A 56,865-nucleotide genomic window follows, 5' to 3' on the forward strand; every position below is an offset into this window, starting at 1 on the left:
TATGCGCCCAGCCCCCAGGCCGTATCGCCGCCGATCCCCTCATGGACATCGAATTCCTGGCCGTGGCCCGCGCCGATCACCCCCTGCTGCAAGGCGGCGGCATGCTGGATCTGGCGGAACTAGAGGACGCCATGCAGGTGGTGATCCGCGATTCCGGCCACGCGCGGCGCGACTCGGGCTGGCTGGGGGCCGAACACCGCTGGACCGTCTCCAGCATCGATCGGGCCATCGCCATCGTCCGCCACGGCCTGGGCTACGCCTGGCTGCCGGCGCCGGCCATTCGCCCCGCCCTGGCCTGCGGCGAACTCAAGCCCCTGCCCCTGCGCCACGGCGGCACCTATCACACCCATCTCTATCTGGCCTGGGGGCAGGAACACCCCGGCCCGGCCACCCGGCTGCTGGCCGGCTGCCTGCGCGCCGCCGTCGAGGCCGGCGCCGACCCGGCCTGAACGGGCAGAATCAGTTTTTTCTCTGCCTGCGCAAGGCCTGCTTATGGATTGATTCCCCCCGTCCGGATCGGCACAATGCCACACCTCGCGGCCCCGCGGCCGCCCCACCTTTCACACATCATCCATCAACAGGGGAAAACACATGAAGCTGATTCTTTTGGGCGCCCCCGGCGCCGGCAAGGGCACCGTGGCCAAGATGCTCACCGCACTCGACGGCTCCGTCCAGATCTCCACCGGCGACATCCTGCGCGGCGCCGTGCAGGCCGGCACCGAGCTGGGCAAGCAGGCCGAAGCCTACATGAAGGCCGGCGATCTGGTGCCCGACGAGCTGATCATGGGCATCATGGAAAAGCGCCTGCAGGAGCCGGACTGCGAGAAGGGCTTCCTGCTCGACGGCTTCCCGCGCACCATCCCCCAGGCCGAGGCCCTCAAGGAACTGCTCGACAAGCTCGGCATCGAACTGGACATGGCCGTCAACATCGACGTGCCCCGCGACGTGATCCTCGACCGCCTCACCACCCGCCGCACCTGCTCCAACCCCGAGTGCCAGGCCATCTACAACGTCAAGAGCAACCCGCCCAAGGTCGAGGGCGTGTGCGACAAGTGCGGTAGCCCCGTCATCCAGCGCGAGGACGAAACCGAGGAAGCCATCTCCCACCGCCTGGAAACCTACCAGGAAAAGACCGCCCCGCTGGTGGACTTCTACGAAAAGGAAGGCCTGCTGCTGACCGTCAGCGCCACCTCCTCCGAAGCCGTGATCGACGCCATCAAGCAGAAGCTCGGCATGTAAACGCGCACTACCCGCGCGCAACACGCAAAAGGCGGAGCCAAGGCTCCGCCTTTTGCATTTCGGTTTCCCCGGGACCACACGACTTGCCCCGCGACCACAACCATCACCAACGAACGACCATCCCCTGACCCCACCTCTGTAGGAGCGGCGCAAGCCGCGAGAACGTCTCCCTTCGCGGCTCGCGCCGCTCCTACTGGTCGTGTCCACCCAACCGGAGGAGCGGCGTCCTCGTCGCGCTTCTTCGCGGCTTGCGCCGCGCCGGTCAGTCCTGGACGGGGCGGTTGAAGAAACGCAGGGCGTTGGTGAGGCGGATGCGGTCGGCGACCTCGGGCGGCAGGTTGGCGAGCCAGCGGTGGTGGTAGCGGAGCAGTTGGTCGTAGTGTTGCCAGCCCTGGTCGGCTTCGTCCCACTTGTATACCTGATGGGCGTTCCAGACCGGGTCGGTGCCGGTCAGGATCCGGTCGGCGTGGCGGATCAGGAAGGCGCGCCAGTCGGGGGTGAGGGTGCCGTCCTCGGCGGCGAAGCCGCCGTAGTGCCAGGGATCGCGGGCGGCGAGTTCCAGCCAGACGTTGGGGCAGGCGGCCAGCAGGGGTTCGAGTTCGTCGGGGCCGAGGATGCCGCCGGCGTGGGCCCAGAGGAAGCGCACGTCGGCATACTCCCGGCACAGGGGCAGGAAGTAGCGATGGCTTGAGGCGTCGGTGTGGATGAGCACCGGCACGGCGAACTCGCGGGCCAGATCCAGCAGTCCCCGCACCACGGGGTTGTCGCGCCGCGGGCCGAGGCCGGCGGTCAGATGCATCTCGCCAAGGCCCGCATAGTGGCCGGAGGCCAGGGCGGCGCGGGCGGCCGTGACCACGCCCGAATCGAAGAACCAGTCATGCCGGTTGCCGGTGCGGTAGTAGGGCGACCAGAGGGCCACCACCCGCCCGTCAGCAGCGGCAACCAGGTGCCGGGCGAAGGCGGAGGGCACGCTGGAGACCACGCCGAACACCACGTTGCGCTCGCGCAGCCTTTGCGCGGCTTCCGCCGCCGACAGGGTTTCGGCGTGATCCCAGTTCCAGTGCAGGTGCACGTCGGCGAAGGGCGGGAGCCTGGCCGACGGAGTGGCGCAGCCGGCGAGCAGGGCGAGGATGAGAAGCAGCGCGGGCTTCATGGTGGATCTCCGCGAGGGCCTGGGAAGTGGGACCGCGGGTTGGGCCTGGGGTTCGGGGATACAAGGGGAAGTCGCGGCTTGCGCCGCTCCTACAGGAGGTATCCCATCTAAGCTTGGGCGAGCTTGTTCTCGAGGAAGGCGGCGACTTCGGCGATGGTCTGGTGATCGAACAGATCCACCACGTCGACCATGCCGGGCCACCGGTCGTCGATGCGCTGGTGGATTTCGGCCAGGGCCAGGGAGCTGATCCCGGCGTCGAAGAAGTTTTCGTGGATGCCGAGGCGCTTGTCTTCCACCACGGCATCGACGATGGCCTTGAGCTGCGCTTCCATGGGCGTGAGGGCGCCGTCGAGGGCGGCCTGGGTTTCGTCGTGCAGGCGGGTCAGTTCGGTGAGCACGCCGTCGTATTCGCCGGCCAGGAAGGCCTCGCCCAGCAGGCGGCGCTGGAGCTTGCCGGAGGTGGTCTTGGGGATCCGTTTGACCGGGATCACGTGATCGACCTCGAGGCCGGTCTGCGCGTTGATGAGGTGGCTGACCTTGCGCGCCAGGGGCAGGAACTCAGCCAGATCGCCGCGCCAGAGGAGGAACACCAGCAGTTCGTCCGAGTCGTCGCCGGGGCGGCGCACGCCGCAGATCGCCACCTTGCCCAGCTCCAGCCCCTCGGCCTGCTGGGCGATGGCTTCCAGATCGTGCGGATAGTAGTTGAGGCCGTGGGCGAAGATGATGTCCTTGCGCCGGCCGGTGACCACCAGTTCGCCGGCGTGCAGCAGCCCCACATCGCCGGTGTCGAGCCAGCCGTCGCCGACCAGGGCGGTGGCGTTGCTGGTTTCGTCGTTGTAGTAGCCGACGGTGACGTTGGGGCCGCGGATGTGGATGGCGCCAATCACGTCCTCGGCCAGCGGCGCATTGGCCTCGTCGGCGATGCGGATCTCGCAGCCGGGCACCGGCCGGCCTTCGATGGCAAAGCCCACGGCAGCCGGATCCGTGGCGTCCACTGCCCGCACCGTCTCGTGCAGGCCCAGATGATCCCGGTGCAGCCACAGGGTGCGGAAGGGCTCGCCCGGCGGCGGGAAGGCCACGGCCAGGGTGGCCTCGGCCAGGCCATAGACGGTGTACATGCTCTCGCGCCGCAGGCCCGCGGGGGCCAGGCGCTCGAGGAACTGATCGCACAGCTCCACCGAGATGGGCTCGGCGCCGTTGTAGATCAGGCGCACCGCTGACAGGTCCAGGTCGTCCACCGGCTTGTCACCCAGGGCCTTGAGGTAGTGCTTGTAGCCGAAGTTGGGCGAGCAGAGGATGCTGGCGCGGGTTTCGCTGGCCTTCTGCAGCCACAGCAGCGGTCGACGACTGAACAGCTCGGTGGGCATCAGGTACTGCTCCATGCCGCAGGCCAGCATGTTGAGGTGGAAGCCGATCAGGCCCATGTCGTGGGTCAGGGGCATCCAGCTCAGGCTCACGTCGTCGGGAGTGAAACGCCCGGCCTCGAGAATGGCGGCGATGTTGGCCAGGATATTGGCGTGGGTGAGCACCACACCCTTGGGATCGGAAGTGGAGCCGGAGGAGAACTGGATGAAGGCCGTGTCGTCCGGGGCGGCGTCGTGGGGCATGCCCTCGGCCACGTCGGCTTCGTCCAGCGATTCGACCTTCAGGGTGCGGGCCTGCAGGGCGGCCAGCTCGCCGGCCATGTCATGGTTGGCGGCGAAGCTGCCGAGCCGCGCCAGGGTTTCCTGTTCCGTGTACAGCCACGGCCGCTGCAGGCGGTCGAAGATCCGGAACACCTTGGCCCGGTGCTCGTCGCTGATCCCCGGCGCCACCGGCACCGGCACGATGCCACCGAGCACGCAGGCCCAGAACATCTCGAGGAAGCGGCGGTTGTCCTTCAGCAGCAGGATCAGTTCGTCACCCGGCGCGAGGCCCCGGGCCTGCAGGTGGCCGAGCAATCCCAGCGCGGCGGATTGCAGCTCGGCATAGGCTTGCCGCGCCAGGCGGTCGCGGGCTTCGATGTAGCCGATGCCGCGGCCGGTTTCGGCAGCGGCGTGCAGGGCGTCAGGCAGGGTACGGAAGTCGTGCATGGTGTCCTTCAGTGGCGCGTGATGCGGTAACGGAGGTTGTGACGGGTGCGCAGGTTGATGAACGGCGCCAGGGCCAGGGGCTGCTCGTCGAGATATTCGAGGCGGAAGGCGGGCAGCATGCAGCCGAAATGGATCTGCATCTCCAGCAGGGCGAAGTGATCCCCGATGCAGCGCCGCGGCCCGGCCGAGAAGGGGATGAAGGCAGTGGGATGGCGGGCCTTCTCCCGTTCGGGCGCGAAGCGATCCGGATCGAAGCGTTCGGCGTCGGACCAGTGCGCCGGATGCCGGTGCAGGTAATAGGGGGAGATGAACAGATCGGTGCCGGCGGGAATCGCGTAATCGCCGATCCGGTCGTCGTCCAGCGCCGTGCGGCTGAACAGCCACACGGGCGGATAGAGCCGCAGCGCCTCGTTCATCACCCGGCGCACGGTTTCGAACCGGGCGAGCTGCTCGGGCGCCGGCGTGGCGCCCCCGGTCACGGCCTCGATCTCCTCGCGGGCCCGTGCCGCCCACTCGGGATGCCGGGCCAGGAAGTACCAGCACCAGTTGAGGGTGATGGCCGAGGTTTCGTGGCCGGCGATGATGAAGGTCATCAGCTCGTCGATGAGTTCCTTGTCGGTCATCGTCTCGCCGGTATCGCGATCCCGCGCGGCGAGGAACAGGGCCAGAAAGTCGTCCCGCACCGGCTGCGTCTCGCGCCGCCAGTGGATGAGTTCCTGCATCAGCTGCATCAGGCCGCGAAAACGCAGCACCACCCGCATGTCGCGGGTCAGATCCTCGGTGAGAAAGGCGAAGGGATTGCCGCCCTGCTGATCCACCAGCCGGTCGAAATCCTCGCCGAACAGGGTGCGCAGGATCACTTCCAGCGACAGATCGGCCGCCTCGGCGGTGATGTCGAGTATCGCCCCGCCGGCGGCCTCGTCCTGCCAGCGTTCGCGCCGCGCCGCGTTGGCCTGCTCGACGAAGCGCAGCAGGCGGACCAGCACCTTGCGGCTGAAGGCCGGCTGGATCATTCGCCGCTGGCGGCGCCAGAAGGGGCCGTCGGAGACGATGATGCCGTTGCCGAGCAGCATCTTGACCCGGTTGAAGCCCGGGCCCTTGCGGTAGTTGGCGTGATGCTTCACCAGCACGTGACGAATGGCGTCGGCATCGTTGAGCAGATAACTGTCATGGCGGCGCCCCTCGGACGGCAGGCGCACCACGTCGCCCCAGGCCGCAATCCATTCGGGGATCGCGGCGAAGGTCGCCTCGTTGGTGTCGGGCGTGAAGGGGGTCTCCGGGCCTGGAGGCAGGGAGGGTTGGTGCGTGTCCGCACTCATGGGCAGCCTTTATACTGTGGCGATGGAGCCATGCTCGCAAAAGCTCGTACTATATCGGAGAATCCGCCCCGGGCAAATCGACCCGGACACGATCGCCGCGGCGCTGGCTGCCCTGCCCCCGGCCCTGCACGCGCGCCTCGCCCGGCGCCGGGACGATTTCGACCGGCTCCGCTCCCTCATCGGCCTGGCCCTGCTGCGGGCCGGCATGCGCCGCCTCGGCCAGGCGGACTTCACCCTCGATGCGCTCACCATCAGCCCCCACGGCAAGCCCGACTGGCCCGGGCCGGTGCGCTTTTCCATCAGCCACGCCAACGAACTGGTGGCCTGCGCCCTGGCCGGCACGCCGGTGGGGCTGGACGTGGAATGGCGCCGTCCCCTGCCCCGCCTTCCCGAGGCGGGACTGAGCCCCGCCGAACGGGCGGCCATCGCCGAGGATCCGGCCCGCTTCTTCGACTTCTGGACCGCCCGCGAGGCGGTGCTCAAGGCCGCCGGGGATCTCGGCATCGCCCGCCTCACCGAAGTGGCGCTGCACGGCCGCCAGGCCGAATACGCCGACCGGATCTGGCATCTGTTCCACACCGAACCGCTGCCCGGCTACGTGCTCTGCCTGGCCAGCCCCGATCCCGCGCCGCCGGTGATCGAGGAAGCCGCTGGTATAATGCCCGGATCATGAACGATTCCGCTCCCGCCCCCGAGGCGTCCCGCCGCCCCTTCAAGCGCCGCCTCGGCAATGCCCTGGCCGTGCCGCTCATCCGGGGGATTCTCCATCTGCTGTGGAAGACCTGCCGGGTCACGGTGGTGGGCGATGAACACGCGCGCCGCCTGCTGGCCGAAGGCCAGCCCTTCATCCCCGCCTACTGGCATCAGCAGCACGTGTTCTGCGCCCGCTATCTGCTGGATCTGCAGCGCGACGGGCTGAAACTCGGCTTTCTGATCAGCCCCTCCAAGGACGGCGACGTGGCGGCGAGAATCATGGCCGGGCTCGGCGCGCGGGTGATCCGCGGCTCCTCCAACCGCACCGGCGCCCGCGCCATCCGCGATCTCTACCAGGTGATGGCGAAGGAGAAGATCTCGCCGGTCAACACCGCCGACGGGCCCACCGGCCCGGCCTTCCGCTTCAAGCCCGGCGCGGTGATGCTGGCCCAGCTCACCGGCTATCCGGTGCTGCCGCTGGCCTATGCCGCCGAACACGCCTGGGAGCTGAACTCCTGGGACCGCTTTCGCATCCCCCGGCCCTTCAGCCGCGTATGCGTGGTGGTGGGCGAACCCCGGCCCGTGGATCGCAAGACCGCCATGGCCGATCAGGAAGGCGTGGCCCGCGAACTGGAAGCCACCCTCAACCGGCTTGGCGAGGAAGCCGCCCGGCACCTGGAGGCAAGGCCATGAGCAAGGCGCGGCCCGGCAGCAAATCCCCGACGATCCACCAGGGCCCGGATCACAGCGCGCCCTACCCGGTCAGCCGCCTGGCGCCGGGCTTCGAGCTGGTGGATCTGGCCCGCGAGATCGAGGCCGCCGACGCCACCCTGGCCAGCCACGCCACCGGCAAGCTGAAACTGATCGCCGAGCAGATCCGCCAGTTGCAGGACGCCGCCCGCGCCATCCTCCAGGAAACCCGCCGCAGCCAGGAACTGCACCGCGCCGCCTGCAACTTCCGCCGCCAGCCGGGCCGGATCTATCACCTCTACCGCAAGCCCGACGGCAGCACCTACTTCTCCATGCTGGCGCCCGAGGACTGGTCGGGCCGGCCGCCCCACGACTTCCTCGGCTCCTGGCGGCTGGAGAACGACATGAGCTGGAGCCCGACCGAGGCCGGGGAAAGCCACGAGACGGATGATACGGACGTGGCGCGGCTGCTGGCCCTCCTGGAGCAGGAAGCGGATCGCTGATGCCGATCACCGGCAGTCCGCAGGGCGGCTCAAGCGTAGCGGAGCCGCCATGTCGGGATGACACGATTTTTGCCGGCTCCGCTGCGCTTGAGCCGGCCTACACCCCTCCCACGCCGGCGCCGTTTATGTCAGCCCAATTTTGAGACGTTTAGCGCAACGATGCCGATAACCCGAAGTGCTTTCCGCCCGGCCTGGTGGTTGCCGGGGCCGCATCTGCAAACCCTGTGGCCGACCTTCTTCCGGCGGCAGCCGGTCCTGTCGCTGGAACGGCGGCGGCTTGAGACGCCGGACGGGGACTTTCTGGATCTGGCCCTGGGCGGGCGACCGGACGGGCCGCTGGTGCTGTTGCTGCACGGCCTGGAAGGCTCGCTGGAATCCCACTATGCCGGCAACCTGCTCGCGGCCCTGCACCGTGCCGGCCGGCGAACCGCCTTCCTGCATTTTCGCGGCTGCTCGGGCGAGCCCAACCGCCTGCCCCGCAGCTACCACAGCGGCGAAACCGGGGATCTGCAGTTCGTGGTGCAGTGGCTGGCGGAGAATCTCGCCCCGGTGGATACGGCAATCGGCTTCTCCCTGGGCGGCAACGTGCTGCTCAAGTGGCTGGCCGAGCGGGGCGAAGCCGCGCCCGTGCGCCGGGCGGTGGCCGTCTCCGTCCCCTTTCGCCTGGCCGACGCCGACCGGCGCCTGCGCCGGGGCCTGTCACGACTCTACCTGCGCCACCTGCTCGGGCGGCTCCGGCGCAGCTACCGGGAAAAGTTCGCCCGCCTCCCCTCGCCCCTGGACGTGGACGTGGATCGGCTACGCACCTTCCACGACTTCGACGAGCACGTTACCGCCCCCCTGCACGGCTTCGCCGGCGCCGACGACTACTACGCTCGCGCAAGCTGCCGACAATATCTGAAGCGGATCCGCATCCCGACGCTGATCCTGCATGCCCGCGACGATCCCTTCATGTTTCCCGACACCGTCCCCGGCGAGGCGGAACTGCCCCCCGCCGTGACCCTGGAGCTGAGCGACCACGGCGGCCACGTGGGCTTCGTGTCCGGTCCCTGGCCCTGGCAGGCCGAATACTGGCTGGAGCGGCGGATCGTCGAATGGCTGGATGCGGAACAAACCGGTAGGGTGCGTTAACCTGACAGTTGCATAAATTGAAGCACGGAATCGCTTCTTTTTCGGCAATTGTCTTGTGGATGGGACATTCCGGGCTGTCTTCTGGAACGCTCCAAAAGTGAAATCCAGTCGTGCCCTTGTAGGTCGGCCTCAGCGTGCCCCTTGGGTATCAGGCCGACATGTCGGGCTAAAGCCCGACCTACAGAGCCGATTTTTTGCAACGATCAGGTTAAGCCCGGCACTGCCGCTGCAATACGCTTCGCCATCGCATCCTGCGAAGTGCTTTCCTCGGCCCTCGTCCCTCGCCACTCGTCCCTGTCACGCGGCTTCGCCGCGCGACTATCCGGGCCGGCCGTCCACCCGCGGGCGCATCAGGATCGGCGTGTAATAGTGCAGGAAGACGAGGAAGGCCAGGATCCACAGCCCCCCGGCGGCCATCACCTCGCGCACGTAGGTATCGGGCAGGAAGAGGGGGAAGAACACCCGCACCATGGCCGAGGCGTACAGGAAGTAGTAGCTCCAGACCATGCCCCTGGGCAGTTTCATGGGCCGGCCGGTGTGGCCGATGGCCACGCGCGACATCATGCCCAGGGTGATCCCGCCGAGCCCGCCCACCGTGAAGGCGTGCAGGGCGATGAAACCGGAGATCCAGCCCAGCTCGGCCAGGGCCAGCAGCCCCAGCCCGAGCACCAGCCAGGCGTAGCCGAAGATCAGCACCCACACCAGCGGCTCGCGCCACATGAGGCGGTGATACCAGCCGAAGACCCGCGCCGCATGCACCACGAAGGCCAGCAGGGCGGCCCAGAAGGTCAGGGCATCGGACAGAAACAGGTGGCTGACGGCGGCGGCCACGATGACCCAGGGCGACAGCCATTCGACGACGGGCCAGCTGCGGGTCGTGAGGCCCTGCACGCCGCGTTCGGCGAAGAAGGGAATCACCCGCCCGCCCATCAGGACGATGATCAGCATCACCAGCCAGACCATGCCGTAGAGCCCGTACCAGGCGGTGTCGCGGGTGAGGCCGAGCATCTCCAGGTGCACCAGCAGGTTGGCCAGCATCATCAGCAGGGGCAGCACGGCGAAGATCAGATTGCTCGTCTGCCGGCGCCGCAGCACCCGCACCCCCACCACCCAGGCCAGGGCCGGCAGCAGGGCCAGATCCACCCCGGCGATGAGCCAGCCGGGCACGCCCGGCCCGGCCAGGGGCAGCAGCCGGCCCAGGATCCACAGCAGCGCCAGCAGGCCCAGAGCACCGCCGCTGGGGGTGGGGATGTCGGTCCAGTTGCGCACCGCGGTGAGCAGAAAACCGCAGATCACGGCCACGGTGTAGCCGAACAGCATCTCGTGGGCGTGCCAGAAGGTGCCGGCGTAGTAGGCCTGCAGTTGCGCCGGGGCACTGACGTAGCCCAGCCAGATGGCCAGCAGGCCCACGGCGCCGAGGCCGGCGAGCAGGAAGAAGGGACGAAAGCCCAGCGCCAGCAGGGCGGTGCCGGAGGGGTTCGGGCGACGGGGTTCTTCGATCTGCATGCAACGGCTCCTTTTCCTAGTGAACGCAATCCTAATCGAAACCCCGGCAAGTGTACTTACCCCGCAGGAGATAACCCTGATCCGGATCCTTGACAAAATACGCCGTGGGCAGGGCGGGAACACCGGCCGTTGTCACCCTGTACGCTGGCGTCGAAGATGCCCGCAACCCGCTACCCGCCCCCCAAACTGTGACGGAGTTGACAAAAGAAAACTGGCGCCCGGAGCGATCTCGGCCGATAGTCATAGCAGATGGCCGTTCCTTCACGGCATCCAAGGGCAAACCCGCCGCGAGGCGGGGACGCAAAACCACCGGTCCAGGGCCGCGCCCCCGGACAGCGGGGTTGCCGGATGCACTTCCCTTCCGCACCCCCTGCCCGCCGGTCCGCACGCAACGGGTATACCGCACATGAGCGCAAGCAAGGTCGTCTCCTTCCAGTCCGGCGTCGAGAGCCGCGTCCGGCAGCGCAAGCTGCTCGAGAGCTGCCGCGATCTCACCCTGCGCCAGATGCAGGCCATGCTGCAGCGCATGCTCGACACGGCCGACGATGCCCTGTTCGCCATGGCCGACAAGGCCGAGACCAACGCCGAGCAGACCCTGTACTTCGATTCCATGCGCATCGTGCGGCTCCACCGCCAGGACATCGAACGCCGTTTCCGGCAACGCCTGCAGGAAAATTTCGATCGCTTCCGCGACGGCGACACCGAGGCTGAGCCGCCCACCGTCGAGCTGTCGCTGGAAAACCTCTCCCTGGTGGAAGAGCACGATCTGGAGGAATCCCTGGCCATCACCAATCTGGTGATGAAGATCCGCAACCAGTACGGCCAGGCCATCCACGCCATCGAGCAGCGCCTGGGCGCCATCGCCCCCGAGCGCCGCATCGACGACGACACCAACCCCCTCGGCCCCAAGGCCATCTGCCAGGCCTTCAGCGAAGCCACCCGGGATCTGGAGACCGAACTCAAGATCAAGCTGATCATCTACAAGCTGTTCGACCGCCAGCTCTGCCAGGACATCGGCGCCCTGTTCGACAGCATCAACGACGCCTTCATCGACGCCGGCGTGCTGCCCACCATCAAGGCCAGCATCCGGCGCACCCCGGCCGCCGGCCCGGCCACCTCTCCCCTGGCCGACACGGACGTGGCCGCCCTTGCCGACGAAGCCGGGCCGGATGGCGACCTCCTCGCTACCCTGCACCAGCTTCTGGCCCGGCAGCGTGGCGCCATGGCGCCCGGCATGGGCACCCTGGCGGCAGGCACCACGGCCCCGGCCGCACCCCTGGCCACCCCGGACGCCCTGGCCGCCCTGACCGCCCTGCAGCAGCAGCCGGCGGCCCTGCCCGGCGGCGGTGAACTGCCACCGGGCGAAGCGATCCGCCTGGCCATGGGCAGTCAGCTCGGGGTGGGCGAAGGCCAGCCGGTGGCCCTGCAGGGGGCCGACAACGACATGATCGACGTCGTGGCCATGATGTTCGAATACATCCTCGACGATCCCAACCTGCCCGACGCCGCCCGCGCCCTGATCGGCCGTCTGCAGATCCCGATGATCAAGGTCGCCATCCTCGACAAGGGTTTCCTGGCCAGCCGCGGCCATCCCGCCCGCAAGCTGCTCAACGCCCTGGCCGAGGCCGGCCTGGGTCTCGACGACGAACCGGCCGACGACAACCGTCTGCTGGCGGTCATGAGCGGCATCGTCGACCGCGTGCTGGAAGACTTCACCGACGACATGACCCTGTTCAGCGAACAGCTCGCCGAACTGGAGGCCTTCCTCGCACGGCGCCGCGCCGAGGAAGAGGCCCGTCAGGCCGAAACCCGCCGCGAGCGCGAGATGCGCGAACAGCAGGAACTGGCCCGCACCTGGGTGCGCGAAACCCTCAAGGAGGCCCTGGCCGGCAAGGAACTGCCGAAGGAAGTGCTCAAGATCATCATGGGCCCCTGGCACGCGGTGATGACCCACACCTATCTCGAGCAGGGCGAGGACAGCGCCCTGTGGAAGAACCAGCGCCGCTTCATCGACGTCCTGGTGTGGTCGGTACAGCCCAAGCAGCTCAAGGTGGACCGCGAGCGCCTCGGCGGCATCATCCGCCATCTCACCGCCTCCCTGCGCGAGGGCCTGCAGAGCATCGACTATCCGCCCGAGAAGATCGAACGGATCTTCGCCGCCCTGGAACCCTACCACCACGCCAGCCTCTACGGCCTGCGCGTGGCCGGCGAAGCGCCCCCGCCCGCGCCGGTGGAACCCGACCAGAGCGGCTTCTTCCTCTTCGACACACCCGAAGACCGCCCCGCCGACACCACGGAAGAGGTGGATCACGAGGCCGAAACCCTGCCCGACATGGCCCGGACCGAAGTGGAATCGGCCATCGCCGCCATGGAGGACCAGATGGCCACCCTGGAGCAGCTCGAGGCGATTCTCGACGAACCGCTGGCCAGCGATGCCGTGGCCGAGGCCGAAGACGAGGAACTGGACGAATTCGACCGCGAGATCATCGAGGACATCGTGCTCGCCGGCTGGGACGCCCGCGATCACGACCTGCCCGAGGACTACCCCGACGACGAATACCTGGAGATGGCCCGCCACCTGGAAGCCGGCAAGTGGGTCGAATTCACCGACGACGACGGCAACCGGGTCCGCGCCAAGCTGGCCTGGAAGAGCGAACTGCTGGGCGAATACACCTTCACCAACTGGAAGTTCGACGTGGTGGCCGACAAGACCCTGCAGGGCTTCGCCGCCGATCTGCGCCGCGGCACCGCGCGCATCATCGACGAAGCCCCGGTCCTCGACCGGGCCCTGTCCGCCGTCATGAAAGGCCTGACCCGCAAGTCGGCCTGACACCGGGTCCTCCCCCGCGACAGGGACGTCGCACCCTCTTTTCGATTGCCTCTGTCATCCTCGCCGCCCGCGAGCGGCATTTTTTTGCACCGCCGGGGGTTCACCGGTCCGACACAAACCGGCCGTTGCCGCCAGACGGCCTGACGGCGGCAACACGCCTCATGCCGAAATGCCGGCGCCGCTTCCGCACCCTCGTGCCGGTGCGGGTATAATGCGACACGCTCACAAAAGTGGAATGCCCATGAAAACCGTCCTCACCTTCAGCCTGCTGCTGGGGCTCGCCCTGCCGGCCTTCGCCGGCCGCCTGCCCATCGTCCTGCTCGAACATCTCGACAACGAAGTACTGGCCCTCTCCGTCGAGGAAGCGGAACTGGCCAGCCTGCCCGCCTGGCAACCCGGCGACGGTCCCGTGCCCCTGCGCATCGACCAGGTCGTGGAGAAGGTGCGCACCTGGGCCCTGCGCCTGCATCCCGACTACGACGACGTCCGTTTTCTGGAAATCCTCCTCAAACCCATCGAATCCCCCCGCTACGGCACCCGCTGGCACTACCTGGTGGTCATCCAGGGCCGCAAGGACGGCCAGACCCTCCCCCGCAAGCACTTCCTGGCCGTGCTCTTCGACGGCAAGATCGTCCACGGCGTGATCGAACCAAAGCTTTGACCCACTCAAAAGTGTGATCCGCCCCGCAAATCCGCGAATCCGTCATCCTGTCAAGAACCACGGATTGATCTGGATCAGTTTTTCCCCGCACCTCCCGCCACGGCGTTGCCCATAATCCTCCACCCGGCTCCAACCCGCGGGCCGGAAAATGGCAAACGATCGTGGAGGATGCTCATGTTGCGCAAAACCCGCCTGCTCTTTCTCGGCACCACCTTGCTCGTTACCGCCTGCGGGGGTGGCGGTGGGGACAATCCGCCCAGCGGTGGCTCGACGAGCGGGGTGACCATCGAGGAAGTGGGGCAACTGCTTTTCGAAGATACTGCTCTCTCCGCCAACGGCAATCAGGCCTGCGCCACCTGCCATGACAGCACGCATGGCTTCGCCGATCCGGCGGCCACCGTGAACAGCCCCGTATCCGAAGGCTCCAAACCTGGTGAATTCGGGGATCGCAACGCCCCCACTGCCGCCTATGCGAAGTTCACACCGGCCTTCAGTGCCAACTGCAACGATGCCAATTTCACCGGTGTGCCCTGCGGTGGCCAGTTCCTCGACGGGCGTCGCGACACCCTGGCCGCCCAGGCCGGCGATCCCTTCCTGAACCCCGTGGAAATGGCCAATACCGACAAGGCAGACGTGGTGAACAAGGTACGCAACGCCACCTATGCCGACAAGTTCCGGCAGGTCTTCGGCGACAGCATCTTCAACGACACCACCCTCGCCTACCAGAAGATCACCGAGGCCATCGCCGCCTATGAAAGCACGAACGAGTTTGCGCCCTTCGATTCGAAGTTCGATTGCTATTTGCAGGATCCCGCCAACTATCCGCTCAGCACTTTGGAACAACAGGGATTCGATCTCTTCACCGGGCAGGCCAATTGCAGTGTCTGCCATACCATCCCCACGAATGGCGATCCGGTCCTGTTTACCAACCACATGTATTTCAACATCGGCGTGCCGCAGAACCCGAATCACCCCATGGGGACCGCTTTTGTCGACCATGGCCTGATGAATCATACAAATGACAGCGCACACGATGGCCTGTTCAAGACGCCAACGCTGCGCAACGTGGCGTTGACGGCGCCGTACATGCATAACGGCGTCTTTGCCACCCTGGAAGATGTGGTCAAATTCTATTTCGTGGACCTGAAGCAGGGAGAACCGGATGTGGACCCCACACGGGCGGGGGATCAACCCCCGGAAGTTGACATGAACATCTCACCTGAAGTCGAAAATCGCGGATTCCTGGCACAGGATCCTGCGAACATCACGGCCCTCGTCGCTTTCATGCAGACACTCACGGATGGGACCGGCAAGGGAATATGTTTCCGATAACGGTGAATCGCGGCTTGCGCCGCTCCTACGGGTTTCGAGTACACCTGTAGGAGCGGCGCAAGCCGCGATAAATGAGGCCGAGGAACAAGCCCAGGCGGCGAGGTTGATCGAAGGCCGAGGAGCGTTTGCGCCTTGATCCTCGTGTCCAGGTTGTCGCGGCGAGGGCGCCGCTCCTACCGACCCCGTAGCTGTCTGTAGGAGCGGCGCCCTCGCCGCGACCGCCAGCCCTATTCGTGGATGCCGAACTCTCCGCTCCACTGGCCCTGGCGATAGTCGAGCCGCAGCCAGCGGGGAACGAAGGCTTCCGGGCGGGCGATGGGGAAGTCGGTCAGGGGGGGTTCCTCGCCCTCGTAGTCGGTGCCGCAGGCACGGGTCATCACCGGACGGAAGTTCACCCGGAGCTTGTCGCCCCAGGGCACCCCTTCGCCGTGCAGGGGCGCATCGTGGAAGCGGACCCTGAACCGGATCAGACAGCTGAAATACAGCTCCATCTCCACGTAGAGCGGCGTCTCGCGGGCATCGAGGGCTTCACAGGCCGCACGGGTCAGGTGCAGCCGCACGGGGCGTCCGGCAATTTCCACCACGGGCTGTTCACCGGCGGCAGGCAGGGTGGCAAGCATGGCATCTCTCCTCATGGTCAAGGACCGCGCCGCGGTCGCGGGGCCGTCCTGCTTCTGGCGGCAGGTCTGGCAGGTTCCCGCTCAAGTGTAGCGCCGGGCGGGTCACAGGGGCAAAACAATAAATAGATTACAACAATCATATATATTGCGATGATTTATTGGATAAATCGCCCTCCCTCCCCCATACTTTCCCCATCGCAACATCAACCACCCACGAGAGGTCAACATCATGCTGGAAAACCGCGAAGGACAAACCGTCCCCTACGTCACGTTCCATACCCGCCAGAACGGCGAATGGGTGGACGTGACCACCGACGACATCTTCAAGGGCAAGACCGTGGTGCTGTTCGCCCTGCCGGGCGCCTTCACCCCCACCTGTTCCTCGAGCCACCTGCCCCGCTACAACGAGCTGGCGCCGGTGTTCAGGGAAAACGGCGTGGACGACATCGTTTGCCTGTCGGTCAACGACACCTTCGTCATGAACGCCTGGGCCAAGGATCAGGAAGCCGAGCACATCACCATGCTCCCTGACGGCAACGGCGAGTTCAGCGAAGGCATGGGCATGCTGGTGGACAAGTCCGACCTCGGCTTCGGCAAGCGTTCCTGGCGCTATTCGATGCTGGTGAAGGACGGCATAATCGAGAAGATGTTCATCGAGCCCCACGTGCCCGGCGATCCCTTCGAGGTCTCGGATGCCGACACCATGCTCAATTACATCAACCCGAACGCGAAGGTGCCGGAGCCGGTGACCATCTTCACCATGCCGGGCTGCCCCTTCTGCGCCAGGGCCAAGAAACTGCTGGCCGAACACGGCATGCGCTACGAGGAGGTGACGCTCGACAAGCGGATCAACTCCCGGGTGCTGCGGGCCGTGACCGGTGCCGACACCGTGCCCCAGGTGTTCATCGGTGGCAAGCACATCGGCGGGGCCGACGATCTGGAAGCCTGGTTCAAGCAGCAAGACGTCGCCTGAGTCCGCCGGCACGACGAAAACGGGGCCCTGCGCCCCGTTTTCGTCGTGCCATTTACCCTGCCATGGGATACCGGCTCCGCCAACAGGCGGTTGAAAAACGGCCGTTTTGCAACCGCCAGCGAATCCGCGCCTGCACCGTTGTCCCGATTCCGCTCAGTGCCGTCCAACCGAGCGTTGTTGCCAGTAACGCGCCTTGGCCGGATCCTTACCAACGCCCAGCAGACCGTTGGCATACACCGCCGCCAGCTTCTTCATGGCCAGCAGATTGCCGTTTTCCGCCGCACGGCGGAACCAGGAGAAGGCCTTCTTCGGATCTTTCGTGACATCGTAGGCCCCGTTTTCATTCCGCAGCCCCAGCTCGTACTGGGCATGGGGATCGCCCTGTTCGGCCTTCGCCTTGAGTGCGGAGTAGGTTTCCTGGGACGTCAGGGTCGTGGCTTTGACGAAGGCGTCGATCACGGCCAGCAGGTTGATGGCTTCCGTCTCGCCATTGGCCGCGGCCCGGCTCAACCAGTCCCTTGCCAGTTGCTGATCCTGGGCCACCACATAGCCTTCGTGATACATCTTGCCGATCAGATACTGGGCGTGCGCGTTGCCCTTGCTGGCCGCCTTTTCCAGCCAGTGGATGGCCTGTTCGTCGTCATGCGCGACCCCCTCACCATCCAGATAGGCCTTGCCCAGGCGATAGGCGGCTTCCCCATTGCCGTTTCCCGCCGCGGCCCGCCACCAATGCACGGCCTGCCGAGGATCCGGCGCCGTGCCGCGGCCCTCGGCATAACAGTTGCCCAGGATCAGCTGCGCATAGGGATTGCCCTCCCCAGCCGCTTTTTCCAGCCAAGGCAAGGCCTTGCGGGGATCCGCCTTCAGGCCATAACGCCCCTCCAGCCAAGCCAGGCCATACAGCAGGGCGGCCCCCCTGTTGCCGGCGTGGGCCTCCTGCTTGAGCATCTTCAGTTCCATCGAGGGCGGCGTCGCCCCGGCGGAACAACCGTCAAGCATCATTGCCATGGCGAGAAAAACACCGGTCAACATCAATTTCATTTTCCTGTGTCCTGCCTCTTGTGGTGATGGAAAGGGAGCGGAGTCGACCGTTCAGTTCTTGTCTGGCCCAGCGGCCTTGCGGGCCAGAAAATCGTCGGACATGGCTTCGTAGATGGGGCGTGTACAGAGCAGCTTCGACACACCGTTGGCCAGCAGCGATGTGGCCATCAGCGGCAGAAGCAGCTGGCTTTCATCGGTCATTTCCATGACGATGATGACCGCCGTGATGGGTGTCTGGACCACGCCGCTGAAATAACCCACCATGCCCAACAGTCCGATTGCCACCAGGGGTTCGGCCGTGAAGAACTGGGCCAGGCTGTACCCCAGCCCTGCGCCCACGGACAGACTGGGGGCAAATATCCCGCCCGGGATCCCGCTCAGATAGGAAAAGATGGTGGCCAGGAATTTCAATGGCGCATAGAAAGGCGAGGCGGCCTCGGTGCCCTGCAGAACCCCTTTGGCCGCCTCGTATCCGGTTCCCCAGGTGGTGCCACCGGAAAGCGCACCGATGACCGCCACCAGCAAACCGCAGGCAGCCGCCAGAAGATAGGGATGGCGATTCCGAAGCGGCGCCAGGCAACGGCCACCGTGGATCAGGGTAGTCGAAAACAGGCCGCCAGCCAGGCCGCCAATCGTGCCGCACACCAGGATCGCACCGAGCGCATCGAGGGGTGCCATCTGGATGGTATAGGTGCCAAAATAGGTGTAATTCCCCTGAATCACGAGTGAAGTCATCCCCGCGAAGATCACGGCAACCATCAGGCTGCCGGTGATGCGTTCCTCAAAGCTGCGGCTCATTTCCTCGATGGCGAACATGACCCCGGCCAATGGCGTATTGAAGGCGGCCGCCAACCCGGCCGCGCCGCCCGCCAGGACCAGGCCCCGGCGGGCATGATGGATGGGAAAGTTCGCCAGCCGGTTCAGGGAATACATCACCGATGCCGCGATATGCACGGTGGGACCTTCCCGCCCAATCGACGCACCGCACAACAGCCCCAGCACGATGGCCAACCCCTTGCCGATGGCGATGCGCAATGAAAGGATCGCGCCACGATCGGCACGCTCACGCATCTTCAGGGCCGCAATGGCCTGGGGAATGCCACTGCCCTCGCCGCCCGGAAACAGTTTGCGCGTTGCATACGTGATGGCCAGCATGCCCGCCGGGGTGACGAGATACGGCAACCACGCCCAACGTGCCACCCAGTGGTGGAAAAGGCCGTCTGCCCAGCTGCTGGCCATGGCCAACAGCGTGGCGCTGATCCCGACCACGATGGCGCCGGCCCAGAACACCAGGCGCAGTTTCCAGACCGAAGGGGATCGGGCCTGCCTGACGACCTGCCTGAGATAATGCCGTCCGCTCATGTCAACCATCCACCTTCCGTCTGCGGTGATTTTCCCCTCTGACCGGCTCGCGATTCGCTGCGTCGTCGAGAGGTTCGTCACCCTCGTACTTCACGGAGGCGCACTCGAGAAATATCCGGTTCCTGCACGTGGCGCAGATTGACTTGTCGAGTTTCTGGAATATGGCGTGAATCGCAGCCGACTTGCCCTGAAACACGTTTTTGGGGTTGATTTTGTCGAAGGCGTGATTCTCCTCGAGTGTGCTCCACAGTCCCCGCTTGATATTGATCAGATACAAATCTCCACCCCGGGCGCGCCGCTTCAATGCCTCATCGGCAAGAACGTCCGCCGCAGCCAGATCGACGAATCCGATCCCCGCGGCCACGATAGCCAGATGTTTCTGTTCCGGCCGCTCCCGCGCCATGCGCGCCAGCCTTTCCCGTAGGTAGGGCACGCCCCCGAAGAACAGGGAGCCGTCGATCCGGATGATGCGCAACTGGGGACATTCCCTGGGGTGCCTTCCGCCATCGGAGAATTTCCGGTTCGGCAGTGTTGGATCGGGTACCCGGACCACGATCTTCGGTTTCGACACCCGCATCAGGTAGAAGATGAGGGAGAACAGAATCCCCAGCAGGATGGCGAACTCCAGATCCAGAAACAGCGTGGAGGCGAAAGTGATACCGAACACCGCCCGCTCGGAACGGTTGGAATGCAAAATATGCTTGATGCTGGGAATGTCGATCAGCGCCCAGGCCACATAGAAGAGGATACCGGCCATGGTCGCCGTGGGCAGATAGGCCACCAGCGGGGCGATGGCCAGGACGATGAAGATTTCGAAGATCCCGGCGAACATGGCGCTCATGGGCGTTTTCGCCCCGGCCTCGTAATTGAGACTGGTACGATTGAAGGAACCGGTGGCCACGTATGCCGAAAAGAAACTGCCCGCGATGTTGGAAAGCCCCTGCCCAATGAACTCCTGGTTTCCGTCGATCAACTGGCCACTGCGGATACCGATGGCCCGGCCGATGGACACCGCCTCGGTGAGCGCGAACAGGGTCATCGCCAGCGCGGCGGGCACCAGTTTTACCATCGTATCGATGTCGAAATCCGGCATGCGGAAGGGCGGCAGCGTCTGGGGCAGGGCGCCCACCACCTTGATATGCGTGACCTCGCTGCCCCCGTACAGATGATTCAGCAACAGGCCGGTCAGCGTCCCGGCCACCAGCGCCCCGATGAGCGGCGGGAAGCGGGGCACGAAGCGCTTGAAGGCAAAGCCGGTCAGCAGAGTGACCAGGGCAACGGTCGTCACATCGCCATTGATGTTTGGGATCTGCTCGGCGAAGTGCTGCAGGGTCACGAAAAGGTTGCCTCCCCGGGGAATGCTCACGCCGAAGAAATTCTTCAATTGCTTGGCGGCGATCAGGATGGCGGCGCCGGTGGTAAAACCCACCACCACCGAGTGGGAGATGAAATTGACGATGGTCCCCATTCGAGCGATGCCCAGCACGAGTTCGATGACACCGACCATGAAGGTAAGCGTGAGGGCCAGACCGACATATTCCGGGGTCAAGGGTTCGGCAAACGCACTCAGGGAAGACAACAGGACGATGGAGGCGGCGGTGGTGGGCCCGGACATGAGGTGCCAGGAGGAGCCGAACAGGGCCGCCACGATGGCCGGCACCATCCCCGCATACAGGCCATACTGCGGCGGCATCCCGGCAATCGAGGCGAACGCCACGGCCTGGGGAATGACCACGATGGCCACCGTCAGGCCGGATAGCAAATCACTGCGAAGGGTGTTTCGGTCGACGCGGTGAATCCACCGCAACATGGGAAACAGGCGCAATTTCCAGTCGGCATATTGTTCGCTTCTCATACTCATCTCGTCATTTCGGGTGACCTGGACAGAGGCACGCCGCGCCTCCGCTTGCCTGCCGAGCGTCCCTTCCGAGCGGTTGGGTGCAAAACGCTTTGGCGTGACCGATTTCAATGCGCGCGGGTCATCGAAAACGCCGGGGATGCAGGCAATCCCCGGCTGCGCGCGATGCACGGAGGCACCGCCATGCCAATGACGCCAAGTCATTGAAAATGTGTGGGAACGGGAAACGGCGTGTTCCGCTCCCGCGCTGAAAAAGTCCGGGAATGGGCTTTTCAACAGCCGGTCAAGCGCCCCCCCATGGCACGAGCCATGCTGGTGGGCGAGGGTTGGGCGAGGCTGCGGATTGCCCGTCAGCAGACTGACGGGGTCGATGCCTCTTGCACCCGGTGCAGCAGAACGGTTGGGCGCACGGGAAAACCAATGATGTAAAATATATCAAAACAGCTTTTTAATATCAACTTATAGAAATATAAAGCAACTGTATTGCTATACTATATACAACCCCGAATTCTCGCTCCGCCAGGCGCGTTTGCTCTTGCCCTGGCCGACCTCACCCAAAAGGTGATACGTTTCGCCCGCCACACGCGGCCGGTCGCCCGCGAGGCTGTTGACCGCTGGCCGATCCGCTTCAGCTTTGCACCCGGATTTTTGACGAACCCATGATTACCTCCGCACAAATCAAGGCTGCACGGGCTCTCTTGCGCTGGGATCAGGCCCGGCTGGCGAAAGAAGCCGGACTCTCCCTGCCCACCATCCAGCGAATGGAAGCCAGTGGGGGCACCGTTCGCAGCAACGTGGATTCACTGGTCAAGGTCGTCGAGGCGCTGGACCGCGCCGGAATCGAACTGATTGGTGAGGAGGCCCAGAGTACTGGCCGGGGACGGGGCGTCAGGCTGAAGGAACCCGGGAAACGGTGATACCCGCCGCCTGAGGGAGGCGATTTCGGCAGACGGCGCAAAAACAACGCCCGCCCGGTGACCCGGGCGGGCGTTGCAACAAGGATTCCGGCAAGGGAATCAGACGGGCTGCACGGTCGTCGCCTGCATGCCCTTGGGGCCCTTTTCGGCCTCGTAGGTGACCGCCTGGCCCTCGTTCAGGGTCTTGTAACCACTGGTCTGGATCGCCGAGTAGTGCACGAAGACGTCTTCGCTGCCATCCTCCGGTGCGATGAAACCGAACCCCTTTGAGTTGTTGAACCACTTGACTGTGCCGTTGAGCATCTCTCCGCCCTCTTGACTTGTGTTGTTGTGAAGAACGCTGTGTTACTGCTTTTCAGTCGGGGAAGTTGCACAGGGAATCCAGCTGGAACCGCTTGAACTTGCCACTGCTTGAAAAACAATACCGTCTGAGTATAGCCAAACTCCGCGGCGAATAAAGGGAGCGGCAGCGTTTGTCACGGTTTTGTCAGCAATGACATTTGAAGATGGTGATTTTCTGATAAAGGGTTTGCGGGACTGACACCCTGACAGGCTGTTGAAAAAAACCCATCCATGGGCTTTTTCAACTCGGGAACGGAAACCGCGGTTTCCCGCTCCCTCACATTTTCAATGACTTGGCGTCATTGAAAATGGCGATGCCTCCGAAGCATCGCACACCGGCTGCAGAAAAACAGTGTTTTTCAACAGCCTGTCAGGTTTCGTGGTAGAGCTTGCCGCCGGTCTTGCGGAACTCTTCGGCCTTCTCCTGCAGGCCCTTGCGCAGGGCTTCGTCCACGGCCACTTCCTGCTGGTCGGCGTAATCACGCACTTCCTGGGTGATCTTCATGGAGCAGAAGTTGGGCCCGCACATGGAGCAGAAGTGGGCCACCTTGTGGGCCTGTTTCGGCAGGGTCTCGTCGTGGTATTCACGCGCCCGGTCCGGATCCAGGCCGATGTTGAACTGATCTTCCCAGCGGAACTCGAAGCGGGCCTTGGACATGGCGTTGTCGCGGATCTGCGCGCCGGGATGGCCCTTGGCCAGATCGGCGGCGTGGGCGGCCAGCTTGTAGGTGATGATGCCTTCCTTCACGTCGTCGCGGTTGGGCAGGCCCAGGTGTTCCTTGGGCGTGACATAACAGAGCATGGCGGTGCCGTACCAGCCGATCATGGCCGCGCCGATGGCCGAGGTGATGTGGTCGTAACCGGGGGCGATGTCGGTGACCAGTGGGCCGAGGGTGTAGAAGGGCGCCTCCTTGCACAGGGCCAGCTGCTTGTCCATGTTTTCCTTGATCAGGTGCATGGGCACGTGGCCGGGGCCTTCGATCATGGTCTGCACGTCGTGCTTCCAGGCGATCTCGGTCAGCTCGCCGAGGGTTTCCAGCTCGGCGAACTGGGCCGCGTCGTTGGCATCGGCAATGGAGCCGGGGCGCAGGCCGTCGCCGAGGGAGAAGGCCACGTCGTAGGCCTTCATGATTTCGCAGATCTCCTCGAAATGGGTGTAGAGGAAGCTCTCCTGGTGGTGGGCCAGGCACCACTTGGCCATGATGGAACCGCCGCGGGAGACGATGCCGGTGACCCGTTTCGCCGTCAGCGGCACGTGGGCGAGGCGCACGCCGGCGTGGATGGTGAAGTAGTCCACGCCCTGCTCGGCCTGCTCGATGAGGGTGTCGCGGAACAGCGCCCAGGTCAGCTCCTCGGCCTTGCCGTCCACCTTCTCGAGGGCCTGATACAGCGGCACGGTGCCGATGGGCACCGGCGAGTTGCGGATGATCCACTCGCGGGTCTCGTGGATGTTCTTGCCGGTGGAGAGATCCATGATGGTGTCGGAGCCCCAGCGGATCCCCCAGGTCATCTTGTCCACCTCTTCCTCGATGGAGGAGGTGACCGCCGAGTTGCCCAGGTTGCCGTTGATCTTCACCAGGAAGTTGCGGCCGATGATCATCGGCTCCAGTTCCGGGTGGTTGATGTTGGCGGGAATGATGGCCCGGCCGCGAGCCACTTCGTCGCGCACGAATTCGGGGGTGATGGCCTCGGGCAGGTTGGCGCCGAAGCCCTGGCCCGGATGCTGCTCGGCCAGGTACTCGCGGTACAGCTCCAGGCGCAGGTTCTCGCGGATGGCCACGTACTCCATCTCGGGGGTGATGATCCCCTTGCGGGCGTAGTGCATCTGGGTGACGTTGCAGCCGGGCTTCGCACGCCGCGGCTTGCGCTTGTGGTGCTCGAAGCGCAGGTGATCCAGGGCCGGATCGGCGGCCCGCCGGCGGCCGTATTCGGAACTCAGATCCGGCAGGATTTCGGTATCGCCCCGCTCCTCGATCCAGGCCGTGCGCACGTCGGGCAAACCCTTGCGGATGTCGATGGTCACGTCGGGATCGGTGTAGGGACCGGAGGTGTCGTAGACCGTCAGCGGCGGGTTCTTCTCCGGTCCCCTGGCGGTGTGGGTGTCGGAGAGCGTGATCTCGCGCATGGGGACGCGGATGTCGGGGCGGCTGCCCTGCACGTAGATCTTGCGGGAATTGGGAAAGGGCTGCACCGAGGCCTCGTCGATGCGGGCCGTCTTGCTCAGGAATTGGTCGGGAATCGCGCTCATGGTCGTGTCCTGGGTTGGGGCTGGACCGACGGGAGGGGCGGAATGACAGGGTGGACGGGTTCGGCGGGAATCCGTACTGCAGTCCCTACGCCGGCGCGAACCGGATCAGGTTCCAAGGGTCTCTCTCAGCCGGCATGCGGCACCCCTCGCAGTCGAGGGAACACCCTACTGGATGGCTCGGACATTTGCAACCGCCGCCGGCCCCGGTGGAAAGCCGGTTGCATGTGCCGGGGGAACTTCGTACTCTCTCGGGGCCGTCAATTCCCCCATAGAAGGAGCCGGATATGTCCGATCTCGCCCAGGCCCGCCACTTCATGGTGGAACAGCAGATCCGCCCCTGGGAGGTGCTGGATCAGAAGGTGCTGGACCTGCTCGAGGCCCTGCCCCGCGAAGACTTCGTGCCCCCCGAGTGGCGCAACCTGGCCTACGTGGACGACTTCATTCCGCTGCCGGGCGGCGAAGTGATGCTGCCGCCGAAAGTGGAGGCCCGGATGCTGCAGGCGCTGGACGTGCAGCCCGAGGACACGATTCTGGAAGTGGGTACCGGCAGCGGCTATTTCACGGCCCTGCTGGCCCGCCTGGGGCGGCACGTGTACAGCGTGGAAATCGACCCGGCGCTCTCCCGCGCCGCGGGCGAAAAGCTGCGCGAACACGGCATCGTCAACGTCACCCTGGAGGTGGGCGACGCGGCGCGGGGCTGGGCGAAACACATGCCCTACAACGTCATCGCCATCACCGGCTCCCTGCCGGAACTGCCGCAAGCCTTCCGCGAGCAGCTCACCCTCGGCGGCCGCCTGGTGGCCGTGGTGGGCGAGCCCCCCGTGATGGAGGCCATCCTCATTCGCCGCCTGGGCGAGCACGAATGGAGCGAGGAGGCCCTGTTCGAGACCGTGATTCCCCCGCTGCGCAACGCCCCCAGGCCCCGCCGTTTCCCGCTCTGACCCCCCGCCGGCGTCGCCGCTTCCGCCAGGCGGCCCTGCCGCCTTGAAAATCCGGCGGGGATGCCCATCTCGTCATCCTGCGTCCGGCGGCGGTGGGCTATAATGGCGCGCCGCCCGCTCTTTTCCTTCCAATCGGGGATTCATCATGCGCAAGACACTGCTCTCCCTCGGTCTCGGCCTGATGGTCAGCCTGCCTGCCAATGCCGAGAATCTGCTGGACATCTACCAGCTCGCCCAGCAGAACGATCCGGTCTTCCGGGCCGCGGAACAGGCCTTCTTCGCCACCCGTGAGGTCAAGGCCCAGAGCAAGGCCCTGTTCCTGCCGGTGCTCAACCTCTCCGGCGACTACAACCGGATCTACCAGAACTACAAGGGCAGCGCCTATCTGGGTGGAAACAACGAACAGAACTACACCAGCTACGGCTACACCCTGAGCCTGCGCCAGACGATTTTCCGCAACGATTACCTGGTGCAGTACCGGCAGGCGGATCTGCAGGTGGCCCAGGCCTCGGCCCGCTTCAACAGCGCCGCCCAGGATCTCATCGTGCGCGTGGCCGATGCCTACTTCCAGGTGCTGGCCGCCCTGGACAACCTGCGCTTCGTGCAGGCCGAGAAGCAGGCCATCGCCGAGCAGCTCAACCAGACCAAGCAACGCTTCAAGGTGGGGCTGACCGCCATCACCGACGTGCATGAGGCCCAGTCCCGTTTCGATCAGTCCGTGGCCCAGGAAATCCAGGCCAGGAACCTGGTGGCCACCACCCGCGAAAACCTGCGCGAACTCATCGGCCAGTATCCGAGCCGCCTGGCAGGCCTGGCCCGTGACGTGCCCCTCACCCCGCCCGACCCGCAGGACGTGGACGAATGGGTGAAAACCGCCGAGGAACGCAGCCTGCCGCTGATCGTGGCCGAAAAGGCCCGGGAAATCGCCCGCGAGGAAATCGCCCGGCGCAAGTCCGGTCACTATCCCAGCCTGGATCTGGTGGCCAGCGCCGGCAGTTCCACCACCGAGGGCGGCGTCTTCCTTTCCTTCACCGGCCGCACCATCGAGGACGCGCGTATCGGTCTGCAATTCAATCTGCCGCTCTACCAGGGCGGCGTGGTGGTCTCCCAGACCCGCCAAGCGGAATACCAGTTCGCCCAGGCCAGGGAGGAATACATCCGCCAGAAGCGGATCACGGAGCGGAACACCCGCACGGCCTACCTGAACGTGATTTCCAACATCAGCACCGTCAAGGCCTTCAGGCAGGCCCTCAAGTCGGCGCGCACCGCGCTCAAGGCCACCGAGGCCGGCTACGAAGTGGGCACCCGCAACGCCGTGGAAGTGCTCAACTCCCGGCGCGAGGTCTTCCGGGCCGAGCGGGACTATGCCAAGGCCCGCTACAACTACATCGTGCAGGCCCTGCGCCTGCGCCAGGCCGCCGGGATTCTCACCGAAGCGGATCTGACCGCCATCAACGACTGGCTGCAGACCGAGGCCGATCTGGACAAATGAACACTCCCCTCTGCGAGTCTGGCCACAGCCAGCTGGTGATCATCGACATCCAGGAAAAGCTCGCGGCGGCCATGAAGGCGTCGGTGCGCGAACAGACCGTACGCCATGCGGGCATCCTGGCCGAGGCGGCCGTGCGTCTGGGCATTCCGGTGCTGCGTACCGAACAGTATCCCCGCGGCCTGGGGCCCACCGTGCCGGCCCTGCAGGACGCCGGCGGCCTGGTGGAGAAGACCTGCTTCTCCTGTTTCGCCGCCGGCGGCTTTCCCCGCGCCCTCGACGGCGCCCGCCGGCAGATCGTGCTGGCCGGCATGGAAACCCACGTGTGCGTGCTGCAGACCGCCCTGGAGATGCACCAGGCCGGGTATCAGGTGTTCGTGGTCGAAGACGCCGTCTGTTCCCGCCACAAGCGCCACCACCGCAATGCCCTGGCCCGCCTGCGCCAGGCCGGCGTGGTGGTGAGCAACGTGGAATCGGTGCTGTTCGAATGGCTGCGGGATGCCGCGCATCCGGCCTTCAAGGCCGTCTCCCGCCTGATCCGCTGATCCGGATCGTCACATCCGTTATTCTCCCTCCTCATGGAAACGCACACCGCCGCCCGTTTCCGGCCCCGTGACTATCTCGCGCCCCGTTACTGGCCCACCTGGCTGGGCCTGGGTCTGCTGCGCCTCGTCATCCTCCTGCCCGACCCGGCCCTGCGCGGCCTGAGCCGCGGGCTTGGCCACCTCGGCTATCACCTGATGCCCGAACGGCGCCGGATCACCCGCACCAACATCGACCGGGTGTTTCCCGAGCTGCACAAGGCCGCCCGCCGGCGCCTGGTGCGGGAAAGCTTCGCCGCCGCCACCCATGCCGTTTTCGAGTCGGCCATCGCCTGGTGGGCGCCGGATACCCGCCTGCGGGACCGCTACGTGCTCGAGGGCCGGGAGGAACTGGATCGCGCCCTCGCCAGAGGCCGGGGCGCGATCCTGCTTGGCGGCCACTACACCACCCTGGAGATCTCCGGCCGCCTGCTGGGCTACGAGGTGCCCAACGTCTGGCCCACCTACAAGCGGGCCCACAATCCGCTGGTGGAAGCGCTGATGTACCGCGCCCGCAGCCGCAACAATGCAGGGCTCATCCCCAGCAAGGACCTCCGCCGCATCCTGCGCCGGCTGAAGGCGGGGGACGTGGTGTGGATCGCCCCGGATCAGGACTTCGGCTACGACCGCAGCGTGTTCGCCCCCTTCATGGGGATCCCCGCCTCGACGCTCACCGTCATCGCCCGCCTGGCCCGGCTCTCCGGCGCGCCGGTGCTGCCCTACTATTCACGCCGCGAGGCCGCCGGGCGCTATCGCCTGCGGATCGGCCCGCCGCTGACCGATTTTCCCAGCGGCGACGAGGTGGCCGATGCCACCGCCGTCAACCGGGCCATCGAAATCGGCGTGCGCGAGGCGCCGGGGCAGTACCTGTGGGGCCACCGGCGCTTTCGCACCCGCCCACGGGGCGAGCCGCAGTTCTACCGGGCCCGGCGGGATCGCAACCTGCGCCGCTACAGCCGAGCGCTCGCCGCGCTCACCCTGCCGGTGATCGCCCACACCCTCTGGCAGGCCGCTCGGGGCGGCGGGCGCCGCTTCGCCCGCCAGCGGCTGGGCCTCGGCCCTTGGCCCGCAGGGCCCTTCGACGTCTGGTTCCATGCCGCCTCGGTGGGCGAGGTGAACGCCGTGACTCCCCTCATCGAGCGCCTGGAGGCGCGCTGGCCCGGCGCGCGAGTGCTGCTCACGGTCAACACCCCAAGCGGCTGGCAGACCGCCCGGCGGCGCTTCGGCGACACCCTGGCCTTGGCCCACCTGCCCATCGACTGGCTGTTTGCCGTACGCCGCTTTCTCGATCGCACCCGGCCCCGCAACAGCCTGATCGTCGAGACCGAGATCTGGCCCAACCTGTACATCGAAGCCCATTACCGGGGCACGCCGGTCAGCCTCGTCAACGCCCGGCTCTCGGCGCGCACCCTCGACGCCCCCCTCTGGGTGCGCCGGATCCTCGGCCGGGCCATGGAGGGGGCGCACACGGTCTTCGCCCGCTCGCCGCTCGACGCCGAACACTTCCGCCACTTCCACGTCAGCCCCGAGCACCTCGAAGCGGTGGGCAACCTCAAGTTCGCCGCGCCCGCCGGCCCGCCCGCCGCTCCCTTCACCACGCCCCGCCCCTACGTACTCGCCGCCTCCACCCGTCCCGGCGAGGAACGCCGCCTGGCCCGCCTCTGGCAACGCCTGGAACAGGACACCCTGTTGATCCTCGTTCCCCGCCACCCGCAGCGGCGCAAGACCATCCTGCGGGAACTGGCCGCCACCGGCCTGCCGGTGGCGGTGCGCAGCCGCAACGAAGCCATCACGGATCAGACCCGGCTCTACCTGGCAGACACCTTCGGCGAGCTGCCGGCCTTCATCGCCGGCAGCCGCTTCGTGATCATGGGCGGCTCCCTGGAACCCTTCGGCGGCCAGAACCTTCTCGAAGCGGCCCGCGCAGGCAAGGCCGTGATCCTCGGCCCGCACATGGACAACTTCGCCGACGAGGCCCGCCTGTTCCTGGAACGCAACGCCGCCCGCCAGGTGCAAGACGACGCCGAACTGGACGCGGCGATTCGGGAACTGCTGGCCGATCCGAAACTGGCCGAGGAGATGGGCCGGAACGGCCAGGCCCTGATGGCGGAACTTTCCGACATGGCCGATCGCTACCTGGACCGCCTGGAGGCCCGGTTGCCGAAGTTCAGGCCAGCCCCGCCGAGCGATAACCCGTCAACAGGTTCTGCCAGTCGTTCTCGGTGAAATGGAATTCCGGCAAGTGGTGACCCAGCTTGTCGAGGGAACGGCGCAGGCGCGCCAGATTCGCCTGCTGCCAGTGCGATGCGGGGCGGCGCAGCCGGCCGCGGTCGAAATCGATGAGATGAAACCGCCCCCCCCGATCCAGCAAAATGTTGTTGGCGTTGAGATCGGCATGAAACACGCCGCGGGCATGGAATCGCAGCAGCAGGGCGCCCAGCGCGATCCAGTGGCCTTCCGCCAGCGGCTCCCGCGTCAGCAGCTCGGCCAGCGTCGTCGCCTCGGGGATCCGCAGGGTCATGAGGTCAGCCGTGTAGAACGGCCCGCGGCGCACGATTCGCGCCGCCGCCGGCGGCGGCACCGGCAACCCCATCGCCCGCAGGCGGGCCAGCAGCCGCCACTCGGCGAAGGCCCGGCTGCGGGCAGCCCCCAGCCAGAGGTAGCGATCCTCGGAGAGGCGGGCCACCAGCCCCCCCCGGCGGTAGTGGCGAAGCACGTAGTCCCGCCCCTCGTGCTGCACGAAGAAGGTGGTGCCCCGCCCTTCGGCAAAGCCGATGATGGCGCTGCGCTCGGCCCACTCCCTGGCATCGAACGCCAGCGTGGCCGGATTTCCAATCAGCGCGTCATCGTATAGGATGTAACGATTCGCTTGCCTGAATTCCCTGACACCCAATCTTGAAACCCCTGCCCCTGAAAGAACCGCCCGACAGCCTGTGTCTGCTGCGCCTGTCGGCCATCGGCGACGTCTGCCACGCCGTCCCCGTGATCCGCACCCTGCAGCGGGCCTGGCCGGACACCCGGCTCACCTGGATCATCGGCCGCACGGAACATGCCCTGGTGGGCGACATCCCCGGCGTGGAGTTTATCACCTACGACAAGCGCGCGGGCTGGGCCGGCTGGCGCGCCCTGCGCCGGCGACTGCGGGCGCGGCGCTTCGACGTCCTGCTGCACATGCAGACCTCCCTGCGGGCCTCCCTCGTGAGCCTCGCCATCCCCGCCCGCCTGCGCCTGGGCTTCGATCGCCCCCGCGCCCGGGATCTGCAATGGCTGTTCAGCAACGCCCGCATCCCCCACGTGCCCCGCCAGCACGTGCTCGACAGCTTCCTGGAATTTCCCCGCGCCCTCGGCATCGGCGAAACCGTGCTGGAATGGAACATCCCCATCCCCGACACCGCCCGCGAAAAGGCGCGGAAACTGGCCCCGGACCGCCCCTATGCCCTCATCAGCCCCTGCTCGGCCCACGCCTACCGCAACTGGACCGCCGAGGGCTACGCCGCCGTGGCCGACCACCTGTGGGAAAAATGGCGGCTCCCCGTCCTGCTCACCGGCGGCGGGTCCCGCACCGAACGGCAAATGGCCGACGCCATCCTCGCCCGCAGCCGCCACCGTCCCCGCGATCTCACCGGCCGCACCGACCTCAAGACGCTCCTCGCCCTGCTCGCCGACGCCCGCCTCCTCGTCTCCCCCGACTCCGGCCCCGCCCACATGGCCACCACCGTCGGCACCCCCGTCATCGGCCTCTACGCCGCCACCAACCCGGAGCGGGCAGGGCCGTATCTCTCACCGCAGCTGGTCGTCAACCGCTATCCGGAAGCCGTTCGTCAGATCCTGAGCAAGGACACTACGAATGTGTCCTGGGGAACCCGAATCCGTCAGCCGGCTGGGATGTCCCTGATTCAGGTTATGGACGTGCTTTCGACAATCGAAAAAGCGATTGGGTCACCACAAAACATGTCGAATCCGGTATCATTGCGGCATTCTCTCGACACGGATCCCCGAACATGAAGCTGTGGTGGGATGCGCATGTGTGGCTACACCGCCGCGCAGAGCGGGTCTTTGCGGAAGTCGACTTTGAACGGGTCCGAAATATCGGCGTCATCAAACATGCCGGTTTCGGCGATACACTCCTGACCAGGCCGTTTCTGCTGCTGCTTCGTGAACATTTCCCGAACGCCCGAATCACATACAGTATCAAAACCAAACAACAAGGGGTCCCTCGCGACCTCATCGATAATATCCATGTCATGCCGAGTACTCGCAAGCTGCACAACGGGGCAGCAGCCATGAAGGCCTACAGGACTTTTGGCCCCCAAGACATCATTTTTGATCTGACTGCCAGTACGCCCTCTTTTCTTTTGACCCGGCTCACTCCGGCAAAAATCAAGGTCGGTTTCCAGCACCGAAATATCCACAAGTGGGTCTACCATGTCGCCATACCCCGTTCCGTCTACCATTTCGAGGCGGAAACCTTTCTGGAGCAATTAAACCCTTTCGGCATCCCTTACAAACTGCCACTAGATTTCCGAATGCCCACAGAAACGACTGCGGATGAGGACGCCCCCATCGCCCACTTTATCGGCGCGGCCACTGAATACAAATGCTGGCCAGTCGAACATTTCGCAAAACTGATCGGCATGATTGCCAGTCGCCACCCTGACAGACGACAAGTCATCATCGCCGGGTTACAGACGTGGGAGAAAGAACGTGCCAGAAAAATCCATGCCGCGGTCAAATCGACCGGGATGGTATCTCTTGTCGATGATCCCAAGCGCACCGAGCCCGTGATCCGTAAAGCGTCTATCCTGATTTCCAACGATACCGGCGTTCGGCACCTCGCCATCGCCCATGCAACACCAACCATAGGGATATTCTTCGCAACACTCCCCTTCCGCTATTGGCCACGATGGGGTCATCACGAAGTCGTATTCCACAAGAATGGAACTCATCCCTCACCGGAATCTGTTTTCGACACATTGGAACGTATGTTGGCTGACATTGCTGTATCAAGCGATATAAAAACCAAAGAGGTGGTTGCATGAAAGTCGTCGTCGTTGGAACCGGCTATGTGGGCCTGGTCACAGGCACCTGTTTCGCCGAGCGGGGAAGTGAGGTCGTCTGCGTGGACATCGACCAGACCAAGATCGATGCCCTGCACCAAGGCATCATTCCCATCTACGAGCCGGGACTCGAAGAACTGGTCAGGACCAACGTGGCCGAGGGACGGCTCGACTTCACTACCTCCCTGGCCGACGCCCTGCCGGGCGCCAACTTCGCCTTCATCGCCGTGGGCACCCCGCCCGGCGAGGACGGTTCGGCCGATCTGCAGTACGTGCTGGGCGTGGCCCGGGAGATCGGTCAGCACATGAGCGATTATCTGGTGGTGGTAGACAAGTCCACCGTGCCGGTGGGCACCGCCGACAAGGTGCGGGCCGTAGTCCAGGAAGAGCTGAACAAACGGGGCGAGAAAATCGACTTCGACGTGGTCAGCAATCCCGAATTTCTCAAGGAAGGCGATGCCATAGACGACTTCATGCGCCCGGATCGGGTGGTGATCGGCACCGACAGCAAACGCGCTGCCGAGCTGATGCGCAAGCTCTACCATCCCTTCATGCGCAACCACGAAAACACACTGGTCATGGGCATCCGTGATGCCGAAATGACCAAGTACGCCGCCAATGCCATGCTGGCCACCAAGATCTCCTTCATGAACGAAATCGCCGGTCTCTGCGAACGGCTGGGCGTGGACGTGGAGAACGTCCGCCTGGGCATCGGCTCCGATTCCCGGATCGGCTATTCCTTCATCTATCCCGGCTGTGGCTACGGCGGCTCCTGCTTCCCCAAGGACGTCAAGGCCCTCATCCAGATGGCCAACGAGATCGACTTCGACGCCCAGGTGTTGCGCGCCGTGGAAGCGCGCAACGAACGGCAGAAACACCGGCTGGCCGAGAAAATCATCGAACGCCTCGGGCCGGACCTGTCCGACCGGACCATCGGCATCTGGGGCCTGGCCTTCAAACCCGGCACCGACGACATGCGCGAGGCCCCCTCGAAAGTCATCATGCGCGAACTCATCGCCGCAGGCGCCCGCCTCAAGGCCTATGATCCGGTCGCCCATGAAGTGGCGCGCCGCGAACTGCCTCGGGAATGGTTCGATGACGGACACCTGACCCTGGTGGCACACCAGTACGACGCGCTCGAGAACGTGGACGCCATGGCGCTCGTCACCGAATGGAAATCCTTCAATCATCCGGATTTTGCCCGGATGAAATCCCTCATGAAGTCCACCCTCGTCTTCGACGGACGCAACCAGTACGATCCGCAGGAAATGCAGGATCTCGGCTTCGAGTACCACAGCATCGGTCGCAGGACACCAACATGAAGAACTATCATCGCAAGCGCATTCTCGTCACCGGCGGGGCGGGCTTTCTCGGCTCCCACCTCTGTGAACGGCTGCTCAACGAAGGCAATGACGTTCTGTGCCTGGACAACTTCTTCACCGGCACGCGCGAGAACATCATTCATCTCATGGACAACCACCGCTTCGAGCTGATCCGGCACGACGTGGTTGAACCCATCCTGCTGGAGGTGGACGAAATCTACAACCTGGCCTGCCCGGCCTCGCCCATCCACTACCAATACAATCCCATCAAGACCACCAAGACCTCAGTGATGGGCACCATCAACATGCTGGGGCTGGCCAAGCGTACTCGCGCCCGGTTCCTGCAGGCGTCCACCTCGGAAGTATACGGGGATCCCAAGGTACATCCCCAGTCGGAAGACTACTGGGGCAACGTCAATCCCATCGGGCCCCGTTCCTGCTACGACGAGGGCAAGCGCTGCGCCGAAACACTGTGTTTCGACTACCGACGGGAACACGGCCTGCCCATCAAGGTCGCCCGGATCTTCAACACCTATGGACCGCGCATGCACCCTGCCGATGGCCGGGTCGTCTCCAACTTCATCATCCAGGCGCTGAAAGGCGAAGACATCACGATCTACGGCGACGGTTCCCAGACCCGTTCCTTCTGCTACGTGGATGAAATGGTCGATGCCTTCATCCGTCTGATGGGCACACCTGACGACTTCACGGGGCCGGTCAACCTTGGCAATCCGGACGAGTTCACCATTCGGGAACTGGCCGAGAAGGTACTCGAAATCACCGGTTCCCGTTCAAGGCTGATCCAGAAACCCCTGCCGGCGGACGATCCGAAGCAACGCCAGCCCGATATCCGCCTGGCCCAGGAAAAACTTGGCTGGGCACCGAAGGTAAAACTGGAAGAAGGACTGAAGAAGACCATCGCCCATTTCGAGAAACTGCTGAGCGACTCTGCTTGAAGTGCAAATCCGACGGCCGAACCACTGGACCGACTCGAACGATTTCACCGGCCGGCAAGCAGCCCGGTCAGGCGGGCGAAGTGTCCCTCCTCTGTGAACCGGCGATCCGCGAATGCCTCTCCGGCCCTCGCCAGCCTGCGGCGAAAGTCAGGCTCCGTCACCAGCCGGTGCAGGCACCGGGCCAGATCCTCTGCATCCTCGCTGGTAAAGAGGAGCCCGGTCTTGCCATCCTCGATGATCTCCGGCACCCCGCCGGCGTTGGAACCCACCACGGCCACCCCGGCGCGCATCGCCTCGGCCAGGACCAGACCGAAGGTTTCCTCCTTCGTCGCCAGAACCACGGCATCGAAACAGCCCATGATCTCCGGGGGACGCGGGTGGAAACCGGCAAAATGCACCCGCTGAGAAAGCCCGTGCTGTTCCACAGCCTGTTTCAATTCCTGGAGATACGCCTCGCTCATCGGCCGACCCACGATCACGAGATGGAGATCCAGCCCCGCCTTTAGCAGCCTGGAAATCGCATCGATCAACACATGCTGCCCCTTGCCCGGCTCGATTCGCCCGAAAATGGCCACCTTGAAGGTGTCAGCAGGCACTCCATGCCCTCCAAGCCAGCCACGACAAGCCTCCTCACGAGGCGAATTAGGCTTGGGTACCCCGTAATACAACGTGGTGATGCGCCCGGCCTCCAGGGGCAGAAATCGTCTGGCCTCCGCTTCGAGACGGCGGGTAATGGTTACATAGGCATCGACCCTCCGATAGAGAAACCGGTGCCAGATCCCGCGCCGTGGGCGGGTCAAGGCCATCTGCCGGGTATAGACCACACGCAAACCATGTCCAGCCAGCAACCTGGCAAACACCGCGAGTGGCAAATCCCGGCGCGCATGCAGATGCAGGACGGTGATTCCCTCACTTCGGATCCAGCCAGCCAGTCGCCATGCTGAAATCAGGGGAAAGTAGACGCTGCGCACCTGCAGAAGGCGAAGCGGAACGCCCGCCTCCTCCAAGCGCTCGTCCAGCAGGGTGCCACCAGCCACGACGGCCAGCCGCAACCTACCCTCTCGATGGTAATGCAGGGCGACCTTGGCCGCATAGAGTTCCAGCCCGCCGAAACCGGGCGAAGTACACAATTCGAGCAATTTCATGGATCAGGGATTTGGGCTATCATGAAGGTTTTCAGGATTCCATCTGCACGCCGACACCCGCGATGTCTCACTCCGCAACCCCCGTCCGAGTCCTCGTCATCCGCGCGGGCGCCCTTGGCGATACCGTCTGCGCCACGAGCATCATCGAACCCCTGCGTTACGAATTCGGCGAGGACGTGCACATCGAGTGGGTCGCCAAGGCCGGCATGGGCGACCTGTTCGCCGCAGATCCGCGCATCGCCAGAGTCCATGAACTCCGGAACCGTCGTCTGTCCCTGCCGTTCAATCGTGGCAAGGCGGCCATCGTCAAAGCCTCTCACAGCCGGCCTTTCGATTATGTCATAAACCTGGAACTCGGCCCATTGTTCAACGATCTAGTCCGCGCCATCCACGCCCGGCACAAAATCGGGATGCCTTACCACTACTTTGCCGAACCGCCGGAGGCGCATGCGGTCGAGAATCTCCAGCTCATCTATCGAAGCGTGCTCGGCACCAAAGCCATGTCACGCGCCTGGCCGACCCTGAAAGGGCTCGACAAGACCGTGATACAACAACGATTCAATTTACCGAAATCCTGGCATGTACTGGTTCCTGCGAACAGCCATCTTGGCAATCGACGGAAACTGAATCACCGGGCGTGGCCATTGACACACTGGAAAAAGCTGCTGATGCTGATGGATGCTGCCGGTATGCCGATAGTGCTAGTAGGCGCCCCAGCGGATCGCCATTTGCTTGAGACCCTCGGTCCCCTGCCCACCTCGGCCAAGGATCTGATCGGCAAAACCGACATACCGGAACTGATCGGCCTGATCGCCGCAGCGCAGGGAGTCATTGCCACCGACACCGGTCCGGCTCACATGGCAGCGGCCGTCGGAACCCCCGTCACGGTACTCATTGGCCCTACAAACGCCCGGCGAACCGCGCCATACTCCACGTCCGAGAATCGGGTTACGACGATTTCTGCGAACTTGCCATGCAGGCCTTGTTATCACACTCCTGCAATGGACACCTGCAACGAAAATCAATGCATGATACAAATTCGCCCTGAAAATATACTGGACAGAATATGAAAATACACAAATCTCTGGCCAGAGCGTGCGGATTCGAACTAATCCCGCTTGACAAGCTGCCGACTCTGGAAAGCCATATCCGGTCTCTGTTTGAACAGTACAATATTGATTTGGTGGTGGATGTCGGCGCAAATACAGGACAATTCGCACAAATGCTCCGAAATCGTGTCGGCTATGAAGGGGAGATTCATTCTTTTGAACCTGTCCCCGATGTTTACCAAGCCCTTGAATATACATCGAGGAACGACCCCCTCTGGCACACACATCCCATTGCGCTTGGTGACACAGAAACATATCTGGACATCAACGTCACAGAGTCCACCGACTACTCATCATTCCTGAAACCAAACGAGAACTCACGCCGATTCAGAAACAGTGACACCAAAATCAAACAAACGGTATCCGTACCCGTTAAGCGACTGGACGCACTACTGCCTGTGTTTCTCAATCAGATTGCCATTGATCAAAAAAACATCTATCTCAAACTTGATACTCAGGGATATGATCTGAATGTCATGAATGGTGCAACCCGGGTACTTGACAACGTGCGAGCAATTCAGACTGAACTTTCCTTCATACCCATTTACGCTGACATGCCCGATTACGTGAAGTCCATGCAATATTATAGAGACATCGGTTTTGCGCCATCCGGCTTTCACCCCATATCCAAAGACCCCGAATCTTTACGCCTGATCGAGGCCGACTGCATCCTGGTTAGATCCTGATGAACGAGCAACAACACAACCCAAAGGTATCTCTCATCATACCGACCTATATGCGCGAACAACTTCTCGTGCAGACTCTTGAATGCGCAATCAATCAGGATTACCCTGATTATGAAATCATCGTTGTTGACCAAACACCTGAACACGATACCCGCACAACAAAGTTCTTTCAATCGATCGAAAATCAGATTACCCTAATCCGCTCACCCGAACCTTCTGTAACCAAAGCGCGAAACACCGGCGCAAAAGCTGCAGATGGGGAAATCATCATCTTCATTGATGACGATACATCGTTCTCTCCTGACTTCATACGAAATCATGTTGACAATTATTCAAAGGATTGTGATTTCGTTCAGGGACGCATTATCGAAAGCGGGTGCCGTGATTACCCGAAACCAGTATGGCTTAATGCATTTGGCAATTTTTCCGGAAGTGATTTTTGTAAAAAAGATGGGATAACAAATAACATAACAGGCTGCAACTTCTCATTCAGGCGTCACTTGTTTGACGAACTTGGCGGGTTTGACGAATTCTTTCAGGGTATCGCCGTTTGTGAAGACTCCGATTTTGCCTATCGAGCTTACAAGGCTGGATTCAACGGATGCTTTTCGAGCAAGGCCGTATTGACACATCACCGCTCTGATTCAGGAGGAGTAGGTCACGGCATTGAGAATCAATATTTCGATTTGGGTTTTTATCGAAACAAATTGTACTTCTATAGAAAAAATTTTCCGTACCCTGTATATCTATATCAAAAATTTCGTTTTTTTAGTAAAGGTCTGCGTCGATTTATTCGACTATTCAAAAAGGCCGTAAAAGAAGCCGCAAACCCTTTTGACAATTCTATATAATCGACAAAAATGTTCTATCAAAACATTCATCCTGATATAAAATCGATTTTTCTAAGAAGCACCAAAGTAGAGAAGATCGTATACCTTATTCTTTTTCTTCTTCCGATATTTTCCATTTCGGTCCGACATTGGATCAGCGGCTGGTTTAGCGTTCTTGCAATTCTCTCATTGGCATTCCTTTCTCGTGGTCTCCGCGAGAAGCTCGGAAAAGAGGAAAAACTTCTTTTCCTGGTTTTTGGTGCCTTTTTGATCAGTTTTTTTATTTCTGCAACATTGAACGGTTGGACTGAAAATTCGATACGGCGTATTGGTACAGAATTCAAGTATTTGCTGTTCATCCCGATTTATCTGCTCATTCGTCAGTATCCGAATTCACTCCATTTTTTCATGATCGGTATACTTTTTAGCGGATTCGTGTTTGGAATTCAGGCCTATAATGATACATTTTTTACACCCATCCAAAGAGGTCAAGGAATATACGGTCCAATTACGTTTGGAGACTTTGCAGTTCTGGTCGGATACCTTTCCCTCTTGCATGCCTTTTTCACTACCCATCCTGCCTGGCAAAGATTGCTGGGCATGGGTTCATTTTCTTTGGCTTTGTTTGCTGCATACCTGACCGGCAGTAGAAATGCATGGCTGGCTCTCGCCCTCCTTGCCGTACTCAGCCCCCTTCTTCATCCTTCTGCAATACGAACCAGATACCTTTTTGCTGTTTACGCTATTTTGGCTATTGCCATATATTTCACTTTTTTTGTTATAGACAACCATATCAGCAGACGAGCAAGCCTCGCCATCGAACAAACCCATCAATATTTCAATCAATACAAATCCGACGATTATTACAAACAACCACTCACCGGATCCGCCAACATACGACTTGAACAATGGCGAATAGCAATGCGCGCATTCAAGGATGCGCCATTTTTTGGGTATGGCGGCGGAAATGCTGGCCGAACCGAAAACAGATACATAAAACAAGGGCTAGGACATCCTGCACTCTACAACCCAAAGGCCAACACGAATATTAGCGGCATTCATAGCACATACTTTGAAACCCTGCTCACCGAAGGAATTGTCGGACTTACCATCGTTATACTCTTTTACGGATATCCGCTATTGGTGTTTATTCGTCTTCGAAAAAAGGCACCCTATCCCAGTTCGCTAGGAATCATTTTAGTTTTGAGCTACATGCTGTTCGGACTGACTGAAAATCCGCTGACCTCCGATGGCTTCAGTTCTCTGTATCTGACGGCTCTCGCCGTTATCTTCTCAACAACAATCAGGTTAACATATCCGTCAGAGCAGGTTTACCAACCACCTGGTTGAGCAACTGTTCAAACTATATCTTGTTCGACGCCATTCTTTTCGAGAAGCACCTTGCTATACTTTACAAAGGCATGTACTCCAGAGAGTACGGATACCACTATCCCTGCATAACCATCGAGAAAACCGCGCTTAATCACCAGCATACGAAAAAACGTCCAGCATCCATGTGTAATCGGCGCGAATCTTGAGACGCGTTTTCCACTCCTCAAAATCTCCTTTGCCCCAATTTCCGTGAAATAGTCGATAGTTTTCAAGTGTTGGCTGATACTGTCGAAGGAATAGTGCAGGATATTACCTTTCAGCATTTGTGCCTTGCCTTCGGCCACCTCCACCCGGTCGTGTGGGTTGATACCCCCCCAGCAAGCCTTGCGGCGGTCGAACAGACGCACCTTGTAGTCAGGATACCAGCAGTGGTTGAGCCAGCGGTAGACGTAGAAGGTCTTGCGCGCCATGCGCCAGGCGCTGATGTCGTCCTCGCCCAGCCGATCCTTGATGGCGAGAATCGAACGGGCGAGGGTTTCATCCAGGCGTTCATCGCAGTCTAGGCTCAGGATCCAGTCGTGGCTGGCGTGCTCAACCGCCAGATTCTTTTGCTCCACATGCCCGAGGAACGGCTGCTCAATGATCTTGTCGGCATACCTGGCCGCAATCTCATGGGTGCGATCCGTACTCAGGGAGTCGACCACTACGATTTCGTCAGCAACGGGCAGCAGGGACTTGAGGCAGTCCTCGATCTTGGCTTCTTCGTTGTAGGAGATGATGCAGGCGGAGATTTTGGGCATGGGGCTGAGAAGTCTGGGCAAGGTATCACGGCGGGCACTGCGCCTACAGGTGAGGATGGAAACAGGTGCCTCCTAGCTGTTTATGGTACCACTATGGGCTCAACATTCGATCTATGTGGGTGAACACTTGGTCCGGGTCGATTTTGGTCAGGCAGCGGGTGTGTCGCCGTGGGCAGGTGCGCTCGAAGCAGGGGCTGCAATCAAGGTCGAGATAGACCACCTCGGCCCGTTCCGACAGGGGCGGGGTGTAGGCGGGGGTGCTGGAGCCGTAGATCCCCACCACGGGGATGCCGGTGGCGCAGGCCACGTGCATCAGGCCCGAGTCGTTGCTGATGGCGGCGCGGCAGGCGGCGAGCAGATCCACGGTGTCGGTGAGGGTGGTGCGGCCGCAGAGGTTGGTGGCGCCCTCCCCGGCCCCGGCGATGGCGTCGCCGAGGGGGCGTTCCGTCTCGCTGCCGAAGATCCAGACGGGGAGGCCGCGCGCGAGGAGGCGGCGGGCCAGATCCTGCCAGTGCTCAAGGGGCCATTGCTTGGCGGGGCCGTAGGCGGCGCCAGGCAGGAGGGCGACGGGGGCCGGCGCGGCGCGCAGGCCGAGGTGCGCGAACAGACGTTCGCGGTTTTCCGCGTCGATGCGCAGATGCGGATAGGGCGTTTGCGGGGGCTGGGGGGCAGTGGCCGGGAGACCGAGGGCGACCATGCGCTGGACGGTGCGGCCGAGTACCTGCTTGTCCAACGGGCGGATGTCGTTGAGCAGGCCGTAACGCAGCTCGCCCCGGTAGCCGGTGCGGACCGGCACGCCGGCGAAGAAGGGCACCAGGGCCGCCTTGGCCGAGCGGGGGATGACGATGGCGTGGGTGTAGCCCTTCCGGCGCAGGGCGCGGCCGAGGCGCCAGCGCTTGCGCAGGGCCAGTTCGCCGTGGGCCACGGGCAGAGGGATGCCGGCGCGCACCTCGGGCATGCGCTCGAGCAGGGGCAGGGACCATTCGGGGGCCAGCACGTCGATGATGGCGTCCGGATATTGGCGGCGCAGGGTGATGAAGAGGCTCTGGGCCATGACCATGTCGCCCACCCAGGCGGGGCCGGCGATCAGATAGCGCCGCGGGCCGTTCATGCGCGGGCCAGCAGCGCCTCGACGATGGCCACGTTGTCGCGCAGGTGGGCGGGATTGATGGTGCCGGTGATCATGCTGGAGACGCCGGGGGTGTTGAACACGTATTCCATGGCCGCGGCGATGCCGCCGCCGCCCGCCGAGGTGTCGGCATGGCCGCTCATCAGGCCCTTCTTGACCAGCACGCCCTTGTTCAGCTCCCGGGCGCGGGCGATGACCGGCAGATCGTGGGTGTCGCGCGGATTGCAGGTGGCCATGACCACGTCGGTGTGCTCGACGATCCACAGCCCACCCTCGGTGGTCTTGGTGGACATGCCGAAGGCCCGGATCTTGCCCTCGGCCCTGAGCCGGTCCAGTTCTTCCAGGACGCCTTCGTGTTCGATGATCTGCAGATCGTCGCCGTGGGAGTGGACCAGCACCACGTCCAGCCAGTCCCGCCCCAGGCGGCGCAGGCTGCGCTCGACGCTCATGCGGGTGTGGTCGGCGGAGAAGTCGAACCGGGATTCGCCGTTTTCGAAGATCTCCCCCACCTTGGTGACGATCACCCAGTCGGCCTTGCCGGGGAGCAGTTGACCGAGCCGTTCTTCCGAGTTGCCGTAGGCGGGGGCGGTGTCTACCAGGTTGATGCCCAGTTCCCGGGCCAGGGCCAGCAGGTCGCGCACCGCGTCGTCGTCGGGGATGGTGAAGCCGCGCGGGTATTTCACCTGCTGATCGCGGCCGATCTTGACCGTGCCGAGGCCCAGCGGGCTGACCTCGATGCCGGTGGATCCCAGGGGTCTCAGTTCCATCGTTCTTCCTCCTGCCAGGGCAGTGGTGCGATTTCGGGACGGGGCAGGCCGGCGAGGGCATCCACCGGGCCGGCGTCGCCACCCGGCTGAGGCTGAATGCCGGCCGCCGCCAGATGATCGAGCACCCGATCGGCGGCCACCGGGGCCAGCGCCAGCTTGGTGGGCCAGACGGTGATGACGCCCCCCTGTTCCGCCACAAAGGCGTCATCGGGCAGGGTGCCACCGGCGCGAACCTCGGCCCGGTCGATGGGCAGGGTGATCCATGCGCAGGCGCCGAAGTCGTGCCACGGAAACAGGGTTTCCAGTTCGGCGCGGGCGGTGGCGATCTGCTCGCCAGGACTTCGCCCCACGCCCTCCTCGGCCAGTTGCCCGCCAAGATACCAGACCGGCCGGCCGCTTGCGTCGCGGTGGCTGGTGATGGTGAGGCGCGGCTTGCTGGAGGCGCCGAGACAATGGGCGTAGAGCGGCGGCAGATCCGCCCCGCGCAGGGCCACCATCTGCAGGGGCCGGAGCTGCATGGGCGGCTCTTCGCGGCCCAGCTTCGCCAGCAGGGCGCGGTTGCCGCCGCCGGCGGTGAACACCAGGCGGCGGGCGGTGAGGGTGCGATCGGGCAGCCGGATCCGGCAGGGCCCGCCGGCTTCCAGTTCCAGCGCTTCGGGATCGATGCGCGCCAGGACCTCGCGATGGGGTTCGGCCAGGGCGGCGAGCAGCGAGGCGACGTCCAGTACCGGCTCGTCCAGGCGGTAGACCTGGCCGCGGAAGGCCGGATCCCGGAACAGCGCCGGGTAGTCGGCCGCCGGCAGGGGCGCCATGCGGCTGCGCATCATCCGGCTGGCGAAGAAGCCGGCCAGGCGCGAGGCGATGTCGCGGGTGGACCACAGATACTGGTGATCCGACAGCAGGCGCGCGGCGCGCAGATCCACGTCGCCCTCCCCCGCCAGGCAGGACCGCCAGCGGGCCGGCATGCCGGCCACCATCCGCGAGGCATCGGAAACCTTGCCGGTGAGGGCATACTTGGTGCCGCCGTGGATGATTCCCTGGGCGTGGCGGGTCTGGCCTTCGCCGAGGCGCGCGCTTTCGAACAGCGCGGCCCGGTAACCCTGCCGGCGCAGGCGATCGAGCAGCCACAGGCCGGCGATGCCGCCGCCGAAGATGGCTGCGTCGAGGGGATGGGGATCGGTCATGGCAAAGGAATGTGTCGAAGAGGAATGGCAAATGCAAGGGCCACGCTGCCCTGCCCCCCCTCACCCTGTCCCTCTCCCCGACGGGGAGAGGGAACCCTTCGTTCCGGGAACGGGACCATGCAAAACCGCCGTGCCCTCCGTGTTCCTTGCCACTGCGCCGGAAAAGCCGCACACGATCGGCTCATTCGCCCTGCCCTTCGCGTGCGCGGATGGTGCCGATGATCCCGGTGGTGGAGACGCCGTCCACGTAGGTGAGCACCTTTACCTCGCCACCGGCCTCGCGCACGCAGTCGCCGCCGGGGATTCTGTCGGGGTCGTTGTCGCCGCCCTTGACCAGCAGATCGGGCAGCACGCGGCAGATCAGGCGGGTGGGGGTGTCCTCGTCAAAACCCACCACCCAGTCCACGCAGTCGAGAGCGGCAAGCACGCGCATGCGCCGTTCCTGGGTGTTGACCGGCCGCTCGGGGCCCTTGAGGCGCCGAACCGAGGCGTCGTCGTTGACAGCGACGATGAGGCGGTCGCCGAGGGCCGCGGCCTGTTCCAGGTAGGTGACGTGGCCGGCGTGGAGGATGTCGAAACAGCCGTTGGTCATCACCACCGTCTCGCCGTGGGCGCGGGCTTCCTGCACCAGGGCCACCAGCCGGTCTTCGTCGACGATGCCCCGCGCCACCTCGGTCTGGGCGCGCAGGGCCTGGCGCAGCTCGTCCACCGAGACCTTGGCGGTGCCCAGCTTGCCCACCACCAGACCGGCGGCGAGGTTGGACCAGGCGGTGGCCTCGGCCAGTGGCTCGCCGGCGGCCAGGGCGGCGGCCAGCACCGAGATCACCGTGTCGCCGGCGCCGGTCACGTCGTATACCTCGCGGGCCTGGGTGGGCAGATGCAGGGCCTTGCGGCCCGCGTGCAGGAGGGTCATGCCCTTCTCGCTGCGGGTGATGAGCAGGGCTTCGAGATCCAGCGCCTCGCGCAGGCGCTCGCCCTTCTCGACGATGGCCGCATCCGAGCCGCAGGCGCCGACGATGGCCTCGAACTCGTGCAGGTTGGGGGTGATCAGCGTGGCGCCGCGATAGCGGGAAAAATCGCTGCCCTTGGGATCGACCAGCACCGGCACGTTTTGCTGGCGCGCGGCGGCGATGAAGTCCTGCACCTGGGCCAGGGTGCCCTTGCCGTAGTCGGAGAGCACCACGGCGCCGGCCCCGGAAAGGCGGTGCCTGAAATCGTCGAGCAGGGGCGTGGCGTCGGTGACGTGGAAGCCGTCCTCGAAGTCCAGGCGGATGAGCTGCTGGTGGCGCGAGAGCACGCGCAGTTTGGTGATGGTGGCGCTGCCGGGCACTCGGGTGAAGCGCCAGGCCACGCCGTGATCGTCGAGGATTTTCGCCAGTGCCCCGGCCGCCTCGTCCTCGCCGGTGAAGCCCAGCAGCTCGGCCTGCCCACCCAGCGCAGCGATGTTGAGCGCCACGTTGCCGGCCCCGCCGGCCCGCTCCTCGGCCTGCCCCACATGCACCACCGGCACCGGCGCCTCGGGGGAGATGCGCGAGGTCTCGCCGTGCCAGTAGCGATCCAGCATGAGATCGCCGACGACGAGGACGCGGGCGGCGGGGAAATCGGGAAGGGTTTTCATAGGAGTATCGAAAAATGGTCCGATGGGAGCAAAACGGGGTCGCGGCTTGCGCCGCTCCTACCGGAAATGGGCAAACGCCGTGTCGGAGCGGCGCCTCGCCGCGACCGGCTCAGTCCTCGTCCTTCAGCACGTACAGCGCGCCGCAGTAGGGGCAGCGGGCTTCGCCGGTCTCCTCGATGGGCAGCCAGACCCGGGGGTGGGAGTTCCACAGGGTCATGTCGGGCATCGGGCAGTGCAGGGGGAGATCGGCGCGGGTGATCTCGTAGCGCTTGACGGCGTTGGCCTCGCGGGGCTTGCGTGCGGCGGATTGCACGTTCATGGGCTCTCCTGGGTCAGTCGTTGACGTAGTCCAGCCATTCACCATACCGCCCCAGGCGGCCGTGCACCAGATCGAAATACTGGGACTGCAGGGTTTCGGTGATCGGGCCGCGGGAACCGCTGCCGATGGTGCGCCCGTCCAGTTCGCGGATGGGGGTCACTTCGGCGGCGGAGCCGGTGAAGAAGGCTTCGTCGGCCACGTAGACCTCGTCGCGGGTGATGCGCTTCTCGCGGATCTCGTAGCCGTTGTCCTTCGCCAGGGCGAAGAGGGTGTCGCGGGTGATACCTTCCAGGGCCGAGGTGAGATCCGGGGTGTAGATCACGCCGTCGCGGACGATGAAGACGTTCTCGCCGCTGCCCTCGGCCACGAAGCCGTCCACGTCCAGCAGCAGGGCTTCGTCGTAGCCGTCGCGGATGGCCTCCTGCAGGGCCAGCATGGAATTGATGTAGTTGCCGTTGGACTTGGCCTTGCACATGGTGATGTTGACGTGGTGGCGGGTGAAGGAGGAGGTCTTGATGCGGATCCCCTTCTCCAGCCCCTCCTCGCCCAGGTAGCTGCCCCACTCCCAGGCGGCGATCATCACGTGCACCCGCAGGTTGTCGGCGCGCAGGCCCATGCCCTCGGCGCCGTAGAAGCACATGGGCCGGATGTAGGCCGATTCCAGGCCGTTTTCGCGCACCACCTGCTTCTGCGCGGCGTTGAGGGTGGCCTTGTCGAAAGGCATGGGCATGCCGAGGATGTGGGCCGAGCGAAACAGGCGATCGGTGTGGGCCTTGAGGCGAAAGATGGCCGTGCCCTGCTCGGCCCGGTAGGCGCGCAGGCCCTCGAATACGCCCATGCCGTAGTGCAGGGTGTGGGTGAGCACGTGGACCTTCGCCTCGCGCCAGGGAACCAGTTCGCCATCCAGCCAGATGACGCCGTCTCGATCGGCCATGGTGGACATGCCGGGATACTCCTTGGAAATGCGTGAAAAACCCCGCCAGGCGCGGGCACATGGAAACGCCTATTCTATAGGCAAACGGAGCTTTGCGGGTAGCCGGATCGTTGACCCGAAGGCCAAGCCAGCCGATTTCAAGTCGGCCTGAAGGCCGACCTACGCGGTTTCGAGGATCCGCGCCCAGATTTCCCTGACCGCCGCTCGTTCGCTGGCAAAACGCTCGGCAGATACCCGCGCGGGGGCGTCCTGCAGGGCCTGGGCGTGGGCGGCGTCGCGGTAGCGGCGGTAGGCGTGGGCCAGGGTGTCGGCATCGGCCTGCGGCAGGACGCCGCAGGCGCCGAGGGTCTCCAGCAGGCGGATGTTGTCGGTCCACTCCAGCAGTTGGGGATGGGCATGGGCATGGACCAGCACGCCGTACTGGACCAGGAACTCGATGTCCACCATCCCGCCCTCGCCCTGCTTGAGGTCGAAGTATTCCCCGTCGGACTTGTCGAGGTTCTCGCGCATGCGCCGGCGCATGTCGACGATCCCGGCGCGGACCGGTTCCGGATCCCGCGACTGGCCGAGGATCCGGCGGCGGATTTGCGTGAAGGCCGCCTGGATGGCCGGATCGCCGGCCACCGGCCGGGCCCGTACCAGGGCCTGATGCTCCCAGAGCCAGGCCTTTTCCAGCTGGTAGGCCTCGAAGGCCGTGAGGCTCGAGACCAGCATGCCCTTGGCGCCGTCGGGCCGCAGGCGCATGTCCACCTCGTAGAGGCGACCGGCGGCGGTGTAGGCGGTGAGCACGTGGATCAGGCGCTGGCCCAGGCGGGCGTAGAACACCGGCAGGGCCAGCGGCGCGGGGCCGGTGGTCGTGGCGGCCGGATCGGCCGCGCCGTGCAGGAAGACCAGATCCAGATCCGAACCGTAACCCAGCTCGTAGCCGCCCAGCTTGCCGTAGCCGATGATGGCGAAGCCCTTGTCCTCCCCCGGCGGGGGACCGTGGCGGCGGGCGAGATGGAACCAGGCCTGTTCCAGCGACTCCACCAGCACGACCTCGGCGATCCAGGTGAGGTGATCACTTACTTTCATCAGAGGCAGCGCACCGGCGATGTCGGCTGCCGCCACCCGCAGGACGTTGACGTGCCGGAACTGGCGCAGGGCATCGAGGCGGGGCTCCTCGTCGGCCGGATCGATGCCGGCCAGGCGCCGGGCCAGCTCGGCGGCCAGCTCGGGGCGGTCCGGCGGGGCGTAGAGGCTGCGGGGATCGAGCAGCTCGTCGAGCAACAGGGGGTATTTCTTCACGTAACCGGCGATCCAGGCCGAAGCGGCGCACAGGCGCACCAGTTGCGACAGGGCCAGGGGATTTTCCACCAGCAGGGCCAGATAGACCGAGCGCCCGGCGATGTGCTCGACCAGATCCAGCAGCCGTCCGACTGCGCGGTCGGGATCCGCCACCGCCGCGGCGGCCCCCAGCAGCAGCGGCATGAGCCGGTCCAGCCGCTCGCGGGCAAGGCGGCTGAGGTTGTGATAGAGGCGGCTGTGGCGCAGGGTCTCGAGACGCGCCAGCAGCTCGCCGGGCTCCTGATAGCCCCGCGCCGCCAACAGGGCACGGGCCTCTTCCGGCTCCAGCGCACCGAGCCACAGGGAGGCCAGATCGTCCTCCTCGCCGGCGGATTCCGACTGGGGGGCCTCGAACACCTGTTCGAAATGGTGCTGCACCCGGCGCCGGTGGCGGTTCAGCTCGGCCTCGAAGGCCGGCCAGTCGGAATAGCCCATGCCGAAGGCCAGGCGCAGCCGGCCCGTCTCGTCCTCCGGCAGCCGGTGGGTCTGCTCGTCGCGCCATTCCTGCAGGCGGTGCTCGATGTTGCGCAGGAACACATAGGCCTCGGTCAGCTCCCGCACCACATAGTCCGGCAGATGGCCGGCCCGGCCCAGGTAGTCGAGCACCTTGAGGATCTTGCGCGCGGTGAGTTTGGCGTCGCGTCCGCCGCGCACGAGCTGAAAGGCCTGGCCGATGAACTCGATCTCGCGGATCCCGCCCGCGCCCAGCTTGACGTTGCGGGCCAGGCCCTTGCGCCGGACCTCGCGGGCGATCAGGTCCTTCATCTCGCGCAGGGCCTCGAACACGCCGAAGTCGATGTAGCGGCGATAGACGAAGGGCCGCAGCATGGCCATCAGCGCCTCACCGGCGGCGCGATCGCCGGCCACCACGCGCGCCTTGACCATGGCATAGCGCTCCCATTCGCGGCCGTGGATCTGATAGTAGTTCTCCATGCCCGCAAAGCTGGTCACCAGGGCGCCCGAATCGCCGAAGGGCCTGAGGCGCATGTCCACCCGGAACACGAAGCCGTCTTCGGTGCGGGCGTCCAGGGCCCGGATCAGACTGCGCGCCAGGCGGGTGAAGAACTCGCCGTGACTGAGACGGCGCCCGCCCTGCGTCACCTCCCCCTCCTCGGCGAAGGCGAAGATCAGATCGATGTCGGAGGAGACGTTCAGCTCCCAGGCGCCGAGCTTGCCCATGCCCAGCACCACCAGGTTCATGGGCCGCCCATCGGGATGACGCGGCATGCCGAGCTGCGCGCACTGCCAGGCGTAGAGGGTCTCCAGCGCTCCTTCGATGCAGGCCGCGGCCAGGTGGGCCAAATCGCGGGTGGTCTCCATCAGCCGGGCGTGACCGGCGATGTCACGCCAGACGATGCGCACCATCTCGCGGTTGCGGAAACGGCGCAGGGCGCGCAACAACCCCGCCTCGTCCTGCACGCCGCCCAGCCGCGCGGCCAGGCGCCGCTGGTAGTCGTCCAGGGTCAGTGTTTCCGGCACGTCCGCCGGCAGCGCCGCCAGCAAGGCGGGTTCGGCGGCACACTGGCTGGCCACGAAATCGGAACAGGCGAAGACCTTCGGCAACTCGGCCACGATGCCCGCCGGCAGCTCGGGAGCGCCCCCTGCCGCTTCGCACAGCGCCTCCCAGCGCTGGCGCGGGGTCTCGCGCAGGGGGGGCGGGAGGGTGTCGAAGTCGGGTAATTTCATCGAGTCATTGTAGGGACCCGCTGCCGGAGGAGCCAGTGGAGATCAGCATACGTCCCGCAATTGGGCACACCCCTCTCCGCAAGTTTGCGCCTTGCGCTGCGCCTGCCCTTCCATCTCGGTGCAGACGACGTTTTCTCCCCTCACAGTTCGTGCGTGATCTCGGGAACCGGATGCACCAGCAGGGGCAGGGCCTGCTGGTAGCGGGTGGTACGGCGCTTGGCCCGGATGTCGGCATACACCCGTTCGGCCTGCTCCTCGGTGAGGTTCAGCCGGCGGGCCAGCTCGGCGGCAGGCACGTCGTGATTGAGCGACCACAGCGCCAGATCCATCTTGTCATAGGGCAGGGCGAAATAGAACTCGTCCTGCCCCTGGCTGAGGCTGTAAGTGTCGGTCGTGGGCTTGGCGGTGGCCACGGCTTCCGGGAGATCCAGATGCCGGGCAAGCTGATACACCTGGGTCTTGTACAGATGGGCGATGGGCTTGATGTCGGCCGAGCCGTCACCGTTCTTGACGAAGAAGCCCTGATCGTATTCCAGCCGGTTGGGCGTGCCGATGACGGCGTAGTTGAGCCGGTCGGCATGGAAGTACTCGATGGCCTTGCGGATCCGCTGCTTGTAATTGGTGGCAGCGACGATCTGCAGGTATTCCGGCAGAGGCAGGCGACGTGCCTCGAGCTGGCCATCGGGCTTTTCCACCACCAGATCGAAATGGTTGAACCCCCCCTCCAGACCTCCCTTGATGACGATCTTGTTCTTCCAGGTGCCGTCGTAGTCGGGAAACACCTTGCGAATGGCCTCGTCCCGCCAGCGATAACAACCGATGGCCGCCAAGGTGGCAGCGATGTCTTCCGTGGTGAAAGGAATCCCCAGGGACTCGGCTACCTGACGGCCGAGGGTGACCGATTCACCAGAGGAATCCTGCTCGGGCATCAAGAGGCCGAAGACCTTGTCCGGCCCCACGGCGCGCGCGCAGAGGGCAGCGCACACGCCACTGTCCACGCCGCCGGAGATCCCGACCACCAGGCCGCGGCGGCGCAGTTTGCGCAGCGACTGCCGCAGGCCCTCGACGATACGATCGATCTCCGCCTCGGCATCGAGCGCAAGCACATCGGAATCCAGAAGGGGGGTGGACATCTTGGGTTTTCTCCTTGCGGTACGTGAAACAATGATTCGGCACATTTCAAAATGCGAGGCGGGCGCTTGCCCCCTCACCCAACCCTCTCCCCCGCATGGCGAAAGAAAGGGCGCGGAGGTTCAGTGAAGCAATGACCTTCAGGCACGCTGCACGGCGAGGGCGCGGATGGCACCCTGGTCGTCGGTGAAGCTCTCCACCTTGACGAAATCACTGTTGCCGGCGAGGCGACGGGCCAGGATCTCGCCCTGGCCGAGCCCAACCTCGAAAGCCAGCCAGCCACCGGGCTTGAGATAACGGGGCGCTTCCTGGATCAATCGCTGAAGAATGGAGATCCCGAAAGGGCCGCCATCGAAAGCCAGGGAGGGTTCGTGTTCGGCAATCTCGGCTTCCATGCCGGCAACCTTGCCGCTGGAGATGTAGGGCGGATTGCAGGACAGCACGTCCACCTTGCCGAGAAACGCTTCGTCCTCGAAAGGCGCCAGCAGATCCCCCTCATGGAGGGAAATCCTGTTCGCATGCCCGGCGAACTCGACGTTGCGCCTGGCCAGTGAAACGGCCCGCGGGCACAGATCGGCCGCATGGATACGGCTTTGAGCCGTGTGCTGCGCATAGACGACGGGCAGGTTTCCCGCGCCCGTGCAGACGTCGATGACCAGGGGGGCGTCCTGCGTGTTCTCGATCTCCTGCAGACGCTCAATGACGCAGCTGGCGAGGATCTCGGTTTCCTTGCGGGGTATCAGGGCCTCGGGACCGGCCAGCATTTCGATTTCCATGAACCGCTGGCGGCCGGTGAGGTGCGCCAACGGCACACCGTCGATGCGTTTCTGCACCAGCGCGGAGAGACTTGCGCGTTGCGCTTCATCGAGCGCCGGCATCTCGATCCCCATGGCGGCCTCGGCCGAAACGGGCGTGCCGCAGGCCGCGAGCCAGAGGGCCCGCAAGGTCGATTCGGCCGTCTCTTCCGGCTTGTCCGGCAAAAAGCGTACTCCGTCCTCGATGCGCCGGAGCCACTCTTCTTCCGTGCCTGTGATGTTCATTTCCACCCCCTCTCGGCCTTGATGCGTTTCTTGTCGATCTTGCCGTTGGCCGATTTGGGCAAGCTATCGACGATGAAGACCTTTTGCGGCACCATGAAATTCTCCAGTTCCGCAAGGCAGTGTTTGCGGATCCGGCGCTCGTCGAGCACCGCACCGTCCCGCGGCACCACCAGGGCGTAGAGGGCCTGTCCGAGAATCGTGTCGGCCACGCCCAGCACGGCAGCTTCCTGCACGCCCTCGATGGCCTGCAGCACGTTTTCCACCTCGATGGGACTGACCTTCTCGCCGCGGGTCTTGACGATGTCATCGGTCCGGCCCACGAAATAGAGAAAGCCCTCCTCATCCATGCGGAACAGATCATGAGTGCACAGCACCCGCTCGCCCGGCAGTTCGCCGGGCTTGAGCATCTGTGCCGAAAGTTCCGGCTTGCGCCAGTACCCGAGCATGATGTGCGGCCCGCGCACGTGCAGGATGCCCTCTTCCCCCGGACCGGCCCGTTCTCCCGATTCCTTGAGCAGAAAGACCTCGGTACCGGGGATGGCCTTGCCCACGGAACCCGGCTTGGCCTCCACCAGTTCCGGCTCGAGATAGCTGACCCGCTTGCATTCGGTCAGGCCGTACATCTTGTAGATCAGCGCATTGGGGAACATCTCGCGCAGTTCGGGCAACAGGGCCTCGGGCAGGGCCGCGGCGGTGTTGGTGATCCGCGTCACCGCGGGAAAGCATAACGCCTGCTTGCGGTGGCTGGCAGCCATCATGGCGAAGATGGTCGGCACCGCCGGAAACACTGTCACGGCCTCCTCGTGCATGCGCTGGTAAATCTTCGCCGGGAAGGTGAAGGAGCGCTCCACCACCAGGGTTGCACCCAGTTTCACGCTCATCAGCAGCTGGTACAGGCCGTAGTCGAAAGCCAGCGGCAGCACCAGCATCAGCCGGTCCTGTTCCGACAGGCGCAGGTATTCGATCAGGCTCCAGGCCGCGAACACCATGGACTGGTGGGTCTGCATCACCCCCTTGGGATCACCGGTACTCCCCGAGGTGTAGATCAGCGCCGCAAGGTCGTTCGGAACCATGGGTACAGGCGCCTCCAGCGGTGGCTCCTTCTCCAGCACTTCGTCGAATTCCCGCACCGGCATGGCCGATAACCCTCGTTCAGGACGTTGCCCCGAGACGATCAACGCCTTGAGGGAAGTGACTTCGCCCACCACGTCGGAAAAAACGCCGGCCAGATGCCAGTCGGTGAGCAGTACCCGTGCCTCGCTGTCGCGCAACACGTAGCGCAGCTTGTCGGCCTTGGTCTGGGGGTTGACCACCATGAACACCCCGCCGGCCAGCAGCACGGCATAGATAGAGACCACGCAGGGCCAGGTATTGTCCATGTAGATGGCCACGCGGTCTCCGCGCTCAACCCCTTCGGCCCGCAGGCGGTTGGCGAGGATCCGCGCCGACACCAGCAGCTCACGGTAACGGTAGGGCTGGCCTTCGACGATCACCGCCACCTTGTCGGGATGACACGTGGCCGCGTTCAGCAGGCCTTCGTGCAGCAGCCGTTGCGGACGGGTGACGCGGCTGCTCAGGGGCTGACCGGACATGGCTAGCTGGCCGTCTTGCTGACCACGAATTTGCCGATATTGCGCACCGAATCCAGATTCTCGGGCACGATCTCGTCGTCCATGACCTTGATCCCGAATTCTTCTTCAAGGAACAAGATCACTTCCATTACGCCCGTCGAGTCGATGATGCCCTTGTCGAGGAAGGAGTCTTCCTCGCCGAGGGCGGTCGGGTCATCCGTGAACAGAAAATTCTCCAGGATGAAACTCTTTACGCGTTCTTCCACATTCATCTTTTCTCTTCCTTCTTGCCTCAGGTGTTGCATGAAAATGTTCCTGGAACCGTTCGACGAAATGGTGGTGCCAGAGCTGGGTGGAGAGGATGCCGACGAAGGCCATGTTGTCCTTGTAACCCGTGGCACGGCCGCGGCGGGCCTTCTCCAGCAGGCGGCGGGCACGGGCGGGGTCGAAATAGCCGTAGTCGCGCAGGGTGGCCTCGTCGAACATGGCGTCCACGTAGTCGGGCGTGCGCCGGCCGAAGAAGGCCGGGATGTCGGGGGCCCGATAGGGCTGCTTGAAGCGGTCCACGATGGGTGCCGGCAGGGCGTCGCGCAGGGCCTGCTTGAGCAGGTATTTCTCGTTGAGCACCTTCATCTTCAGACGCGGATCCAGGCGACCGGCGAATTCGATGACTTCGTGATCCAGGAAGGGGAAACGGCCCTCCACCGAATTGGCCATGAGCATGCGATCGCCCTGCGAGGAGAGCAGATAGCCGGACATGAGGGTGCGCGCTTCCACGTACTGGGCACGGTTGAAGGGATCCCAGCGCCCGATGCCTGCCGGCAGGATGGCCTGCAGGCCATCCAGGGCCGTCTCACGCAGGCGTTCACGCTGAGCTTCGGCCAGGAAGTGCTTTACATGGGCGGTGGTGGCCATGCGCGGGATGTGGGCGAACCAGGGGGCGTCGGCCTGATCGAGGCCCTGGCCGAAGAAGGCCTGCAGATAGGCCTGCCCCTGGCGCTGGGTGAGATCGAGATAGGGATAGAGGCGTTGCAGCAGGCGCGGACGCCAGGCCGAATCGGGCTGGCGGGCCCAGAAGCGGCGCAGCTTGCCTTCCTTGAAGATGTCGTAGCCACCCAGGACCTCGTCGGAGCCCTCGCCGGTGAGCACCACCTTGTAGCCGTTGTCGCGCACCAGCCCCGAGAGCAGCATCATGGGCACCGGCGCGGTGCGCAGGATGGGCTGCTCGCCGTGCCAAACGGCGCGCGGGAAGGCTTCGCCCACGTCGGCATTGTCGATGTGCAGGAAGCTGTGGCGGGCGCCGAGGTGCGCGATCATCATGCGCTGGTAATCGCCCTCGTCGAAGGTCTTTTCCTCAAAGCCGATGGAGAAGGTACGCAGATCCGCGCCCTGGGCATGCATGAGGGCGGTGAGCACGGAGGAATCCAGTCCGCCCGAGAGGTAGGCCCCCACGGGCACGTCGGCACGCAGGCGGAGGCGGGTGGCCTCGTTCAGGCGCTGGCGCAGCTCGGCGGCCAGATCCGCTTCGCTGCCGGCGAGATAGTCGCCGGGCTCGGCAAAGGGCCATTCCCACCAGCGGCGCTGGTGGATCCGCCCGTCCTCGAACAGCAACATCCCGCCGGGCGGCAGGGCGTGCACGCCCTCGAACACGGTGCGCTCACCGAGAGGCGCCCAGAAGGTGAAGATCTGATCGAGGGCGGTGGCGTCCAGCGCCGGAGCCCTGTCGAAAGCGGGCAACAGCCCCTTGACCTCGGAGGCGAACAGCAGCCGGCCATCGCGCTGGGTCCAGAACAGGGGATGGATCCCCGGCCGGTCGCGCACCAGCAGCAATCGGCGGCGGGCTTCATCCCACAGGGCGATGGCGAACTGGCCGTTGAGGCGATGGGGAAAGGCGTCGCCCCACTCCTCGTAGGCATGGACGATGACCTCGGTATCGCTGTCGGTGACGAAACGGTGGCCGGCGGCACGCAGCGCCTCGCGCAGTTCCACGTAGTTGAAGATCTCGCCGTTGAAGACCACGCGGATGCGCCCGTCCTCGTTGGCGATGGGCTGGCGGCCACCAGCCACGTCGATGATCGAAAGACGCGCATGTCCAAGCGCCACCTGCGCATCGACGTGATGGCCGGCCTCGTCGGGACCTCGATGTTCCAGGCGCGCGACCATGCGCCGCAAGAGTTCGGCGTCGGCTTGCGGATTGTTTACCGGGCAAAAGCCCGCCAGACCACACATGTCCCTGTTCCGGTATCTCTGCTCCGCCAGCCAAGGCAACAAATCACGGTGCACGAGGGCGTTCGCCCCCCTCATGCCTCCGAGCCGTTTCCCCGACAACGACGAAATGAATGCAGCCAGGCCGCAAATGCCTGCTATCGTAATTTCGCTGGCTCCCTGCCATCTTCAACGAAAGTTCCGTTCTTCCGCGTGGCTTCGTCGACAAGCCTACCCCATTGCCCTCGGCCGCACACTACAGCATTGGTCAGAGGCGCCGACGAAACCCTGACGAAAGGCATAAAAAAACCCCGCTGTCGCCAGCGGGGTTTTTTTGCGGCGAAGACGCCAGGCTTACATCATGCCCATGCCGCCCATGTCACCCATGCCGGGCGCAGCAGCGCCGGCGTTTTCTTCCTTGGGCAGTTCGGCCACCATGGCTTCGGTGGTGATCATCAGGCCGGCCACGGAAGCGGCGTTCTGCAGGGCCGAGCGGGTCACCTTGGTGGGATCCAGGATGCCCATCTCGAGCATGTCGCCGAACTCCTCGGTGGCGGCATTGAAACCGAAGCTGCCCTTGCCTTCCTTCACCTTGTTGACGACCACGGAGGCTTCGCCGCCGGCGTTGAAGACGATCTGGCGCAGCGGCTCTTCCATGGCCCGGCGGGCAATGTCGATGCCCACGTCCTGATCGTGGTTGTCACCCTTGAGATCGGCAATGGCCTCGCGGGCGCGGATCAGGGCCACGCCACCGCCGGGTACCACGCCTTCCTCCACGGCAGCGCGCGTGGCGTGCAGGGCATCCTCGACGCGGGCCTTCTTCTCCTTCATTTCCACCTCGGTAGCGGCACCCACCTTGATCACGGCCACACCGCCGGCCAGCTTGGCCACGCGCTCCTGCAGCTTCTCGCGATCGTAGTCGGAGGAGGTCTCCTCGATCTGAGCGCGGATCTGCTGCACGCGGGCCTCGATGTCGGCCGGCTTGCCGGCGCCGTCGATGATGGTGGTCTCTTCCTTGGAGACGACGACCTTCTTGGCCGAACCCAGTTCGTTGAGGGTAGCCTTCTCCAGCGACAGGCCCACTTCCTCGGAGATCACGGTACCGCCGGTGAGGATGGCGATGTCCTGCAGCATGGCCTTGCGGCGGTCACCGAAGCCCGGGGCCTTCACGGCGGCCACCTTGACGATGCCGCGCATGTTGTTGATCACCAGGGTGG

General features: G+C 64.3%; 49 protein-coding genes and 2 riboswitches (2 of these 51 only partly in view). Of the genes, 23 read left to right on the forward strand and 26 right to left on the reverse strand.

All coding sequences use genetic code 11. The features are described 5' to 3' along the window. Both ACZ5BH_RS03550 and ACZ5BH_RS03555 read left to right on the forward strand, forming a co-directional pair. A protein-coding gene (locus tag ACZ5BH_RS03550; protein WP_464890538.1) for a LysR family transcriptional regulator crosses the window boundary here: on the forward strand, positions 1-449 show its 3' portion. 448 nt of this gene lie to the left of the window's left edge; 449 of the gene's 897 nt are visible here — the last part of the coding sequence; its start codon lies off the left edge, out of view; the stop codon is at positions 447-449. A 142-nt stretch (positions 450-591) separates the two neighbouring features. Next, positions 592-1,239: an adenylate kinase gene (locus ACZ5BH_RS03555; RefSeq protein ID WP_464890539.1), complete on the forward strand. Its 648-nt coding sequence runs from the start codon at positions 592-594 to the stop codon at positions 1,237-1,239. Between the two features lie 262 nt (positions 1,240-1,501). Here ACZ5BH_RS03555 and ACZ5BH_RS03560 read toward each other — a convergent pair whose 3' ends face one another. From ACZ5BH_RS03560 to ACZ5BH_RS03570, 3 genes are all read right to left on the reverse strand, one after another. Next, positions 1,502-2,392 (reverse strand): amidohydrolase family protein, encoded by an 891-nt coding sequence (locus ACZ5BH_RS03560; RefSeq protein ID WP_464890540.1) that lies wholly within the window; start codon positions 2,390-2,392, stop codon positions 1,502-1,504. 107 nt (positions 2,393-2,499) lie between these two features. Further along, positions 2,500-4,464 (reverse strand): non-ribosomal peptide synthetase, encoded by a 1,965-nt coding sequence (locus ACZ5BH_RS03565; protein ID WP_464890541.1) that lies wholly within the window; start codon positions 4,462-4,464, stop codon positions 2,500-2,502. Positions 4,465-4,472: 8 nt separating this feature from the next. After that, positions 4,473-5,783: a cytochrome P450 gene (locus ACZ5BH_RS03570; protein WP_464890542.1), complete on the reverse strand. Its 1,311-nt coding sequence runs from the start codon at positions 5,781-5,783 to the stop codon at positions 4,473-4,475. On the opposite strand from ACZ5BH_RS03570, the gene ACZ5BH_RS03575 reads away from it, so the two are divergent. The 4 genes from ACZ5BH_RS03575 to ACZ5BH_RS03590 all read left to right on the forward strand — a co-directional run bounded on the left by ACZ5BH_RS03575 (position 5,770) and on the right by ACZ5BH_RS03590 (position 8,800). Beyond that, positions 5,770-6,456, forward strand: a complete 687-nt coding sequence (locus ACZ5BH_RS03575) for a 4'-phosphopantetheinyl transferase family protein (RefSeq protein ID WP_464890543.1) — start codon at positions 5,770-5,772, stop codon at positions 6,454-6,456. The two genes, ACZ5BH_RS03570 and ACZ5BH_RS03575, sit on opposite strands and share 14 nt — an antisense overlap. Further along, positions 6,453-7,169, forward strand: a complete 717-nt coding sequence (locus ACZ5BH_RS03580) for a lysophospholipid acyltransferase family protein (RefSeq protein WP_464890544.1) — start codon at positions 6,453-6,455, stop codon at positions 7,167-7,169. The genes ACZ5BH_RS03575 and ACZ5BH_RS03580 overlap by 4 nt, the downstream gene beginning before the upstream one ends. Further along, entirely contained in the window at positions 7,166-7,669 is a 504-nt protein-coding gene (locus tag ACZ5BH_RS03585; RefSeq protein WP_464890545.1) for a DUF2452 domain-containing protein, read from the forward strand. Before ACZ5BH_RS03580 ends, ACZ5BH_RS03585 begins: the two co-directional genes overlap by 4 nt. 159 nt (positions 7,670-7,828) lie before the next feature. After that, on the forward strand, positions 7,829-8,800 hold the full coding sequence (locus tag ACZ5BH_RS03590) for a hydrolase (RefSeq protein ID WP_464890546.1): 972 nt from the start codon (positions 7,829-7,831) through the stop codon (positions 8,798-8,800). A 318-nt stretch (positions 8,801-9,118) separates the two neighbouring features. On the opposite strand, the gene ACZ5BH_RS03595 is transcribed toward ACZ5BH_RS03590, so the two are convergent. Then, positions 9,119-10,306, reverse strand: a complete 1,188-nt coding sequence (locus ACZ5BH_RS03595; protein ID WP_464890547.1) for an NnrS family protein — start codon at positions 10,304-10,306, stop codon at positions 9,119-9,121. A gap of 265 nt (positions 10,307-10,571) precedes the next feature. Continuing rightward, positions 10,572-10,655, forward strand: a riboswitch (cyclic di-GMP riboswitch). Positions 10,656-10,712: 57 nt separating this feature from the next. On the opposite strand from ACZ5BH_RS03595, the gene ACZ5BH_RS03600 reads away from it, so the two are divergent. The 3 genes from ACZ5BH_RS03600 (at position 10,713) to ACZ5BH_RS03610 (ending at position 15,129) form a co-directional block, all read left to right on the forward strand. Beyond that, positions 10,713-13,136, forward strand: a complete 2,424-nt coding sequence (locus ACZ5BH_RS03600; RefSeq protein ID WP_464890548.1) for a DUF1631 domain-containing protein — start codon at positions 10,713-10,715, stop codon at positions 13,134-13,136. 241 nt (positions 13,137-13,377) lie between these two features. After that, positions 13,378-13,797 (forward strand): hypothetical protein, encoded by a 420-nt coding sequence (locus ACZ5BH_RS03605; protein WP_464890549.1) that lies wholly within the window; start codon positions 13,378-13,380, stop codon positions 13,795-13,797. A 174-nt stretch (positions 13,798-13,971) separates the two neighbouring features. After that, entirely contained in the window at positions 13,972-15,129 is a 1,158-nt protein-coding gene (locus ACZ5BH_RS03610) for a cytochrome-c peroxidase (RefSeq protein ID WP_464890550.1), read from the forward strand. Positions 15,130-15,356: 227 nt separating this feature from the next. On the opposite strand, the gene ACZ5BH_RS03615 is transcribed toward ACZ5BH_RS03610, so the two are convergent. Next, positions 15,357-15,749 (reverse strand): hypothetical protein, encoded by a 393-nt coding sequence (locus ACZ5BH_RS03615; protein ID WP_464890551.1) that lies wholly within the window; start codon positions 15,747-15,749, stop codon positions 15,357-15,359. 226 nt (positions 15,750-15,975) lie between these two features. Here ACZ5BH_RS03615 and ACZ5BH_RS03620 point away from each other — a divergent pair, with 226 nt between their 5' ends. Beyond that, positions 15,976-16,722: a glutathione peroxidase gene (locus tag ACZ5BH_RS03620; RefSeq protein WP_464891187.1), complete on the forward strand. Its 747-nt coding sequence runs from the start codon at positions 15,976-15,978 to the stop codon at positions 16,720-16,722. 153 nt (positions 16,723-16,875) lie between these two features. Here the strand turns inward: ACZ5BH_RS03620 and ACZ5BH_RS03625 are convergent, their stop codons facing one another. The 3 genes from ACZ5BH_RS03625 to ACZ5BH_RS03635 form a co-directional block, all read right to left on the reverse strand. Beyond that, a complete protein-coding gene (locus ACZ5BH_RS03625; protein WP_464890552.1) occupies positions 16,876-17,730 on the reverse strand; it encodes a tetratricopeptide repeat protein in 855 nt (284 codons plus the stop codon). 84 nt (positions 17,731-17,814) lie between these two features. Next, positions 17,815-19,125 carry a chloride channel protein gene (locus ACZ5BH_RS03630; RefSeq protein ID WP_464890553.1) on the reverse strand — a complete coding sequence of 437 codons (1,311 nt, stop codon included), beginning with the start codon at positions 19,123-19,125 and terminating at the stop codon, positions 17,815-17,817. A gap of 1 nt (position 19,126) precedes the next feature. Further along, entirely contained in the window at positions 19,127-20,980 is a 1,854-nt protein-coding gene (locus ACZ5BH_RS03635) for a SulP family inorganic anion transporter (protein ID WP_464891188.1), read from the reverse strand. 662 nt (positions 20,981-21,642) lie between these two features. Here ACZ5BH_RS03635 and ACZ5BH_RS03640 point away from each other — a divergent pair. Further along, complete coding sequence (locus ACZ5BH_RS03640; RefSeq protein WP_464890554.1) at positions 21,643-21,900, forward strand: helix-turn-helix domain-containing protein; 258 nt, start codon at positions 21,643-21,645, stop codon at positions 21,898-21,900. Positions 21,901-21,999: 99 nt separating this feature from the next. Here ACZ5BH_RS03640 and ACZ5BH_RS03645 read toward each other — a convergent pair whose 3' ends face one another. Both ACZ5BH_RS03645 and thiC read right to left on the reverse strand, forming a co-directional pair. Beyond that, positions 22,000-22,203 (reverse strand): cold-shock protein, encoded by a 204-nt coding sequence (locus ACZ5BH_RS03645; protein ID WP_464890555.1) that lies wholly within the window; start codon positions 22,201-22,203, stop codon positions 22,000-22,002. Positions 22,204-22,612: 409 nt separating this feature from the next. Then, positions 22,613-24,490 (reverse strand): phosphomethylpyrimidine synthase ThiC, encoded by a 1,878-nt coding sequence (gene thiC / locus ACZ5BH_RS03650; protein WP_464890556.1) that lies wholly within the window; start codon positions 24,488-24,490, stop codon positions 22,613-22,615. A 64-nt stretch (positions 24,491-24,554) separates the two neighbouring features. After that, positions 24,555-24,647: riboswitch (TPP riboswitch) on the reverse strand. Positions 24,648-24,774: 127 nt separating this feature from the next. Here thiC and ACZ5BH_RS03655 point away from each other — a divergent pair. The 4 genes from ACZ5BH_RS03655 (at position 24,775) to ACZ5BH_RS03670 (ending at position 29,727) form a co-directional block, all read left to right on the forward strand. Further along, positions 24,775-25,431 (forward strand): protein-L-isoaspartate O-methyltransferase family protein, encoded by a 657-nt coding sequence (locus ACZ5BH_RS03655; protein WP_464890557.1) that lies wholly within the window; start codon positions 24,775-24,777, stop codon positions 25,429-25,431. A 145-nt stretch (positions 25,432-25,576) separates the two neighbouring features. After that, positions 25,577-26,923, forward strand: coding sequence for a TolC family outer membrane protein (locus tag ACZ5BH_RS03660; RefSeq protein WP_464890558.1), 1,347 nt, complete (start codon positions 25,577-25,579; stop codon positions 26,921-26,923). Next, the gene (locus ACZ5BH_RS03665; protein WP_464890559.1) at positions 26,920-27,465 is read left to right on the forward strand and encodes a hydrolase; all 546 of its coding nucleotides are present in this window, start codon (positions 26,920-26,922) and stop codon (positions 27,463-27,465) included. The genes ACZ5BH_RS03660 and ACZ5BH_RS03665 overlap by 4 nt, the downstream gene beginning before the upstream one ends. Positions 27,466-27,498: 33 nt before the next feature. Continuing rightward, a complete protein-coding gene (locus ACZ5BH_RS03670; protein ID WP_464890560.1) occupies positions 27,499-29,727 on the forward strand; it encodes an LpxL/LpxP family acyltransferase in 2,229 nt (742 codons plus the stop codon). On the opposite strand, the gene ACZ5BH_RS03675 is transcribed toward ACZ5BH_RS03670, so the two are convergent. After that, positions 29,669-30,394, reverse strand: a complete 726-nt coding sequence (locus tag ACZ5BH_RS03675) for a 3-deoxy-D-manno-octulosonic acid kinase (protein WP_464890561.1) — start codon at positions 30,392-30,394, stop codon at positions 29,669-29,671. The genes ACZ5BH_RS03670 and ACZ5BH_RS03675 overlap by 59 nt on opposite strands. A 2-nt stretch (positions 30,395-30,396) precedes the next feature. Here ACZ5BH_RS03675 and ACZ5BH_RS03680 point away from each other — a divergent pair, with 2 nt between their 5' ends. Genes ACZ5BH_RS03680 through ACZ5BH_RS03695 form a run of 4 tightly spaced genes read left to right on the forward strand, consistent with a single transcriptional unit; the run spans position 30,397 to position 34,836 of the window. After that, positions 30,397-31,506 carry a glycosyltransferase family 9 protein gene (locus ACZ5BH_RS03680; RefSeq protein ID WP_464890562.1) on the forward strand — a complete coding sequence of 370 codons (1,110 nt, stop codon included), beginning with the start codon at positions 30,397-30,399 and terminating at the stop codon, positions 31,504-31,506. Continuing rightward, the gene (locus ACZ5BH_RS03685; RefSeq protein WP_464890563.1) at positions 31,503-32,540 is read left to right on the forward strand and encodes a glycosyltransferase family 9 protein; all 1,038 of its coding nucleotides are present in this window, start codon (positions 31,503-31,505) and stop codon (positions 32,538-32,540) included. The genes ACZ5BH_RS03680 and ACZ5BH_RS03685 overlap by 4 nt, the downstream gene beginning before the upstream one ends. After that, complete coding sequence (locus ACZ5BH_RS03690; RefSeq protein WP_464890564.1) at positions 32,537-33,880, forward strand: UDP-glucose dehydrogenase family protein; 1,344 nt, start codon at positions 32,537-32,539, stop codon at positions 33,878-33,880. The genes ACZ5BH_RS03685 and ACZ5BH_RS03690 overlap by 4 nt, the downstream gene beginning before the upstream one ends. Next, positions 33,877-34,836 carry a UDP-glucuronic acid decarboxylase family protein gene (locus ACZ5BH_RS03695; RefSeq protein ID WP_464890565.1) on the forward strand — a complete coding sequence of 320 codons (960 nt, stop codon included), beginning with the start codon at positions 33,877-33,879 and terminating at the stop codon, positions 34,834-34,836. The genes ACZ5BH_RS03690 and ACZ5BH_RS03695 overlap by 4 nt, the downstream gene beginning before the upstream one ends. A gap of 44 nt (positions 34,837-34,880) precedes the next feature. Here the strand turns inward: ACZ5BH_RS03695 and ACZ5BH_RS03700 are convergent, their stop codons facing one another. Then, complete coding sequence (locus ACZ5BH_RS03700; protein ID WP_464890566.1) at positions 34,881-35,981, reverse strand: glycosyltransferase family 4 protein; 1,101 nt, start codon at positions 35,979-35,981, stop codon at positions 34,881-34,883. An 11-nt stretch (positions 35,982-35,992) separates the two neighbouring features. Here ACZ5BH_RS03700 and ACZ5BH_RS03705 point away from each other — a divergent pair, with 11 nt between their 5' ends. The 4 genes from ACZ5BH_RS03705 to ACZ5BH_RS03720 are packed head-to-tail and all read left to right on the forward strand — an operon-like array spanning position 35,993 to position 39,956. Further along, positions 35,993-37,051 (forward strand): glycosyltransferase family 9 protein, encoded by a 1,059-nt coding sequence (locus tag ACZ5BH_RS03705; RefSeq protein WP_464890567.1) that lies wholly within the window; start codon positions 35,993-35,995, stop codon positions 37,049-37,051. After that, positions 37,048-37,776, forward strand: coding sequence for an FkbM family methyltransferase (locus tag ACZ5BH_RS03710; protein WP_464890568.1), 729 nt, complete (start codon positions 37,048-37,050; stop codon positions 37,774-37,776). The genes ACZ5BH_RS03705 and ACZ5BH_RS03710 overlap by 4 nt, the downstream gene beginning before the upstream one ends. Then, positions 37,776-38,627: a glycosyltransferase family 2 protein gene (locus tag ACZ5BH_RS03715; RefSeq protein WP_464890569.1), complete on the forward strand. Its 852-nt coding sequence runs from the start codon at positions 37,776-37,778 to the stop codon at positions 38,625-38,627. The genes ACZ5BH_RS03710 and ACZ5BH_RS03715 overlap by 1 nt, the downstream gene beginning before the upstream one ends. Positions 38,628-38,636: 9 nt before the next feature. Beyond that, on the forward strand, positions 38,637-39,956 hold the full coding sequence (locus ACZ5BH_RS03720) for an O-antigen ligase family protein (protein WP_464890570.1): 1,320 nt from the start codon (positions 38,637-38,639) through the stop codon (positions 39,954-39,956). 8 nt (positions 39,957-39,964) lie between these two features. Here the strand turns inward: ACZ5BH_RS03720 and ACZ5BH_RS03725 are convergent, their stop codons facing one another. The 14 genes from ACZ5BH_RS03725 to groL all read right to left on the reverse strand — a co-directional run. Continuing rightward, positions 39,965-40,738, reverse strand: a complete 774-nt coding sequence (locus tag ACZ5BH_RS03725; protein WP_464890571.1) for a glycosyltransferase family 2 protein — start codon at positions 40,736-40,738, stop codon at positions 39,965-39,967. A 91-nt stretch (positions 40,739-40,829) separates the two neighbouring features. Then, positions 40,830-41,849, reverse strand: coding sequence for a lipopolysaccharide heptosyltransferase II (waaF, locus tag ACZ5BH_RS03730; protein ID WP_464890572.1), 1,020 nt, complete (start codon positions 41,847-41,849; stop codon positions 40,830-40,832). Then, positions 41,846-42,634, reverse strand: a complete 789-nt coding sequence (locus tag ACZ5BH_RS03735; RefSeq protein WP_464890573.1) for an aldo/keto reductase — start codon at positions 42,632-42,634, stop codon at positions 41,846-41,848. Before ACZ5BH_RS03735 ends, waaF begins: the two co-directional genes overlap by 4 nt. Further along, positions 42,625-43,818, reverse strand: coding sequence for an FAD-dependent oxidoreductase (locus ACZ5BH_RS03740; RefSeq protein ID WP_464890574.1), 1,194 nt, complete (start codon positions 43,816-43,818; stop codon positions 42,625-42,627). Before ACZ5BH_RS03740 ends, ACZ5BH_RS03735 begins: the two co-directional genes overlap by 10 nt. A 181-nt stretch (positions 43,819-43,999) precedes the next feature. After that, on the reverse strand, positions 44,000-45,436 hold the full coding sequence (gene hldE / locus ACZ5BH_RS03745; RefSeq protein ID WP_464890575.1) for a bifunctional D-glycero-beta-D-manno-heptose-7-phosphate kinase/D-glycero-beta-D-manno-heptose 1-phosphate adenylyltransferase HldE: 1,437 nt from the start codon (positions 45,434-45,436) through the stop codon (positions 44,000-44,002). Between the two features lie 109 nt (positions 45,437-45,545). Then, positions 45,546-45,755, reverse strand: a complete 210-nt coding sequence (locus ACZ5BH_RS03750) for a zinc-finger domain-containing protein (protein ID WP_464890576.1) — start codon at positions 45,753-45,755, stop codon at positions 45,546-45,548. A 13-nt stretch (positions 45,756-45,768) separates the two neighbouring features. Continuing rightward, entirely contained in the window at positions 45,769-46,698 is a 930-nt protein-coding gene (locus tag ACZ5BH_RS03755) for a branched-chain amino acid transaminase (RefSeq protein WP_464890577.1), read from the reverse strand. Between the two features lie 150 nt (positions 46,699-46,848). Further along, complete coding sequence (glnE, locus tag ACZ5BH_RS03760; protein WP_464890578.1) at positions 46,849-49,701, reverse strand: bifunctional [glutamate--ammonia ligase]-adenylyl-L-tyrosine phosphorylase/[glutamate--ammonia-ligase] adenylyltransferase; 2,853 nt, start codon at positions 49,699-49,701, stop codon at positions 46,849-46,851. 140 nt (positions 49,702-49,841) lie between these two features. Then, positions 49,842-50,834, reverse strand: a complete 993-nt coding sequence (gene nadE, locus ACZ5BH_RS03765) for an NAD(+) synthase (RefSeq protein ID WP_464890579.1) — start codon at positions 50,832-50,834, stop codon at positions 49,842-49,844. 138 nt (positions 50,835-50,972) lie between these two features. Further along, a complete protein-coding gene (locus ACZ5BH_RS03770) occupies positions 50,973-51,872 on the reverse strand; it encodes a N5-glutamine methyltransferase family protein (RefSeq protein WP_464891189.1) in 900 nt (299 codons plus the stop codon). After that, positions 51,869-53,464 (reverse strand): class I adenylate-forming enzyme family protein, encoded by a 1,596-nt coding sequence (locus ACZ5BH_RS03775; protein ID WP_464890580.1) that lies wholly within the window; start codon positions 53,462-53,464, stop codon positions 51,869-51,871. The genes ACZ5BH_RS03770 and ACZ5BH_RS03775 overlap by 4 nt, the downstream gene beginning before the upstream one ends. Positions 53,465-53,466: 2 nt before the next feature. Beyond that, a complete protein-coding gene (locus ACZ5BH_RS03780) occupies positions 53,467-53,715 on the reverse strand; it encodes an acyl carrier protein (RefSeq protein ID WP_464890581.1) in 249 nt (82 codons plus the stop codon). Next, on the reverse strand, positions 53,657-55,672 hold the full coding sequence (asnB, locus tag ACZ5BH_RS03785; protein WP_464890582.1) for an asparagine synthase (glutamine-hydrolyzing): 2,016 nt from the start codon (positions 55,670-55,672) through the stop codon (positions 53,657-53,659). The genes ACZ5BH_RS03780 and asnB overlap by 59 nt, the downstream gene beginning before the upstream one ends. 330 nt (positions 55,673-56,002) lie before the next feature. Further along, positions 56,003-56,865: the 3' portion of a chaperonin GroEL gene (gene groL, locus ACZ5BH_RS03790; RefSeq protein WP_464890583.1), read on the reverse strand. Its footprint extends 778 nt past the window's final position; the window shows 863 of its 1,641 coding nt (coding positions 779-1,641); its start codon lies off the right edge, out of view; it ends in the stop codon at positions 56,003-56,005.

This window comes from Thioprofundum lithotrophicum (assembly GCF_055387065.1).

Excerpts from the sequence above, each read along its gene's own strand:
- ACZ5BH_RS03595 (WP_464890547.1), bottom strand. The coding sequence starts at position 10,306 with ATGCAGATCGAAGAACCCCGTCGCCCGAACCCCTCCGGCACCGCCCTG.
- ACZ5BH_RS03715 (WP_464890569.1), top strand. The coding sequence starts at position 37,776 with ATGAACGAGCAACAACACAACCCAAAGGTATCTCTCATCATACCGACC.
- ACZ5BH_RS03565 (WP_464890541.1), bottom strand. The coding sequence starts at position 4,464 with ATGCACGACTTCCGTACCCTGCCTGACGCCCTGCACGCCGCTGCCGAA.
- ACZ5BH_RS03725 (WP_464890571.1), bottom strand. The coding sequence starts at position 40,738 with ATGCCCAAAATCTCCGCCTGCATCATCTCCTACAACGAAGAAGCCAAG.
- ACZ5BH_RS03570 (WP_464890542.1), bottom strand. The coding sequence starts at position 5,783 with ATGAGTGCGGACACGCACCAACCCTCCCTGCCTCCAGGCCCGGAGACC.
- ACZ5BH_RS03720 (WP_464890570.1), top strand. The coding sequence starts at position 38,637 with ATGTTCTATCAAAACATTCATCCTGATATAAAATCGATTTTTCTAAGA.
- asnB (WP_464890582.1), bottom strand. The coding sequence starts at position 55,672 with ATGTGTGGTCTGGCGGGCTTTTGCCCGGTAAACAATCCGCAAGCCGAC.
- nadE (WP_464890579.1), bottom strand. The coding sequence starts at position 50,834 with ATGTCCACCCCCCTTCTGGATTCCGATGTGCTTGCGCTCGATGCCGAG.
- ACZ5BH_RS03640 (WP_464890554.1), top strand. The coding sequence starts at position 21,643 with ATGATTACCTCCGCACAAATCAAGGCTGCACGGGCTCTCTTGCGCTGG.
- ACZ5BH_RS03590 (WP_464890546.1), top strand. The coding sequence starts at position 7,829 with ATGCCGATAACCCGAAGTGCTTTCCGCCCGGCCTGGTGGTTGCCGGGG.
- ACZ5BH_RS03740 (WP_464890574.1), bottom strand. The coding sequence starts at position 43,818 with ATGACCGATCCCCATCCCCTCGACGCAGCCATCTTCGGCGGCGGCATC.
- hldE (WP_464890575.1), bottom strand. The coding sequence starts at position 45,436 with ATGAAAACCCTTCCCGATTTCCCCGCCGCCCGCGTCCTCGTCGTCGGC.
- ACZ5BH_RS03555 (WP_464890539.1), top strand. The coding sequence starts at position 592 with ATGAAGCTGATTCTTTTGGGCGCCCCCGGCGCCGGCAAGGGCACCGTG.
- ACZ5BH_RS03780 (WP_464890581.1), bottom strand. The coding sequence starts at position 53,715 with ATGAATGTGGAAGAACGCGTAAAGAGTTTCATCCTGGAGAATTTTCTG.
- ACZ5BH_RS03560 (WP_464890540.1), bottom strand. The coding sequence starts at position 2,392 with ATGAAGCCCGCGCTGCTTCTCATCCTCGCCCTGCTCGCCGGCTGCGCC.
- ACZ5BH_RS03625 (WP_464890552.1), bottom strand. The coding sequence starts at position 17,730 with ATGGCAATGATGCTTGACGGTTGTTCCGCCGGGGCGACGCCGCCCTCG.
- ACZ5BH_RS03755 (WP_464890577.1), bottom strand. The coding sequence starts at position 46,698 with ATGTCCACCATGGCCGATCGAGACGGCGTCATCTGGCTGGATGGCGAA.
- glnE (WP_464890578.1), bottom strand. The coding sequence starts at position 49,701 with ATGAAATTACCCGACTTCGACACCCTCCCGCCCCCCCTGCGCGAGACC.
- ACZ5BH_RS03700 (WP_464890566.1), bottom strand. The coding sequence starts at position 35,981 with ATGAAATTGCTCGAATTGTGTACTTCGCCCGGTTTCGGCGGGCTGGAA.
- ACZ5BH_RS03750 (WP_464890576.1), bottom strand. The coding sequence starts at position 45,755 with ATGAACGTGCAATCCGCCGCACGCAAGCCCCGCGAGGCCAACGCCGTC.
- ACZ5BH_RS03710 (WP_464890568.1), top strand. The coding sequence starts at position 37,048 with ATGAAAATACACAAATCTCTGGCCAGAGCGTGCGGATTCGAACTAATC.
- thiC (WP_464890556.1), bottom strand. The coding sequence starts at position 24,490 with ATGAGCGCGATTCCCGACCAATTCCTGAGCAAGACGGCCCGCATCGAC.
- ACZ5BH_RS03580 (WP_464890544.1), top strand. The coding sequence starts at position 6,453 with ATGAACGATTCCGCTCCCGCCCCCGAGGCGTCCCGCCGCCCCTTCAAG.
- ACZ5BH_RS03630 (WP_464890553.1), bottom strand. The coding sequence starts at position 19,125 with ATGAGCGGACGGCATTATCTCAGGCAGGTCGTCAGGCAGGCCCGATCC.
- waaF (WP_464890572.1), bottom strand. The coding sequence starts at position 41,849 with ATGAACGGCCCGCGGCGCTATCTGATCGCCGGCCCCGCCTGGGTGGGC.
- ACZ5BH_RS03635 (WP_464891188.1), bottom strand. The coding sequence starts at position 20,980 with ATGAGAAGCGAACAATATGCCGACTGGAAATTGCGCCTGTTTCCCATG.
- ACZ5BH_RS03735 (WP_464890573.1), bottom strand. The coding sequence starts at position 42,634 with ATGGAACTGAGACCCCTGGGATCCACCGGCATCGAGGTCAGCCCGCTG.
- ACZ5BH_RS03655 (WP_464890557.1), top strand. The coding sequence starts at position 24,775 with ATGTCCGATCTCGCCCAGGCCCGCCACTTCATGGTGGAACAGCAGATC.
- ACZ5BH_RS03585 (WP_464890545.1), top strand. The coding sequence starts at position 7,166 with ATGAGCAAGGCGCGGCCCGGCAGCAAATCCCCGACGATCCACCAGGGC.
- ACZ5BH_RS03665 (WP_464890559.1), top strand. The coding sequence starts at position 26,920 with ATGAACACTCCCCTCTGCGAGTCTGGCCACAGCCAGCTGGTGATCATC.
- ACZ5BH_RS03600 (WP_464890548.1), top strand. The coding sequence starts at position 10,713 with ATGAGCGCAAGCAAGGTCGTCTCCTTCCAGTCCGGCGTCGAGAGCCGC.
- ACZ5BH_RS03695 (WP_464890565.1), top strand. The coding sequence starts at position 33,877 with ATGAAGAACTATCATCGCAAGCGCATTCTCGTCACCGGCGGGGCGGGC.
- ACZ5BH_RS03605 (WP_464890549.1), top strand. The coding sequence starts at position 13,378 with ATGAAAACCGTCCTCACCTTCAGCCTGCTGCTGGGGCTCGCCCTGCCG.
- ACZ5BH_RS03775 (WP_464890580.1), bottom strand. The coding sequence starts at position 53,464 with ATGTCCGGTCAGCCCCTGAGCAGCCGCGTCACCCGTCCGCAACGGCTG.
- ACZ5BH_RS03610 (WP_464890550.1), top strand. The coding sequence starts at position 13,972 with ATGTTGCGCAAAACCCGCCTGCTCTTTCTCGGCACCACCTTGCTCGTT.
- ACZ5BH_RS03645 (WP_464890555.1), bottom strand. The coding sequence starts at position 22,203 with ATGCTCAACGGCACAGTCAAGTGGTTCAACAACTCAAAGGGGTTCGGT.
- ACZ5BH_RS03615 (WP_464890551.1), bottom strand. The coding sequence starts at position 15,749 with ATGCTTGCCACCCTGCCTGCCGCCGGTGAACAGCCCGTGGTGGAAATT.
- ACZ5BH_RS03660 (WP_464890558.1), top strand. The coding sequence starts at position 25,577 with ATGCGCAAGACACTGCTCTCCCTCGGTCTCGGCCTGATGGTCAGCCTG.
- ACZ5BH_RS03690 (WP_464890564.1), top strand. The coding sequence starts at position 32,537 with ATGAAAGTCGTCGTCGTTGGAACCGGCTATGTGGGCCTGGTCACAGGC.
- ACZ5BH_RS03770 (WP_464891189.1), bottom strand. The coding sequence starts at position 51,872 with ATGAACATCACAGGCACGGAAGAAGAGTGGCTCCGGCGCATCGAGGAC.
- ACZ5BH_RS03670 (WP_464890560.1), top strand. The coding sequence starts at position 27,499 with ATGGAAACGCACACCGCCGCCCGTTTCCGGCCCCGTGACTATCTCGCG.
- ACZ5BH_RS03685 (WP_464890563.1), top strand. The coding sequence starts at position 31,503 with ATGAAGCTGTGGTGGGATGCGCATGTGTGGCTACACCGCCGCGCAGAG.